Here is a 56,140-nt window from a genome sequence, read left to right on the forward strand (position 1 = left end):
CGAGCGTGGCGGCGACGATTCGCTGGGCTACTTCGCGACCCGCCGCGACAAGGCGGTCGTCTTCGCGCCCAGCGGTAAGGCCGCGGTGACCTACCGCGTGGAGGTCGGGGTGTGCCTCGCCAGCGGTGACCCCGTCGGCAATCCGGAGGCGTGGCCGCACGCGATCGACGAGTGGCTCGCGCTCGCTCGGGGTTACGGCTGGGCGCCGGCCGTGATGGGTGCGAGCGAGGCCGGCGCCACCGCCTACCGCCGGGCCGGTTTGTCGGTACTGCAACTCGGCGACGAGGCCATCCTCCACACCGCCGGATTCTCGCTCTCCGGCCGGGAGATGCGGCCCGTGCGCCAGGCCGTCTCGCGTGCCCACAAGCAGGGGGTGACGGTGCGCATCCGCCGGCATCGGGACGTCCCCGAGGCGGAGATGACACTGGCGATGCGACGCGCGGACGAATGGCGGGACACCGAGACCGAGCGCGGATTCTCGATGGCCCTCGGGCGCCTCGGCGACCCGCTCGACGGGAACTGCCTGCTCGTGGAGGCGATGTCCCACGACGAGGTGGTGGCGATCCTGTCGCTGGTGCCGTGGGGGGCCGACGGCGTGTCGCTCGATCTGATGCGCCGGAACCCGCAGGCGCCCAACGGTGTCGTGGAGATGATGGTGTCGGAGCTCGCCGCCCGCGGCGGCGAGTTCGGGATCACGCGGATCTCGTTGAACTTCGCAGTGTTCCGCTCGGTGTTCGAGGAGGGCGCACGGATCGGCGCCGGCCCGGTGCTGCGGCTGTGGCGTTCGGTGCTCGTGTTCTTCTCCCGCTGGTGGCAGCTCGAGGCGCTGTACCGGTCGAACGTGAAGTATCAGCCCGAGTGGGCGCCGCGGTTCCTGTGCTTCGCGGACAACAGGGTGCTGCCCCGGGTCGGGATCGCGTCGGCGATCGCCGAAGGCTTCCTCACGCTGCCCAGCTTCGGCCGGGAACGAAGCGCCCGCCGCCACACCGGGACGCAGACCTCCGCTCCCCCGGCGCTCGTCGAGTCCGGCACCCTGCACGACGACGGTGCCGCCCCCGACGTCGAGCCGGCACCGGAGTCGCGCACCGGTCCCCGGCGGCCGGAGCAGGTGCGGGTGCGGATGACGAAGCTCGAGCGGCTCGTGGAGTCGGGCGTCGACCCGTACCCGGTGGCGAACCCCCCGTCGTACACCGCCGCGACGGCCGTCGCCGCACCCGAGGGCACCGCGGTGCGGATCGCCGGCCGCATCCTGCGGCTCCGGGACTTCGGCGGCGTGCTGTTCGCGGTGCTGCGGGACTGGTCGGGCGATGTGCAGATCCTCGTCGACCGCGGCCGCGTCGGCGGCCGCCGCTTCGTGTTCGACCTCGGCGACCTCGTCGAGGTGAGCGGGGTGACGGGCCGCAGCCGCAGCGGCGAGCTCTCGGTGCTCGCGGAGGACTGGCGGCTGGACGGCAAGTGCCTGCACCCGCTGCCCGACAAGTGGCGGGGCCTGACCGATCCCGAGGCGCGGGTACGCCAACGGTACGTGGACCTCGCGATCAACCGCACCGCGCGCCGGTTGCTCACGGCCCGCAGCGCGGTGGTGCGGTCGCTGCGCGAGCAGCTGCAGGCCCGCGGCTACCTCGAGGTGGAGACACCGATCCTGCAGCCCGTGCACGGCGGCGCCAACGCCGCACCGTTCACCACCCACATCAACGCCTACGACCTGGACCTGTACCTGCGGATCGCACCCGAGCTGTACCTCAAGCGCCTGTGCGTGGCGGGTATGGAACGGGTCTTCGAGATCGGCCGGGTGTTCCGCAACGAGGGCGCGGATTTCAAGCACAACCCGGAGTTCACGATCCTCGAGGCCTACGAGGCACACGCGAACTACGAGGTCATGCGGGTGCTGGCGCGCGAGTTGATCCAGGCTGCGGCCGTCGCGGCCCACGGACGCGAGGTGATCGTCCGGCCCGGCCCCGACGGGCGGCCCGTCGAGATCGACATCTCCGGCGAGTGGCCGGTGAAGACGTTCCACGGGGCGGTCTCGGAGGCACTCGGCACCGAGATCGACGCGCAGACCCCCGTCGAGGAGTTGCGCCGGCTGTGCGACGAGCACGAGATCCCGTACAACCCCGAGTGGGACGCCGGCGCGACGGCGCAGGAGATGTACGAGCATCTCGTCGAATCCCGCACCGAGTTCCCCACCTTCTACACCGACTTCCCCACATCGGTCTCCCCGCTCACGCGCCCGCACCCGACGAAATCGCTCGTCGCCGCCAAGTGGGACCTCGTCGCGTGGGGTATCGAGCTGGGGACGGCCTACAGCGAGCTGACCGACCCGATCGATCAGCGTGCCCGGCTCACCGAGCAGTCGCTGCTCGCCGCGGGCGGCGACGAGGAGGCCATGGAGCTCGACGAGGACTTCCTGCAGGCACTCGAGCACGCCATGCCGCCCACGGGCGGCCTCGGCATGGGCGTGGACCGGATCGTCATGCTGGTCACCGGCGGCAGCATCCGCGAGTCCCTCGCGTTCCCCCTCGCCAAGCCGCGCGCTCGACGCTGAGGCCCCGGTTTCACGTGAAACACCGGGTCGACCGAGCGCGCGTTCGGTCGCCGTGGGATCGTGGTGACGTGCAGCTTCTCCTTATTCGCCACGCCCTACCCGAGCTCGCGCGGGTCAGCGAGGGACGCGCCGACCCGTCGCTGACCGACGAGGGCCACGCCCAGGCCGCGCGGCTGCCCACCGCGCTCGAGCCCTACCGCATTGCGCGGCTGTTCAGCAGTCCGCAGCGCCGCGCCCTCGAGACCGCGGCGCCGCTCGCCGAGATCCGGGGACTACCGATCACGCAGCTCGAGGGCCTGGCGGAGTACGACTACCACCTCGACCACTACATCCCGTTCCACGTCGCGCAGGAACTCGCGCCGGATGCCGTGGCGCGCATCCGCGCCGGTCAGCTGCCCGATTTCGTGGATGCGGAGGAATTCCGCATCCGCGTTCTCGCCGCCACGCAGCACATCGTCGACACCTGCGACCCCGGGGACACCGTCGCCGTGTTCGCCCACGGGGGCGTCATCAACGTTCTGCTCCAGGATCTGCTCGGGCTCGACCGGCCGCTGATGTTCCCCATCGAGTACACGTCGGTGACCCGCATCCTCGTCTCCCGTAACGGCGCCCGGCGGGCCGCATCGGTCAACGAGACCGGGCATGTGCGCGACATGCTCCGCGTCTGAATCCGGACGGATGCCGGTAGTTCGTCGCAACCGGTGTGAAGCGGACGGGATCCGGGTATCGGTACGAGGTGGGCGGAGCCGCGACGACGCAGGCTCCGCGAGGGCGCAGCCGACCGGGCGGTGAGTATCCGTCGGGGGCGACCGCTGGCCGGCGTCGACGATGCCGGCCTCACGACCGAGATTCGACGAGCAGGAGATTGCCATGATGAGAGTTCTGACCTTCGCCGCCGGCGCCGCCGTGGGCTTCGTGCTGGGTACCAGAGCCGGGCGCGACACCTACGAGAAGATGCGGGATCAGTCCGCGCAACTGTGGAACAAGCCTGCCGTGCAGCAGAAGGTCACCGAAGCGAGGGCGACCGTGCAGGAGAAGGCACCGCAGGTGCAGGAGAAGGCCGGCGACCTGGCGAAGAAGGCCGCCGAGAAGGCCCACCTCCCGGGTGGCGGCAACACGGCGCCCGGCGCCGCCGGGGGTGGGCCCGCCGTCACTTCCCCCGCCGCGGGCGCGCCGATCGTCCCGCCTGCTCCGGAGGGCAAGCACTCGCTGTAGGACCCCGGCCGCGAACCGGCCCGGTGCCGCATCGGCCGCGTTCCGATGCGGCACCGGCAGGCGTACTCGCGTGCCGAACGGGTACACCGAACGCATACGGGCCGGGCCCCGAACGGCCCGGCCCGACACGATTGCCACAGGAGGCGACATGACCAGACCCGACGGCGACGGTGACCCGGCAACCGCCGACACCGACAGCGGAGCCCCGGGCGCCGACGACGACGTCCTGTCCGACCCCGCCGAGTGGTCCGGGGAAGGCGGCGCCACCGAGGAGGGCCCGTCCACCGACGTCGAGAACGGGTGAGATCGGACCGGTCGAGCCGCTAGGCCACGACCGTGAGCGGATGGATCACCGGGGCGGCCGCGAGCTGCTCCCCCACGGTCGCCAAGGCGGACGTGATGTGCCGGGAGGTCATATGCGCATCGAACGCCTCCTGACCCGTCCAGACCTCGACCGTGACGAACGTGCCGGGCGCCGAGGCGGATTCGAACAACTCGTACGAGACGCAGCCGTCCTCGTCGCGGCTCGCGGCGGCCAGCGCCACCAGCGCGCCGCGCACCGCATCCTCCGACCCGGGCTTCGCCGGAATGGTCGCCACCACGCGCAGTTCCGTCATCTCTCGACGGTACCGCGCGCGCTTGCCGTGCACGAGCGGCCCGGGCGAGGAAGATGTAACCCATGGGATCGCGGATCGCGGAGATGCGCCGATGGCGCGCAGGGACAGTGGTACATCAGCGCCTGCACGACCTGACCGGGACGCTCGCCGTGGTCACCGGGGCGGGCAGCGGCATCGGCCGTGCGACGGCCCGGGCCTTCTCCGACGTGGGGGCGATCGTCGTGGTCGCCGACCGCAACCTCGACACCGCCCGCGAGACCGCCGAGATGCTCAACACGCCCGACCCCCAGGCCGGTGGCTCCCGAGCGGTGTACGGCGGTGGCGCGCACGCGTACGAACTCGACGTCGCCGACGAGGAGCAGGTGCGGCGGTTCGCCGCGACGGTCCGCTCCCAGCACGGCGTGCCGGACGTGCTCGTCAACAACGCCGGCATCGCCGTGATCGGCACCTTCACCGGCACACCGCAGGAGACGTTCGAGCACGTCATGGACGTCAACTTCTGGGGTGTGGTGTACGGGTGCCGGGCGTTCGGGGACCAGATGCTCGAGCGCGGCACCGGCGGGCACATCGTGAACGTCGCGTCGGCGGCCGCGTTCACCCCACAGAAGAGCCTCGTCGCCTACTCGACGAGCAAGGCCGCGGTACTGATGTTCACGGACTGCCTGCGGGCGGAACTGATGGGCCACGGGATCGGCGTGAGCGCGATCTGTCCGGGGCTGGTGGGCACCAACCTGGTTCCCAACGCCGAGATGGTGGGACTCGGCGTCCGGGAGCAGCGCAAGCTCCGCGAGCGGGTCACGGCGCTGTATCGCACCCGAAGCTACCCACCGCAGAAGGTCGGTGAGGCGATCGTCACCGCGGTGCGGCACAACCGAGCCCTGGTCACCGTGATGCCGGAAGCGAAGGCCCGGCAGTGGATCAGCCGGCTCGCCCCGCCGGCGATGCGATTCGGCGCACGCTTCGAGCCGGACCGATGAGCGCCGTGCGGGGCTGCACCGGCCGGCGCAGCCCCGCACGGCGTTCTACTTGGCGAGGAACTCGAGCAGGGCCGCGTTGACCTCTTCGCCGTGCGTCCACAGCAGCCCGTGCGGGGCGCCTTCGATCTCGACATAGTCGGCGGCGGGCAGGCGCTTGGCGAACTCCCGAGCGGTGGCGTCGATGGGCAGGATGTTGTCGGCGGTGCCGTGGACGATCAGTGCCGGCACGTCGATCTTCGGGATGTCCTCGCGGAAGTCGGTGAGCCAGGTGGGCTGGGCGGCGACCGACGCGTACGGTGAGGCCCCCGCGGCCACCTGCCAGCTGGCTCGCAGAGCCTCCTCGCTCAGCCGGGTGCCGAGGTAGTCGTCGGTGTTGAAGAAGTTCCGGAAGAAGTCCGTGAAGAAGGCGTACCGATCCGCCTCGACCGCGGCCCGCAGTCCGTCGAAGACCTCCCGGGGTACACCGGTCGGATTGTCGTCGGTGCGCAGCAGGAACGGTTCGAGGGAGCCGAGGAAGGCCGCCTTCGCCACCCGCTCCGAGCCGTGAGTCCCCAGATAGCGGCCGACCTCACCGGTGCCCATGGAGAAGCCGATGAGAACCACGTCCCGCAGATCGAGGGTGGACAGGACGGTGTGGAGGTCCGCGGCGAAGGTGTCGTAGTCGTAGCCGATCGTCGGTTTGCTCGAGCGTCCGAAGCCCCGACGGTCGTAGGTGATGACGCGGTAGCCGGCCTCGAGCAATGCGGCGGTCTGCTTCTCCCACGACGTGCCGCTCAGCGGATAGCCGTGGATGAGTACCACCGGTTGCCCGGAACCGTGGTCCTCGTAGTAGAGCTCGATCGGGGTGGAGTTCTCGGTGCCGACGGCGATGTAGCCCATCATGGTCCTCTCGTAGCTGGAGACGTACCACTGGTTTTCGGAAAGCCCGGTGCGAGCCTATAGCGATCTGTCGGACATCTCCGCCCGTCACCACGAATTCACCGCCGACACCGGCATAACCGTCTGCTCCTGCGAGCCACACCCACCCTGGCACAGGGGAACCAGCGAGAACGCAGATCAGCTTGTGCAGCAGCACTTTCCACGAGCACCGCATCCCGCGACGTTTGCCCTGTCGTTGCGCGGCGACCGCCGACGGATTCACCGTTGTCCGCAACGTCGACTCACGGGTCCAGTTCTGTGCGGATGAGCGTGTCGAGTCGCTGCCATGCCGGGGACGAGGCGTTGACCGCGCCCTGGATGAGTGCGGTGATATCGGAGGCTTCATCCAGCTCCGGTAGTTCGTCCCTGCCGTAGCGTTCCCGGGTCGCCCCGGTGATCCGGCGGGCGAGGTCGTCGATGCGGGGATCGTGGGCATCGAGGTCGTGCGCGTGGTCGTAGTCGAGGAAGAGTTGCCGCAGCGCCGGGTCGGCCAGGATCTCGGCTTGGTCGTGAAACAGTGCGATCGCGCGGTCCGGGTGGGTGGCGAACACGAGGATCCACAGGTCGCGTTGCAGCTCCACCCATCGAGGCGTGAAGCCCCAACGATCCAGGCGCTCCAGATGGGTACCGACCTCGGGGGGCAGCGGTGTCAGATGCCCGGCGGCGAGCTGGCGCAGGCGCCCTTGCGTTGCCCGCAGGCCACGGATGCGGGCGGTGAGCTCGTCGTCGATCTCGCGCAGCGCCTGCTGGAACTCCTCGCCGGTCGCTGATCTCAGATCACGGATACGGGCCAGAGGGACGCCGGCTTCGGCGAGCGTCCGGATCTTGATCAGGTCGATGGCGTCGTTCGCGCCGTACCGCCGGTAGCCGGACGCATCGCGGTTCGGCTCGGGGAGCAACCCCTTGTCGTGATAGACGCGGACGGTCTTGATCGACACACCCACGTACCCGGCCAGCTGCCCGATGGTGATCACCCGGCCATCGTCCCACTTGACCTTTCCCCAGGGGCAGGGTTGCACGATGGAGTCATGGCGAACACGAACTTCGATCGGGAGACCCTGCGCGAACTGGCCGATGCGGGCAACGAGACCGCTCTGGACCGGCTGGCCGACCTCGCCGACGCAGCCGGTGACCTCGGGGAGCTGAACGAGCTGTTGGACGAGGGATCCGTGCGCGCCGGGTTCCTGCTCACTCGGCGCGCGGCCGCGGCCGGCGACCTGCGCGAGCTGCAACGGATCTCCGACGCCGGGTACGACGAGGCCGGGAACGAACTGGACCGGCTGCTGAAGGCGCCGGCCGACGAACACCGGGATCGAGGATCCGATCGCCCGCTGTAGCGGCGCTCCAGGCGCCGCCCTGCGCGCGCGGCATCACCGTGCGCGCACGACGCGGCTCGCGGACCGGCCGGCGTCAGACCTTGGAAGCCAGCCAGTTCCGCAGCCACGTCGTCGCCGAGGTGCCGCTCACGTCGACCGCGTAGTTGGAGTAGTCCTGGTGGATCTGCGACTCGTAGAACTGCCGGAGCTTGATCTCGCGTTCGTCGTTGGCCTGCTCGGTGAGCTGGGACTGCAGGATGGGCAGACCGCCCGCGTTCATCAGGTCCAGGTAGATGGCGTCGGCCTCGGCGCGGTACCGGTCGACGGCGGACGGGTCGCCGCCGGAGGCCATCGCGAGGAATCCGGCGGCGCGGGTGACGAAATCGTCCTTGGGCGTCGAGCAGTACAGGTCACCCACGGCGCAGAAGGTGCGGACATCGCCGCTGACGAACCCGAACCCGCCGATGCGGGGCCCGCCGGCGCCGTTGCCCGCGACGGGCGGGCCGACCAGGATGTCCGCCTCGGAACGGCGCGGGTCGGAGAGCAGGCCGACCGCGGCGAGCCGATGCGGCGGGACCACGCCGAAGCCCGTGCCGATCTCGGCGGCGAGATCGCCGGCCGCGTCGGCGCCCTGGCTGTAGCCGACGAGGGCGAACCGGGCGCCGGGGCACGCGGCCGCGGTGGCGGCGACGATGCCACGGGCGTTGTCGACGGCCTCCTGCCGCGAGGCACCGTAGACCTCACCCTCCCACGGGAACGCCGTCGCGGCGTACCGGACGTAGTCCACCCGGGTGCCGGCGGGAAGGCCGGAGGTGACCGCGGCGAGCATGCCGTTGCCCCGCTGAGGATCGGGAGTATTCGAGGTTTCCCACGTGCCGGGCACGGCGACGACCTGTAGCTTCGGGCATCCGGCCGGGTCGGCCTGGACCGCGGGGGCCGTCGCGACCGACCCCACCACGGTCGCCGCGGCGACCGCCGCCAACGTCAACGCACTTCTCAACCCCACCACGGCCCCCTGAGGTCTCCTGCCGATCTCGACTCCGTCACGAAATGATGCCTAAGAAATATGACACAAAGATGAACGGGATGGGAGAGCATCTTTACTCGCGCAGGACGGTCACCACTCCTCCGCCGATGTTGGTGACGAACACGTTCCCCGCCCCGTAGTCGACCGCCGTCCCCACCGTGCCGCGGTCCACCACGCGCTGCAGCTGCCCAGGACGGTCCACGACGGTCACCGCCGAGCCGCCGATGTTGGTGACGAAGACGTTGCCGGTCAACGGATCCGTGACCACGACACCGGGAGGCAGCAGCTCCGCCGGCAGCGGTCCGACGGTCGGATCGTGGTCCGCGATCGTCACGTTGCCGGCGCCGATGTTCGTCACGTAGACGCCGTCGGTGCCGGCGTCGAGCGTGAGTTCGGGGGTGAGGCCCGCGAGCGGGGACGCCGCCGGCCGCTCCGGGGACGGCGACGGCCCGGCGAGAGTGCGGTCGCGGTCGACGGTGACCGTGCCGACGCCGAGGTTGGTGACCGCGACGTTGCCGTTACCGCCGTCCACGCGCATCTCGACGGGCGCGCCGGAGGATTCACCGGCCGCACCGGCGGCCGGGCGCGGCGGCACGGCCACCGACACGCCGCCCGGACCCACGTTCGTGATGCACGAGTTCCCCGCTCCCCCATCGACTCCGAGGAGGCGCAGGCCGTCGTACCCGACCACCGGCGGCGCCTGCGGCGTGCCGTTCACGGTGACGGCGCCGCCGACGTTGCGCACGCACTCGCCGGGGGCCTGCGCGGCGGCGGGAGTGGCCGCCAGCGCCGCCAGGGTTCCGGCCCCGAGCATTCCTGCCGCGAGTGATCGTCTCGTGATCCGGTGACCCATGCGCACGACCATAACGCGCGAACCGTCCCGAACGGACGAAACGGGACGGGCGCGCCCACCGGATTTCCGGTGGGCGCGCCCGTCGTGGGTTCTGCTACCTCAGCGCTCAGCGCTGCGGCATCGTGGTGGTGGTGATCGGCGAAGGGAGCACCGTTGCACCCTCGAGGTACCGATCGACCGCCGCCGCGCAGGAACGACCCTCCGCGATGGCCCACACGATGAGCGACTGACCACGGCCCATGTCGCCGGCGACGAACACGCCGTCGACGTTGGTGGCCCACTCCGTCGAGCGGGCGACGTTGCCGCGCTCATTCAGGTCCACGCCGAGGTCGGTGAGCAGGCCCGGCTTCTCGGGGCCGACGAAACCCGTGGCGAGCAGCACCAGGTCGGCCTCGAGTTCGAAGTCGGTACCCTCGACCTTCTCGAAGCGGCCGTTCACCATCTTCACCTCGTGCGCCTTCAGGGCGGCGACCTTGCCGTCCTTGCCGACGAACTGCTCGGTGTTGACGGAGAACACGCGCTCGCCGCCCTCCTCGTGCGCGGAGGACACGCGGTACATCAGCGGGTAGGTCGGCCACGGGGTCGACTCGGCGCGCTGCTCCGGCGGACGCGGCATGATCTCGAACTGGTGCACGCTGGCCGCGCCCTGACGGTGCGAGGTGCCGAGGCAGTCGGCGCCGGTGTCACCGCCGCCGATGATGACGACCTTCTTGCCCTTCGCCGTGATGGTCGGCTCCGGCAGGTCGCCGAGCTGCACGCGGTTGGCGATCGGCAGGAACTCCATCGCCTGGTGGATGCCGTCGAGCTCACGACCGGGGATCGGCAGGTCACGGGCCTCGGTGGCGCCACCGGCGAGCACGACCGCGTCGAACTGCTCGCGCAGCTCGTCGGCGGTGATGTCGACACCGACGTTGACGCCCGCCTTGAAGACGGTGCCCTCGGCCTCCATCTGCGTGAGGCGGCGGTCGATGACGGCCTTCTCCATCTTGAACTCGGGGATGCCGTAGCGCAGCAGACCACCGATGCGGTCCTCGCGCTCGAACACGGTCACCGCGTGGCCGGCGCGGGTGAGCTGCTGCGCTGCAGCCAGACCCGCCGGACCGGAGCCGACGACCGCGACCTTCTTGCCGGTCAGCTTCGACGGCATGACCGGCGCGACCCAGCCCTCGTCGAAGGCCTTCTCGATGAGCTCGACCTCGACCTGCTTGATGGTCACCGGGTCCTGGTTGATGCCCAGGACGCAGGAGGCCTCACACGGTGCGGGGCACAGCCGGCCGGTGAACTCCGGGAAGTTGTTGGTGGCGTGCAGGCGCTCGATGCCGTCGTTCCACTTGCCCTTGTAGGCCAGGTCGTTCCACTCGGGAATCAGGTTCCCGAGGGGACAACCGTTGTGGCAGAACGGGATACCGCAGTCCATGCAGCGGCTGGCCTGGACCTGGAGGGTGTCGAGCGGGAACGGCTCGTACACCTCCTTCCAGTCGAGCAGCCGCAGCGGAACCGGCCGGCGCACAGGGGTTTCGCGCGAGCCGTGCTTGAGGAAACCGGTCGGATCAGCCACGAGCCGCCTCCATGATCGCCTCGTCCACGTTCGCGCCTCGAATCTCGGCGTCCTTGATTGCCATGAGTACCTTCTTGTAATCGCGAGGCATGACCTTCGCGAAGTGACTGACCTGCTGCGACCAGTCGGCCAGAATGCGGGCTGCAACCTCGGAGCCCGTCTCGTCACGATGGCGCTCGATGGCGCCCTTGAGCCAGAGGAAGTCCTCGCCCTCGAGGTCCTCGAGATCGACCAGCTCGGTGTTCAGGTTGTCCTCGAAGTCGCGATCGGGGTTGTACACGAACGCGACACCCCCGGACATGCCGGCGCCGAAGTTGCGGCCGGTCTTGCCCAGGATGACCACCTTGCCACCGGTCATGTACTCGCAGCCGTGGTCGCCGACGCCTTCGACGACGGCCGTGGCACCCGAGTTACGCACGGCGAACCGCTCACCCGCCACGCCGCGGATGAGAGCCTCGCCACTGGTGGCACCGAACAGGATCACGTTGCCGGCGACGATGTTGTCCTCGGCGACGAAGCCCGGCGCCGCGTTCAGCGGCGGGCGGACGACGATCCGGCCACCGGACAGGCCCTTTCCGACGAAGTCGTTGGCGTCGCCGAACAGCCGCAGCGTGATGCCCTTGGGCACGAACGCGCCGAAGCTGTTGCCGGCCGAACCGGTGAAGGTGATGTCGATCGTGTTGTCCGGCAAGCCCTCCCCGCCGTACACCTTGGTGAGCTCGTGGCCGAGCATGGTGCCGACGGTGCGGTTGACGTTGGCGATCTTGGTCTCGATCGTCACCGGCGTACCCGACTCGAGCGCCGGCCTCGCCTGCGTGATGAGCTCGTTGTCGAGCGCCTTGTCCAGGGCGTGGTCCTGCTCCTTGGTGCAGTGCAGGTCCTGCTCGCAGAAGATCGGCGAACGGGTCTGCTCCAGCAGCGGCGACAGGTCCAGCTTCGAGGCACGGTAGTGGTCGACGGCCTTGGTGGTGTCGAGCATGTCGACCCGGCCGATCGCCTCGTCGAGGGAGCGGAAGCCCAGCTCGGCCAGGTACTCGCGCACCTCCTCGGCGATGTAGAGCATGAAGTTCTCGACGAACTCCGGCTTGCCGGTGAACCGCTTGCGCAGCACCGGGTTCTGCGTCGCCACGCCCACCGGGCAGGTGTCGAGATGGCACACGCGCATCATGATGCAGCCGGACACCACCAGCGGAGCGGTGGCGAAGCCGAACTCCTCACCGCCGAGCAGGGCGGCGATGACCACGTCGCGGCCGGTCTTCATCTGCCCGTCCACCTGCACGACGATGCGGTCGCGCAGACCGTTGAGCAGCAGCGTCTGCTGCGTCTCGGCGAGGCCGAGCTCCCACGGCGCACCCGCGTGCTTGAGCGAGGTCAGCGGGGAGGCGCCGGTGCCACCGTCGTGACCGGAGATCAGCACCACATCGGCGTGGGCCTTCGACACACCCGCGGCGACGGTGCCGACACCGATCTCGGAGACCAGCTTCACGTGGATGCGGGCCTGCGGGTTGGCGTTCTTCAGGTCGTGGATCAGCTGCGCGAGATCCTCGATCGAGTAGATGTCGTGGTGCGGCGGCGGCGAGATCAGGCCCACGCCCGGCGTCGAACCACGCACCTCGGCGACCCACGGGTACACCTTGTGCGGCGGCAGCTGACCACCCTCACCCGGCTTGGCGCCCTGCGCCATCTTGATCTGGATGTCGGTGCAGTTCGTCAGGTAGTGCGCGGTGACACCGAACCGGCCGGAGGCGACCTGCTTGATCGCCGAGCGACGCCAGTCGCCGTTCGCGTCCGGGGTGAAGCGGTCCGGATGCTCGCCGCCCTCACCGGAGTTCGAGCGGGCGCCGAGGCGGTTCATCGCGATCGCGAGGGTCTCGTGCGCCTCCGCGGAGATCGAGCCGTAGCTCATCGCACCCGTGGAGAACCGCTTGACGATCTCGCTCGCCGGCTCGACCTCCTCGAGCGGCACCGCCGGGCGGGCACCCTTGCGGAACTCGAACAGGCCACGCAGCGACGCGAGCCGCTCCGACTGGTCGTCGACCAGCCTGGTGTACTCCTTGAAGATCGAGTACTGCCCGGTGCGGGTGGCGTGCTGGAGCTTGAACACCGTGTCCGGGTTGAACAGGTGGAACTCACCCTCGCGGCGCCACTGGTACTCGCCGCCGACCTCGAGCTCGCGGTGGGCGTGCTCCGACGGACGGTCCATGAAGGCGAGGGAGTGCCGGGCGGCGACGTCCTGGGCGATCTCGTCGAGGCCGATTCCGCCGAGCTGCGACTGCATCCCGGTGAAGTACTCGTCGACGACCTCCTGCGAGAGGCCGATCACCTGGAACAGCTGCGCACCGGTGTAGGAGGCGAGCGTGGAGATGCCCATCTTGGACATCACCTTGAGCACGCCCTTCGAGGCGGCCTTGATGTAGTTCGCGAGGGCCTTGTCGAGGGTGATGCCGTCCGGCAGGTCGCCGTTCTGCAGCAGCTCGTCGATGGTCTCGAAGGCCATGTACGGATTGACCACGGCCGCACCGAAACCGCACAGCGCGGCGATGTGGTGCACCTCGCGGGCGTCGCCGGCCTCGACGAGCAGGCCCACCTTGGTGCGGGTCTTCTCGCGGACGAGGTGGTGGTGCACCGCGGAGGTGAGCAGCAGCGACGGGATCGGCGCGAGGTTCTCGTCGGACTCGCGGTCCGACAGCAGGATCAGGCGCGCGCCCTTCTCGATGGCCTCGGAGACCTCGCCGCGGATGTTCTCGAGCGCGCGGCGCAGACCCTCGCCGCCCTCGGCGACGGGGTACAGGCCGCGGATGATGACGCTGTTGAAGCCGGGGAACTTGCCGTCGTCGTTGACGTGGATCAGCTTCTGCAGGTCGTCGTTGTCGATGACCGGCGCGGAGACGAGGATCTGCCGGCACGAGTCGGCGGTCGGGTTCAGCAGGTCGCCCTCGGGCCCGAGCATGCCGCCCAGGCTCGTGACGACCTCCTCCCGGATGGCGTCGAGCGGCGGGTTGGTGACCTGCGCGAACAGCTGCGAGAAGTAGTCGAACAGCATTCGCGGACGCGCGGAGAGCACGGCGATGGGGGTGTCGGTGCCCATCGAGCCGAGCGCCTCGCCGCCGGTCGCGGCCATCGGCTTGACCAGGAGGTTGACCTCCTCGCTGGTGTACCCGAACACCTGCTGCCGCAACACGACCCGCTCGTGCGACATGTAGGTGTACTTGCTCTCGGGCAGATCCTCGAGCCGGGCGATGCCCTGGTCGATCCACTCCTGGTAGGGGTGCTCGGCGGCGAGGGCGCTCTTGATCTCCTCGTCGTCGATGATGCGGCCCTGCGAGGTGTCGACGAGGAACATGCGACCGGGCTGCATGCGCAGCTTGCGCACGACCTTCTGCGGTTCGATGTCGAGCACGCCCACCTCGGAGGCCATGATCACGAGGCCGTCGTCGGTGACCCACACGCGCGACGGGCGCAGGCCGTTGCGGTCGAGGACCGCGCCGACGACGGTGCCGTCGGTGAAACACACCGACGCCGGGCCGTCCCACGGCTCCATGAGCGCCGCGTGGTACTCGTAGAACGCGCGACGGGCCGGGTCCATGGACTCGTGCCGCTCCCACGCCTCGGGGATCATCATGAGCACGGCGTGCGGCAGGCTGCGGCCGCCGAGGTGCAGGAGTTCGAGCACCTCGTCGAAGCGGGCCGTGTCGGACGCGCCCTCGGTGCAGACCGGGAAGATCTTCTCGAGCTTCTCGCGGCCGCCGAACACGTCGGAGTCGATGAGCGCCTCGCGGGCACGCATCCAGTTGGCGTTGCCGGTGACGGTGTTGATCTCGCCGTTGTGGGCGACACGGCGGAACGGGTGCGCCAGCGGCCACGACGGGAAGGTGTTGGTGGAGAAGCGCGAGTGCACCAGGCCCAGCGCCGATTCGACGCGCTCGTCCTGCAGATCGCGGTAGAAGCCCTCGAGCTGCGGCGTGGTGAGCATGCCCTTGTAGACGAAGGTCGACGCCGACAGGCTCGGGAAGTACACCGTCTCGCTGCCGGGGCCGTCCTGGCCGGCGCCCTCGCGGCCGAGCTCGTGCTCGGTGCGCTTGCGGACCACGTAGGCCCGCCGCTCGAGCTCCAGGCCACCGAGGGTCCGGTCGGGCGAGGTGATGAAGATCTGGCGGAAGCTCGGCATCGCCTGCCGGGCCAGCGTTCCCAGGTCGGAGGGGTCGACGGGAACCTCGCGCCAGCCGAGGACCTGCAGGCCCTCCTCGGCGACGATCGCGTCGACCGCGGCGACGGCCTCGTCGGCGGCCTTCTCGTCCTGCGGCAGGAAGGCGATGCCGGTGGCGTAGAAGCCGATCGGCGGCAGGTCGAAGTCGACGACCTCACGGAGGTAGCGGTCCGGGACCTGGATGAGAATGCCGGCACCGTCGCCGGTGTTCGACTCGGAGCCCGCCGCGCCGCGGTGCTCGAGGTTCACCAGAGCGGTGATCGCCTTCTCCACGATGTCCCGGCTGCGGCGACCATGCATGTCGACGACGAATGCGACACCACAGGCGTCGTGCTCGTTCGCCGGGTGGTAGAGCCCTTGCGGCCCGGGAAGATGCTTCATACCTAGCCTTCGTTGCGTTAGATTGCAGCGACGACCAGCAGCGCTGATGGCCATCTACTTGCGTGAGCAAGTACCGACACGTGGTGGATCGGCACCGATCACCGTTCAGTATCCGCCCTTCCGCGACGATGCGGGTGCCAATTTTCGGCAGCTCGGGCCGGACCTCCCGGTCGGCTTGGACGTCGTGTGTCCACCGTGTTGCGTACAACGATATGTCAGCCGCCGGGGGACGACGCAACCAAGGCTATCCTATCCATCCCTAACGAGCCGGTGACCGCCCGTTAACACGCGGTTGACGCACGACCGGGCGGCGCGCCTCGTCACCGCAGCGCGCGCACCATCCGGCGGAGGTCGTCGCGCGGGTCGAGATCCACATCGTCCGAGGTCAGACGGTGCAGGATCATCCCGTCGAGGTGGTCGGTGAGCACGCGCGCCCCGGCGACGGGATCCGAGGATCCGAGGGCGGCGAGCACCGCCAGACCCATGCTCCGCAGTTCGTCGCGGCGGCGCTGCACGGACCGTCGCAGCGACGGCGAGGCGGTGGCCTCGACGAACAGCGCGAACCGGGCGCGGGTACGTACGGCATCGGGGCCTGTCGCGAACATCACGTACCCGGCGAGCATGTCGACGAGCTCCTCCTCGGTGCGCGGGAGGTTTCCGCCGCCGAGGACGGCGACGTCGGCCCGGTCGCGCTCGACGAGGCGGTCGAGGACGCCCCCGAGCAGGGCCCGGCGGGTGCGGAAGTAGTTCGACGTGGAACCGGCCGGCACGCCGGCGGCCGCGTCCACCCCGCGATGAGTGAGCCCGCGCAACCCTTCCCGGCCGAGCAGGTCGATCGCGGCGTCGAGCACCGCTGCGCGCTTGTCGGTCACATCTTGACACTACAACAGTAGTGACATGACACTACATCCGTAGTACTTTGACTTCATGACCAGGAACAACGGCGGCAGGGCCGCGATCCTCGGCGGGGGCATCGGCGGGCTCACCGCAGCGAATGCACTGATCCGGCAGGGCTGGCACGTCGACGTGTTCGAGCGCTCCCCCGCGCTGCCGCCCACCGGGACGGCCCTGGGAATGTGGCCGGCCGCGCTCGACGCACTCGCCTCGGCAGGGCTCGGCGGCGGCGTCGAGCGGCTCGGCGTCGCACTGGACCGCGGCGCGATCATGCGGCCCGACGGCCGCGAGCTCGCACGGTTTCGCACCCGGCGTCCCGCCGTACTGCTCTCCCGGCCGGCCCTGCTGGGCCTGCTCGCCGCGGGCCTGCCCGACGAGGCGGTACGGCTCGGCCGGCCCGCTCCGCCGCTGACCGAGCTCGCCGGCTACGACGTCGTGATCGGCGCGGACGGCCTGGGCAGTCCGACCCGTGACGCCCTCTTCGGCCCGGACCACCGGCCCGTCCACGCCGGCATCGCGGCGTGGCGCGGCTGGGTGGACGGCACCGTGGACACCGCGACCGAGACGTGGGGGGCGGGTGCGCTGTTCGGCATCACGCCCCGCGAGGGCGGCCTGATCAACTGGTTCGCCGCCGTCCGCGCGCCGGCCGGCACCACCGGCGGCGTCGACGACCTCGTCGCCCGGTTCGGCGACTGGCATCCGGCCGTGCGCGACGTGCTGAACCGCCTGGATCCGGCGACGGTGCTCCACCACGAGATCTACCAGTCCCCGCCGCTGCCGTCGTACGTGCGCGGCAACGTCGCACTGCTCGGCGACGCCGCCCATGCCATGACCCCCAACCTCGGCCGCGGTGCCTGCGAGGCGATCGTCGACGCGGCCACCCTCGCGGATCTGCTCGCCCGGTTCGACGTGCGCGACGCGCTCGGCCGGTACGACCGGGCCCGGCGACGCGCCACCCGGCTTCTCGTGCGGGCGTCGTACGCGGCGAGCCGGGTGACCACCGCCGAGCACTGGACGGGCCTGCGCGACGCCGTGGTCGGCCTCGCGACCCGGCGAGGGGCGTGACGCATCCACCTGTGCGTCTGTCCTGCTGTACTGCAACAACTTTCGATCGGAAGCCGGCCTCCGCCCCGGACCCCCGGCCCGGCGACCACGCTCGTGTTCCCCCGAACCCGCCCCACGGCAGTGCCCTCGGCCGTACCCTTCGCGCCATGAGCCCGGACCTCGAGGGGCACGGCGGCGATCACGCCGCGGCGGTGGCCCGCTCCCACGGCGTCGAGACGATGTTCACCCTCTCCGGCGCGCACGTGTTCCCGCTGTACGACGCCGCGGTCAAGGGTGAAGCACGCATGCGGCTGATCGACGTGCGCCACGAGCAGACCGCGGTGTTCGCCGCCGAGGCCACCGGCAAGCTCCTGCGGCATCCCGGGCTGGCCGTGCTCACCGCCGGGCCGGGCGTGACGAACGGCGTCAGTGCCGTCACCCAGGCATACTTCGCGGGGTCGCCGCTGGTGGTGCTCGGCGGCCGCGCACCCAACGCCCGCTGGGGCACGGGCAGCCTGCAGGAACTCGACCAGCCGCCGCTGCTGTCCACCGTCACGAAGCTGTCCGAGACGGCGGCGACCGTGGATCGCGTCGGCCCGCTGGTCGACGAGGCGTTCACGGCGGCCCGCACGTCGCACCGGGGGCCGGCGTTCGTGGACGTGCCGATGGACGAACTGTTCGGCCGTGCCACCCTGCCGCGTCCGTCGCCGCCGGCCGCGGTCCGGCTCGAGCCCGACTCCGAGTCGCTGGCGGAGATCGCCGCCCTGCTCGCCGGGGCACGGCGGCCGCTGCTGGTGCTGGGTACCGACGTGTGGGCCGATCACGCCGAGGAGGCGGCACTGCGGTTCGTCGACGAGGCCGGCATCCCGGTGATCACCAACGGCATGGGCCGCGGGGTGGTCCCGGGTGGCCATCCCCTCCTCGTCACCAAGGCCCGCGGCACCGCGGTGGGGACGTGCGACCTGGCGATCGTCGTGGGCACCCCACTGGACTTCCGCCTCGGCTACGGCCGGTTCGGTGGGCGCGACGGCGCGCCCGCGGCCCTGGTGGTGCACGTGGCCGACTCCCCCGGTCAGGTGTCGGCACACGCCGAACTCGCCGGCTCGGTGTCCGGCGACCTCACGGCGTGCCTCGACGGCATCCTGTCGGCGCTGTCGTCGCGCCCGGACACGGACGTCTGGGCGACCGGACTGCGCGACGAGGTAACTGCCGCCGCGGCGCGCGACGCCGCCCTGCTGGCCGCCGAGGCCGATCCGATCCACCCGGCCCGGATCTACGGCGAACTGCTGCCGCGGCTGGCCGAAGACGCCGTGGTCATCGGCGACGGCGGTGACTTCGTGTCGTTCGCGGGCAAGTTCGTCGAGCCGAAGCGGCCCGGGCAGTGGCTCGATCCGGGGCCGTACGGCTGTCTCGGCGCCGGGCTCGGCGCGGCCGTCGCGGCGCGGGTGGCGCGGCCGTCGAGTCAGGTGGTGCTGCTGCTCGGCGACGGTGCTGCCGGTCTGTCGCTGATGGATATCGACACCCTCGTGCGGCACGAGCTGCCCGTGGTGATCGTGGTGGGCAACAACTCGGCGTGGGGACTCGAGAAGGGACCGATGCAGCTGCTGTACGGGTACGACGTGGCAGCCGACCTGGCGCCGGGCACGCGGTACGACCTGGTCGCGACCGCTCTCGGGGCGGGCGGTGAGCTGGTGACGGATCCGCGGGAGCTCGGTCCGGCGCTGGACCGGGCCTTCGCGTCCGGGGTGCCGTATCTGGTGAACGTGCTGACGGACGTCACGGCGGCGTATCCGCGGGGCACCACAGGAATCTGAGAGCGGCCGGATCACCTAGCACGCGAACGTAAAAACCCCTTAAATAACAACTGACCGCAGCGATTAAATCAGCTGCGGTCAGCGGTATCGAAAGGGTAACAGGGGGTGGTTAGGGTACGGAAACAAAAGTTCCGTGAAGTGAGTCACATCAGGTTTGGCCCTGTTCAGCCCCGGGAACCGTCCCCGGACGCGGTTGCGTGGAGATGTCCGTCACGCGACAACTGATTGAACACTCAACTATCTGGGAAAACGTCCCGAGTCGGGCAAAACAGTCCGTGCATCCTGCATGTAGGACGCGGGTACGTGCCAGACTGCTCGCCATGAGCACGACCCGCACGGCAACCCGCACGACCGCCCGGCCCGCGCGAGGGGGCGCGACGAACCTCGTCGACCTCGCGGCGGCCGCCGACGAGCACACCGTCGCCGACGCCCATCAGGGCCAGGTGTTCCTCGGCATCCTCCACCGCGAGAACGACAGCGTCACCGCGGCACTCACGACCGCCGAGACCTGCGCGCGGATCGAACGCGGCAGCGGCTCCGTCGCCGCCGCACAGCGATACGAGGCGGAGGCCCGGCGGCTGCGCGAGACCCAGCGGGAACTGCACTGCATGATCGCGAACCTGCGGACGCGCTTCGCCGGCTCCGGCTCCTGAGCGGGCGCGCCGAGCGACCGGACAACGACTCGGGCCCCCGATCCGTATGGATCGGGGGCCCGAGGTGATGGTGTGCGGTTCGCAATACCTGGTCGGCAGCACTTTCTGCAGAGGCGTTCCAGAGCTTTTCCCTGAGTTCTCCGGAGCATTACCCGTCCTGCTCGGCGAGGGCCACCCTTGCGGACTTCCTGACCCGAGACGCGAGTCCGTATCAGGCCGAACCTGCAGCTTCCGGATCATGCGAGGTGATGTGGCGGCACACCAGCATGTGGTGAGCGCCCCTTTGGAACCGGTAGTCGACCTCGACGACTTCACCGGCGATGTCGTGGTTCCGAAGGTCGGTGAGCAGCTCGTCCACGCGGGGATAGCGAACCGAGGAACCCGAGACCACGAGCGGAAAGACCCGCAGTTCACCGCGGGCGACACGCATCAGTTCCCGGATCGCGTCGAGGTGGAAGGTGTGATCGAGGCGGTCGGAATAGCTGAACAGCAGGTGCGAGCTGAGCACGAGATCGAAAGCGGCATCGGGGAACGGCAAGGACGGCAACCGCCCGGCAACGTAGCGGCGCGGATGCCGGCGGATATCTGCGGCGAATTCCTCGACTGCCTGCCGACGCACGCGTGCATGCTCGTCGGGATCGGCGAAGAACGTCCAGTCGTAATGTTCGGCGTGGGCTCGGATGTACCGGTTCCCACGATCGGTTTCAGCTACCGCAACGACGGCGAGTTGTTCGGTCTCGCGGTCGAAAGCCATATCGCATGCGGTCACGTCACCGCCGAGGCGGTTCACTGCGCTGGTGAACCCCGCGGCGCCGCCCGGACAGTCCAGGATTGTGCGGGACAGGTCCTCGTCGGTGAGATTGAACATCGACCGGTACTCGTCCAGTGAACGGGAGCTGATCAGCATCTCGCCGATACCTGTCGTGGGTGCGGTATCGATGTCGTGGGTCACGGGGTGGTTCCTCTCGGATCGAGGCCACCTCACCCGCCGACCGGTATCACCGTCGTACAGGAAAGTGAGCGTCACCGACCGCGGAGAAGGCGGCCGGACAACACAGTCGACAAGGCCGCTAGAAGTACGGCCACCAGGGCTGTGTCAGGGTCATCACCGCTCTATGACAACACGGCCGAAGACCGAATCCGAATCGGACCGCCCGTCCGATCGATCAACGAAACGAGGCCACGACCTCTTTCGAGTTCGTGACCTCGTCCGTCGCAGTTCGTGGAACTGCTCATGGTGGGCGAAGGGGGACTTGAACCCCCACGTCCCGAAGGACACTGGCACCTGAAGCCAGCGCGTCTGCCATTCCGCCACTCGCCCGAGCGACTGGAGAACAGTAACACACCCTCCCGCCGAACAACGATTCGCCTGCACAGAGGCCCTTTGCCGACGCTGCACCGGCCCGCCGGGGCAGCGCCGCCCCCTCCACCGGGCCGGATCGGACGAAAAGTCGATACCATGCAGAAGCGAGCTCTGCATTGCGACACGCAGACCGGAAAGGGGGTCGCCGTGGGTATCGCGCAGCGATTCGAGCGCAAGCTGCAGGCTGCCGTCAGCGACGTGTTCGCGCGCGTCTTCGGTGGCGGTGTAGTTCCGCAGGAAGTGGAGGCCGCGCTCCAGCGCGAGGCCACCGACGGCGTCCAGCAGCTCGACCGGGGCCACATGCTGGCTCCCAACCGGTACGTGATCACGATCAGCGAATCCGATCACGAAGCCCTCGCCGCGGATCGGGACTTGACGGTGAAGGCGTTCGCGCGTCACCTTGAGGACTTCATCCGCGAGCAGGGGTGGCAGACCTACGGTCAGATCCAGGTCGCATTCGAGTCGTCGGCGGCACTGCACACCGGGCAGTTCCGCACGCACGGGTCGGTCGACCCCGACGTCGGGCGCTCACCGGTGCGCGCCTCGGCCTCGCGGACACCGCACAACCGTTCAACCGTGACCCCCGACCCAGGAGTTGGCTCGATGACGCAGAATCCAGGCTACGACCCAAGCCGTGACCCCGCCGAGAGCGCCGAACCGCAGTACGCGCGGAACGGTCACGCGCACGTAGGCCAGGATCAGCGCTACCAGCAGGGCCAGCGGAACGGCGGGGCGTATCCCGCCGCGCAGGCGCCCTACGGCGGCGAGCAGCAGGGCGGTTACGACGCCGGCGGCTACGACCAGCAGGACTACGGCCGGGCCGGCGGCCACGAGGACCGGGGCTACGGCGAGGAGCGGGGCTACGGCGGCCACTCCGGACAGGCGTACAGCCAGGACTACGGGCGCGACTACTCCCCGCAGTACCCGTCGCAGCAGGCCTACGGCGACGACCGCTACCAGGGCGGGTACGCCCAGCCCGGCGGCTACGACCAGGGCTACGCCGACCAGGCTTACGGCCAGCAGGGCTACGCCGGACAGGGGTACCCCGACCAGGGCTACGCGGAGCAGGGTTACGGCCAGCAGGGCTACCCCGACCAGGGGTACGCGGATCAGGGCTATGCGGATCAGGGCTACGGCGCCGGCGCGTACCAGCCCCCGCAGGCCGGCCGGGTGCTGACCGCGACGCTCCAGCTCGAGGACGGCAGCGGGCGCTACTACCAGCTCCGGGAGGGCAGCAACATCGTCGGACGCGGGCAGGACGCCCAGTTCCGGCTGCCGGACACCGGTGTCTCCCGGCGCCACATCGACATTCGCTGGGACGGGCAGGTGGCCATGCTTTCGGATCTCGGTTCCACCAACGGCACCACCGTCAACGGCGCGCCCGTGCAGGACTGGCAGCTCGCCGACGGCGACGTGATCCGGGCGGGACACTCGGAGATCCTGGTGCGCATTCTCTGAACGCCGGGGACCGAGACCCGATCGGAACCGGCACGAGACCCATCCGACGCGTCGGCAACGCGCCGGACGATGCGTCTCGTCGCCCGGGGTCCGTATTGTGGGTGACCGCAGCGCACCGGACGACACCGCACCGGGCCGATACGCAGAAGGAGGGCGAGCCGTGCAGGGGCTGATTCTGCAGCTGACCCGGGCGGGGTTCCTGCTCCTGCTGTGGTTGTTCATCTGGGCGATCCTGCGCACGCTGCGGTCGGACATCTACGCCGGTGCCGCACGTCCGGTCCCGCGTTACTCGCCGCGCAACCAGTCGGTGCTGCCCTCGCTGGGCCGCGGCAAGTCCGCGAAGTTCCTGGTGGTGACCCAGGGCGCGCTTGCGGGCACCCGCATCACGCTCGGCACCCAACCCGTCCTGATCGGCCGGGCCGACGACTCGACCCTCGTCCTCACCGACGACTACGCCTCCACCCGGCACGCCCGCCTGTCGCCGCGCGGGTCGGACTGGTACGTCGAGGACCTGGGCTCGACCAACGGCACGTACCTGGACCGTGCCAAAGTCACCACCGCCGTCCGCGTACCCCTGGGCACACCTGTCCGGGTCGGGAAGACCGTGATCGAGCTCCGCCCGTGACCCTCGTACTGCGTTACGCCGCCCGCAGCGACCGCGGCTTGGTTCGTTCCAACAACGAAGATTCCGTGTACGCGGGGGCCCGCCTGCTCGCCCTCGCCGACGGAATGGGGGGCCACGCCGCCGGCGAGGTCGCCTCGCAGCTGATGATCGCGGCGCTCGCCCACCTCGACGACGACGAACCCGGCGGGGACCTGCTCGGCAAGCTCGCCGCCGCCGTGCGCGAGGGCAACGCCGCCATCGCCGATCAGGTCGAGGAGGAACCCGAACTCGACGGCATGGGCACCACGCTCACCGCCATCCTCTTCGCCGGCAGCAAGCTCGGCCTCGCCCACATCGGCGATTCGCGCGCCTACCTGCTGCGCGACGGCCAGCTCACCCAGATCACCCGCGACGACACCTTCGTGCAGTCCCTCGTCGACGAGGGCCGCATCACGCCCGAGCAGGCGCACAGCCACCCGCAGCGATCGCTGATCATGCGCGCCCTCACCGGCAGCGAGGTCGAACCGACCCTCACCGTGCGCGAGGCGCGCGCCGGCGACCGCTACCTCATCTGCTCCGACGGCCTGTCCGACGTCGTCAGCGACGAGACCATCGCCAACACCCTGAGCGAGGGCACGCAGGACGAGTGCGCCGACCGGCTCATCGAACTCGCGCTGCGCAGCGGCGGCCCCGACAACGTCACCGTCGTCGTCGCCGACGTCATCGACCTCGACTACGGCCAGAGCCACCCGATCGTCGCCGGCGCCGCGTCCGGGGACGACGAGGACACCCCGCCGCCCAACACCGCCGCGGGCCGCGCCGCCGCGATGCGTCCGCCGCGGGCCACGCCCAAGCGCGTCGTCGTGCAGAACGAACCCGAGCCCAAGCGCAAGCGCAGCCGGATGTGGTGGCCGCTCGTCGCGGTCGTGGTGCTCGGACTGCTCGTCGCCGGGGCAGCCGTGGGCCGCACGATGATCCGCAGCTACTACTACGTCGGCGACGACGACGGCCGCGTCACGGTGCTGCGCGGCGTACCCGGCAACATCCTCGGCTACTCGCTGCAGGAACAGTCCCTCGTCGGCTGCCTCGCCGACGACGGAACCTTGACCCTGACCTCCCCGCAGGAGGCCGACTGCCGCGTCATGCTGGTCGACGACCTGCAGCCGACCGCCCGCGAGCAGGTGCGGGCGGGCCTGCCCTCCGGATCCCTCGACGACGCGCGCACCCAGATGAACCGTCTCGCCGAGAACGACCTGCTCCCGGTGTGCGTCGAGGAACAGCCGGCCCCCGCACCGGCGCCGGCTCCGGCGCCCGAGCCGGCGCCCGCACCGGCCCCGACGACCCCGCCGGCAGCTCCCGCGTCGGAGCCCGCACCCGCCGCGGCACCGGCCCCCGCACCGACCCCGACACCCGAGCCGACGCCGGCGGTTCCGCAGGTGCCGGGCCAGAACTGCCGGGTGGGCGCCTGATGTCGGTGTCCCACGCACCCGGAGCTTCCTTCCCCAGTCCTCCCGGAGGTTTCGCCCCGGCTCCCGCCGTGTCCACCCGGCGCGGCACGGAGCTGCTGCTCATCGTCGCCGCCATCGCGATCACCACGGTGTCGCTGATGCTGGTCGAGGCGAGCCAGGAACAGACCGTGACCCTGGATCTGGCCAAGTACGGGCTGACGTATGCGGTGCTGTTCCTCGCCGCGCACCTGGCGGTGCGCCGGTTCGCGCCGTACGCCGACCCGCTGCTGCTGCCGATCGTCGCGCTGCTCAACGGCCTCGGACTGGTCCTGATCCACCGGCTCGACCTCGCCGACGAGGAGAACGCGCTCTACCTCGGGCAGCCGATCCCCTCCCCCGACGCCAACCAGCAGGTGCTGTGGACGGCGCTCGCCATCGCCGGCTTCGTCGCGGTGCTCGCGCTGCTGCACGACTACCGGCTCCTCGCCCGGTTCAGCTACACGCTGGGCCTGATCGGCCTCGTCGCCCTCGCGGTCCCGGCCCTGCTGCCGTCCCGCTTCTCCGAGGTCAACGGCGCCAAGATCTGGATCCGGCTGCCCGGGTTCAGCATCCAGCCCGGCGAGTTCGCCAAGATCCTGCTCATCATCTTCTTCGCCTCCGTGCTGGTGGCCAAGCGCGACCTGTTCACCACCGCCGGCAAACACGTGCTCGGCATGGACTTCCCCCGCGCCCGCGACCTGGGCCCGATCCTGGCCGCGTGGATCCTCTCGATCGGCGTCATGGTGTTCGAGAAGGACCTCGGCACGTCGCTGCTGCTGTTCAGCACGGTGCTGGTGATGCTGTACATCGCGACCGAGCGGGTGGGCTGGCTGCTCATCGGCGGTGCCCTGCTCGTCGTCGGCTTCTACTTCGCCTACCAGATGTTCGGGCACGTGCGGGTGCGGGTGGAGACCTGGCTCGACCCGCTGGCCGACTACAACAACACCGGCTACCAGATCTCGCAGTCGCTGTTCGGTCTCGCCACCGGCGGCGTCGCCGGCACCGGGCTCGGCAGCGGACGTCCCGCGCAGGTGCCGTTCGCCAAGACCGACTTCATCGTCGCCGCGATCGGTGAGGAACTCGGGCTCATCGGCCTCAGCGCCATCCTCCTCCTGTTCCTGATCCTGATCATGCGCGGAATGCGCACCGCGATCGCCGTCCGCGACAGCTTCGGCAAGCTGCTGGCCGCCGGCCTGTCGTTCACCATCGCGATCCAGTTGTTCGTCGTCGTCGGCGGCGTCACCAAGCTGATCCCCCTCACCGGGCTCACCACGCCGTTCATGTCCTACGGCGGCTCGTCGCTGCTGGCGAACTACCTCCTGCTGGCACTGCTGGTGAAGATCTCCAACGCGGCCCGCGAACCCGCCGCCCCACGCAAGAAGGCACCGCCACCGATCGCGGACGCGCCGACGGAAATGCTGGGGCGCGGATGAACGCACCGCTCCGCAAGGTCGCGATGGCGGTGATGTTCATGGTCGTCGCGCTGCTCGCAAACGCCACCTACGTGCAGGTCATCAAGGCCGACGACCTGCGCACCGACCCGCGCAACTCCCGGGTGCTCATCGACGAGTACTCACGCCAGCGCGGCCAGATCTCCGCGAGCGGACAGGTCCTGGCGGTGTCGGTCCCCACCGACAGCCGCTACAAGTACCTGCGCACCTACCCGGCCGCGCCCGAGCAGCCGATGAGCCCGCTCGCGTATGCACCCGTGACCGGGTTCTACTCGATGCAATACGGCAGCACCGGGCTCGAGCGCACCGAGGACGAGGTCCTCAACGGCTCCGACAACCGACTGTTCGGCCGGCGCTTCTTCGATCTGGTCTCCGGGCGGGACCCGCGCGGCGGGAACGTGGTCACCACCGTCGACCCGGTCATGCAGCAGGTGGCCTACGACGAGCTCACGTCCAAGGGCTACACCGGCTCGGTCGTGGCCATCGAGCCGAGCACCGGCCGCATCCTGGCAATGGTGAGCACCCCGAGCTACGACCCCAACCGGCTCTCGGGTCACGACGGCGCCGCCACCTCGCAGGCGTGGGAGGAACTCAACGCCGACCCCGACAAGCCCATGCTCAACCGCGCCATCTCGCAGACCTACCCGCCCGGCTCGACGTTCAAGGTCGTGGTGACCGCCGCGGCCCTCGCCGCGGGCACCACTCCCGACGACCAGTTCACCGCCGCGCCGAACATCACCCTCCCCGACACCGCGACCACGCTGGAGAACTACGGCGGCGCGACGTGCGGCGGCGGCCCCACCGCCACCCTGCGCGAGGCCTTCGCCCGCTCCTGCAACACCGCCTTCGTCGAGATGGGCCTGAAGACCGGCAAGGACGCCCTCGCCGAGCAGGCCGAGGCGCTGGGCGTCGGCGAGTCCGTGGACATCCCCGTCCCCGTCGCGGCGAGCACGATCGGGCCGATCCCCGACGGCGCCGCGCTCGGCCAGTCCAGCATCGGTCAGCGTGACGTCGCACTCACCCCGCTGCAGAACGCCGTGATTGCCGCCACAGTCGCCAACGGCGGCGTCCGGATGCAGCCGCATCTGGTGTCGCAGTTGCAGTCGCCGGACCTGTCGGTGCTGGCGGAGACCACGCCGGTGTCGGCAGGACAGGCGATGTCGCCGCAGGTCGCGGCCACCCTGACCGACCTGATGATCGGATCCGAGAACTTCTCCGGCGGCGAGGGGAAGATCCCGGGGGTCCAGATCGCGTCGAAGACCGGTACCGCCGAGCACGGCGACGACCCCCGTAACACTCCCCCGCACACGTGGTATATCGCCTTTGCGCCCGCCCAGCAGCCAACAGTTGCCGTGGCGGTCATCGTGGAGGACGGCGGCGACCGCGCACTCGCCGCCACGGGAGGCTCGGTTGCCGCGCCGATCGGACGTGCCGTGATCGCGGCGGGAATGCAGAGAGGCTGATTATGGCTTTGCACAGCGGCGCCATGATCGCCGACCGATACCGGCTGCAACGGCTCATCGCCACCGGCGGCATGGGACAGGTGTGGGAGGGGCTCGACACCCGTCTCGACCGCCGGGTGGCGGTGAAGGTCCTCAAGGCCGAGCTCTCCGGCGACGCGGACTTCCTGACCCGTTTCCGGTTCGAGGCGCGCACCACCGCGCAGCTCAACCACCCCGGCATCGCCGGCGTGTTCGACTACGGCGAGACCACCGACGCCGAGGGCCAGTCCATCGCGTACCTCGTGATGGAACTCGTGCACGGCGAGCCCCTCAACGCCGTCCTCGCCCGGGTGGGCCGGCTGTCGCTGCCGCACACCCTGGACATGCTCGAGCAGACCGGGCGGGCGCTGCAGGCTGCCCACGACGCCGGGGTCGTGCACCGCGACGTCAAACCCGGCAACATCCTCATCACCCCCACCGGCCAGGTGAAGATCACCGACTTCGGCATCGCCAAGGCCGTCGACGCGTCGCCGGTGACGCGCACCGGCATGGTCATGGGCACCGCTCAGTACATCGCGCCCGAGCAGGCTCTCGGCCAGGAGGCGACGTCGGCGAGCGACGTGTACTCGCTCGGCGTCGTCGGGTACGAGGCCCTTGCCGGCCGGCGACCGTTCCTCGGCGACAGCGTCGTCACCGTCGCGATGAAGCACGTGCAGGAGACGCCCGCGCCGCTGCCCACCGACCTGCCGGCGGGGGTGCGTGAACTCATCGAGATCGCCATGACGAAGGATCCGGCGTACCGGTACACCAGCGGCGGCGAGTTCGCCGACGCCGTCTCCGCGGTGCGCGCCGGGCGGCCGGTGCCACCGCCGGGCAACGTGCCGCCGGTCACCGGTGCCACGCGGATCCTGCCGCCCGGGGTGCCGGGCACCACCGCGCCCACCGCCGCGACCCGCGCGCTCGGTCCGACCCCGCCTCCGCCGTCGCGGCCGTACTACGCCCCGACGTACGCGAACGGCGGCGACCAGCCGCCCACCGGACCCACCCCGTCCGGCGACAAGCGCTCCCCCAGCCCGAAGACCCTCGCCTGGGCGGCCGGGGCGGCGGTGGCCCTGGCGCTCGTCGCGTTGGCGCTGGTGCTGCTGGGCGGCGACAATTCGGGTGACGCGGGCCCCGCGCGGTCCACGACGACCACGCAGGCCCCGACGACCACCACCCGCGCGACGACGACCACGCGGCCGCCGCGGACCACCACCACGACGGAGGAACCGACCACCACGGCTCCTCCCACCACGACGCAGGCGCCCACCACGACCCCCGAGCCGACGACGACCACCCCGCCGCCGCCGACGACGACGGAGGCGCCGACGACCACCGCGCCGCCGACCACGACGACGGCCACGACGACCACAGCCGCCACCACGACGACGGCCGAGACGACCACCACCACGGTCTCGTTGCCGGATGGCGGCGACGGCGGTCTCGAACCCGGAGCCATAGACAACCCGTTCACCCCGATCGAGCCAGTCACCCGAGGACAGTCATGACCACACCCCGCAAGCTCTCTTCCCGCTACGAGTTGGGTGAGATCCTCGGCTTCGGTGGCATGTCGGAGGTGCACCTGGCCCGGGATCTGCGGCTCGACCGCGACGTGGCGATCAAGGTGCTGCGCGCCGACCTCGCCCGCGACCCCACGTTCTATCTCCGGTTCCGCCGCGAAGCCCAGAACGCGGCCGCGCTGAACCATCCGGCGATCGTCGCCGTGTACGACACCGGCGAGGCGGAGACCGAGGCCGGCCCGCTGCCGTACATCGTCATGGAGTACGTCGAGGGCGATACGCTGCGCGACATCGTGCGCTCCCAGGGGCCGATGACCCCGAAGCGGGCCATGGAGGTCGTGGCCGACGTGTGCGCCGCCCTGGACTTCAGCCACCGCAACATGATCGTCCACCGCGACGTCAAGCCCGCGAACGTCATGATCACCCGTTCCGGCGCGGTCAAGGTGATGGACTTCGGCATCGCCCGGGCCATCTCCGACGCCGCGAGCCCGATGACGCAGACGGCCGCGGTGATCGGCACCGCCCAGTACCTGTCGCCGGAGCAGGCCCGCGGCGAGCAGGTCGACGCCCGCTCCGACGTGTACTCGGTCGGCTGTGTGCTGTTCGAGATCCTCACCGGCAAGCCGCCGTTCCAGGGCGACTCCCCGGTGGCCGTCGCGTACCAGCATGTCCGGGAGGATCCGCCGCTGCCCTCGTCGGTGAACTCCGCCGTCCCGCCGGAGCTGGACTCGGTGATCCTCAAGGCGATGGCGAAGAACCCCGCGAACCGCTACCAGAGCGCCGCCGAGATGCGCAGCGACCTGATCCGCGTGCTCAGCGGCCAGAAGCCCAGCGCGCCGATGGTGATGACCGACGAGGACCGCACCACCATCCTCGGGGCCGTCGACGGCGCCGGGACACCGCGCAACGGCGCGGACCGCGGGGCCGCCGGAGTCGTCGCGGGTGGGACCGCGGCCGCGCCGCAACGTTCCCGGGCACTGCGCAACACGCTGCTGGGCCTGGCCGCGGTCGTGATCGTCGGCATCGTCGGCGTGTTCCTGTGGACCTCGGGCCCCGGCTCGAGCGCCGCGCAGATCCCCGTCCCCGACGTACGCAACCTCGCCGCGGAGATCGCGGAGAGCAGGCTCCAGGATGCCGGGTTCGAGGTGTCGGTGCAGATGAAGCCCGACGCGGTGGTCGCCAGCGGCAACGTCGTCAACACCCGGCCGGTCGCCGGGGTCCAGGCCGAGGAGGGCAGCACCGTCACCCTCGAGGTCTCGAGCGGGCCCGAACAGGTGCAGATCCCGCGGCTCGCGGGCATGAACCAGCAGGAGGCGCTGCAGACCCTGGCCGAGGCCGGGCTGCGGCTCGATCCGAATGTGGCGCGGGCGCCGTCGTCGGCGGCCGAACGCGACACCGTCGTCGACCAGAGTCCCGCCGCGGGAGCGGACGCCGACCGCGACAGCGCGGTGAGCGTGACGCTCGGCAGCGGCCCCGAGCAGATCCGCGTGCCCAACGTCGTGGGTCAGGCCACCGAGGTGGCGCGCGACAACATCGAGGCCGCGGGCTTCACCGTCGTGGTCGACGAGATCGACTCCAGCCAGCCGGCCGGGACGGTCGTGTCGAGCAGCCCGGCGGGCGGAACCAGCGCCACGAAGGGCGACACGGTCACCATCCAGGTGTCCAACGGGAACCGCATCGAGATGCCGGCGTTGACGAACAGGACGGTGTCCGAGGCGCTGACGGCGCTGCGGGCGGCCGGCTGGACGGGTTCGCCGGCGCAGCTCGTGCAGAACCGTGAGGCCACCCTCGACCCGGAGCTCGTGGGCAAGGTCATCGCCCAGCAGCAGCCCCCGGGGTCGGAGATCTCCAACTCGGAGACCATCACCGTGGGCGTGGGCGTGCTGGGTATCCGCTGAGCTGCGCTCGGATATGGTCCGCGGAGCGGACGGCTCAGGCGGCGCCGCCCGCGAGCGCCTTCGCCATCTCCGCCTCCAGCCGGGCCACCAGCTGCTCGTCCGGCGCCTCGCCGCACACGGCCAGCCAGTTCGCCAGCATCCGGTGACCGCCCTGGGTGAGGACCGACTCGGGGTGGAACTGGACGCCGTGGATCGGCAGCTCGCGATGCCGCAGGGCCATGACGATGCCGCTCTCGGTGTATCCGGTCGGCACGAGCTCGTCGGGCATCGTCTGCGGCAGCACCGTGAGCGAGTGGTAGCGCGTCGCGGTGAACGGATCCGGCAGGCCGGCCAGCACACCGGTGCCGTCGTGCCACACCGAGCTGGTCTTGCCGTGCAGCAGCTCCGGGGCACGGTCGACCGTCGCGCCGAAGGCGGCACCGATCGCCTGATGGCCCAGGCAGACGCCGAGCAGCGGTGTGCTCGCGGCGGCGCAGGCACGCACGAGGTCCATGCTGGCGCCGGCCCGCTGCGGGGTGCCCGGACCGGGGCTGAGGAGGATCCCGTCGAACTCGGCCGCGATCCGGTCCGCGGCGCCGGGGCCGGTGAGCCGCTCGTCGTCGTTGCGCCACACCTCGGCGCGGGTACCGAGCTGCCCCAGGTACTGCACGAGATTGAAGACGAAGCTGTCGTAGTTGTCGACGACGAGGATGCGCATGCGGAAAGGGTACCGACCCGTCAGCGCAGCGTCGTTCCGCCCGTGTAGGCGGGTACCGACAGGGCATCCGACGCCTGCTGCGTGTAGCCCAGCCCGTAGCGGGCCGCGTACTGCCTGTACACGCGGATGCCCGGCTCGGCGGCCAGCGCCGCCTCGAGCCGGGCGGGGTCGCCCAGCGCGGTGATCACGTACGGCGGGGAGTAGGTGCGGCCGTGCAGCAGCAGGGTGTTGCCGATGCAGCGCGGCGCCGACGTCGCGACGATCCGCTGATCCTGCATGGCGATCGCCTCCGCCCCGCCGGCCCACATCGCGTTGAGCACGCTCTGCACGTCCTGCTGGTGCACCACGAGATCGTCGGGCGACGCGTCCGCCGGATACCGGCCGTCGGCGCCGCGCGGGGCATCGGTGAGGCTGACGGTGACGCCCGGGCCACGCCGTGCGGTCAGCCCGGCGGGGTCCTCGAGGGCGGCGGTGTCGGCGAGCACCGCGGCGACGTCGTCGTCGGTGGCCGCGGCCTGCGCCTGCAGCTCGGCGACGCGTCCCGCGAGGTCGTCGCGGGTGGCGGCGAGCTCGTCGGCCTTGGCCTGCGCCGCCCGCACGAGATCGGACAGCCGCGCGGAGTCGCTCACGCGCAGTTCCGCGCCGTCGGAGACCCCGCGGGTGGTGCCGAGCAGCAACCCGGCGAGCAGGCACACGGCCAGCGCGGCGGCAGTCCACCCGAGCGCGCGGGCCCGGCCGTCCGACACGTGGACCCTCCGTTCCGGATTCTGCGTTAGCGTGTACTCACACTGGCAGTACACATCAGGTAGCTGCCCAACCTACCTGTCCGCCCCGCGCGGTACCGCACGAACGAGGACGTCATGCCCAAGTCGAAGGTCCGGAAGAAGACCGACTACACGATCAACCCGGTGAGCCGAACCCCCGTGAAGGTGAAGGCGGGCCCGTCGAGCACCTGGTACGTCGCGCTGATGCTCGGCTTCATGCTCGTCGGCCTGGCCTGGCTGGTGGTGTACTACCTCGCGGCCGAGCAGATCTCGTGGATGAACGACCTCGGTGCGTACAACTTCCTCATCGGCTTCGGGTTCATGATCGTCGGCCTGATCATGACCATGAGATGGCGGTGAGGTTACAGGGATGTAGTTCATCCCCACCTGTGGACAAACCTGTGGATGAACTGGGGAAAGCTCCCCGTGGCGACTGAATCGCTCCGCTGGTCCACACCCCCGCTCGCGATCGCCGCGCTCACGGCGGGCGGCATCGTGCTCGTCGTCGCCGCGGCGACGACGGCCGATGCCGCCGGTCGCACGCTCGTCGGGCTCGCGGCCGTGGTGGCGTTCGCGGTCGCGGCCCTCGCGGTCCGTCAGCGTCCGCGGCTCGAGGTGCTTCCGGACGGCGCCGGGCTGGCCGTCACCCGTCTGTCGGGACGACGCGAGCTGCCCCGCGCGGCCCTGATGCGGGTGCGGATCGTCGCGTATCCGCGGCTCGGCCGTCGCGTGCCGATGCTGGAGATCGACGTGCGCGATCCCCGCGGCGACGAGCAGCTGCTGATCTTCGGGCGCTGGGACCTGGGCACCGACCCCCGCACGGTGTACGACGCGCTCGCGGTGCGGGGGCTGGCGCCGGATCAGACGCCGAGCTGAGCCCGCAGGCGCAGGACCGCCAGCACGAGGACCAGCACGGTGACCACCGTGACGGCTGCCAGCGCGAGCCAGCCCGTCCGGACGAAGCGGGCACGGTCGTCGCCCGCGCCCAGCGCCCGCGGCGCGAACAACAGCGCCGCCGTCGCCGCCGCACCCGCGGCCAGGCCGCCGAGGTGTCCCCACAGGGAGATGCCCGGGATGGTGATGCTGATGACGACGTTGAGGACGACGATCATCAGCACCGGCGCGGGGCTGCGCCGCAGCCGCATCAGGATCACCGCCTGCGCGCCCAGCAGGCCGAACACGGCGCCGGAGGCACCGGCGGTCACGGCGTCGGTCTGGAGCAGCATCACCGCGGCGGATCCGCCGAGGATGGACACCAGGTATACGGCCAGGTACCGGAGCCGGCCGAGGACGAGTTCGGTGTCACGCCCGATCACGTACAGCGCGAACATGTTGACCGCGAGGTGCAGCACACCGAAGTGCAGGAACCCGCTGCCGAGCACGCGGATGTACTCGTCGCGCACCGCGATCATCGGCGGCCACAGCGCCCACTCGAAGAACAGGCTCGACGAGCGCTCGTTGTTCATCACGCTGCCGGACTGGGCGGCGGTGATCGCGAAGATTGCGGTGTTCAGCGCGATCAGGATGTAGGTCACGAGGGGGGTGTTCGTCTGCGCCCGCATGGGCGCCCCCGCGACGGTGCGGGCCTGCGGGACATCGCGCTGGGCGGCCGCGACGCAGTCGACGCACTGCTGACCCACTGCGGCGGGCCGCAGGCAGTCGGGGCAGGCCGGTCGCCCGCATCGGCTGCACGAGAGCAGGGTCGGGCGATCGGGATGCCGGACGCACCGCGGCTGGGGCGGGTGGCCGCCCCCGCCGGCCGCGTGGCCCCAGCCGGGGTTCGTCATATCGGTCTCTTCCGGAGATTCAGGAGATGGTGATGCTCTCGATGACGACGGGCTCGACCGGGCGGTCCGCGCGGTCCGTCGCCGTCGTGGCGATCGCGTCGACGACCTTCTTCGACGCCTCGTCGGCGACCTCACCGAAGATGGTGTGGCGTCGGTTCAGGTGGGGGGTCGGCCCGACGGTGATGAAGAACTGCGAACCGTTGGTGCCCGGGCCGGCGTTGGCCATGGCCAGCAGGTAGCTGCGGTCGAACTGCAGCTCGGGGTGGAACTCGTCGGCGAACTGGTAGCCCGGGCCGCCACGACCGGTGCCGGTCGGGTCGCCGCCCTGGATCATGAAGCCGTCGATGACGCGGTGGAAAACCGCACCGTCGTAAAACGGGCCACTGGTCTCCCCCTTGGCGTTCTGGGTCTTGTACTCCTTGGTGCCGTTCGCGAGGCCGACGAAGTTCTCGACCGTCTTCGGAGCGTGGTTGCCGAAGAGCGAGATCACGATGTCGCCGCGGTTGGTGTGCAGAGTCGCGGTTGCGGTCTTTTGAGGTGAAGTCACCCCTCCATCGTGCCATCCGGGTCTGCGACACCGGGGCGGTCCGTCTCGCGAACCCCGGCCGCGGGGGTCCGCTGTGCAAAAGTGGGTACATGACGAGTGTGAGCGAGTCCAGAACCAAGATCGGGTCCGGCGCCGGCAGCGAACTCGTGCGCCCCCCGAAGAAGTCCGAGGGCGCCGGTGGCTACCTGAAGCTCGCAGGGCAGGGCGCTACGGCCCTCGCGCGGGGGCCGCTCTTCACCGGCCTGCTGGTCGCCCGCAAGGGTCTCGACATCGCCCGGAACATGGCCGGAAGCCGGGAGTGCCGCCGCGCGCGAGCCGCGGCGACGATCGAGGCAGCACCCCGCGGGCGGGGCCGCAGGATCCTGGTGACGGTCGGCGCGCTCGGCGTCGTCGCCGCCGGCGGAGTGGTGTTCTACCGCAGCCGTCTCGGGGATCATCCGCCGGTCGCGCCGGAGCCGCCGCGGATCGAGCCGGTCACCCCCGAGCCCGGGCCGGTCGCGACACCGGAGGCTGCCGCCCCGAAGCCGGAGGCTGCCGCCCCGAAGCCGGAGGCTGCCGCACCGAAGCCGGAGGCTGCCGCACCGAAGCCGGAGGCTGCCGCACCCGAGGCGAAGCCCGGGCCGGCCGCGACGCCCGAGGCCGTGGCCCCGAAGCCCGAATCGGCCGCGACGAGGAAGGCCGCACCTCGGCCCGAGGGCGGGACGGCTGCCCCCGCGGTGCCCGCGCCGACGCCGAAGGCGACCCCGACGGCAGCCGCGACGCCGAAGGCCGAGCCCACCACCGCCACGAAGGGGACGGCCGAGCCCACCACCGTCCCGAAGGGGACGGCCGAGGCGCCCCCGACCGGAAAGCACGCGGCCAAGGAGGAAACGGCTCCGAAGCCGGCCGCCGAGCCGAAGAGCGAGGCCGCCGGCAGCAAGGGAACCGCGGCGAAGCCGAAGCCGTCGGCCGGTCCCGCGGGGGGCCCGAAGAAGCAGGACTGAGTTCCGCCCGGGGTCACGGGACGGAATCGGATCCGGGGCAGGTCGCGTCGATCGCGGCCTGCCCTTCCTTCTGCAGTTGTCGTTCGGTGACGCGCACTTCCAGGTCGACGATCCGGCCGGCCACGACATAGATCAGGACGGTCAACAGCAGCACAACGGGTACGGACGCGAGGAATTCCATGTCGGCCTCCAGCGGTGGTCCGCGCGAGCGGGAAGGTGGAGGTGCTCGGGTACGTCGTCGATGACATGTCCAGCCTACGGACACGGGCGGGGGCTCTGTCGCGCCGGCAGCCCCGTCGGACCGTGATCCGCCCCACCCCCGCGCCGTCGGTTACTCATGGGTACCGATCCGCCGAATCGCGTGATGTGCATCACAGAACAGGTGGATACTCGCCGGTAGCAGTCCTATCGGGGAGGCATCACATGGCACAACAGGTACACGCCAGCGAGGAACAGTCGCGCGCGCTCGCAGAGGAGTCCCGCGAGACCACCTGGCACAAGCCGTCGTTCGCAAAGGAGTTGTTTCTCGGACGTCTGACCCTCGACCTCATCCATCCGTTCCCGCGGCCCACCCCCGACGAGGAGGCCCGTACCGAAGGGTTCCTGGCAGAGCTTCGCCGCTTCTGCGAGGGTGTGGACGGCAGCCGCATCGAGCGCGAGGCCCGGATCCCCGACGAATACGTCGCCGGATTGGCCGAGCTCGGCTGCTTCGGCATGAAGATCTCCCAGGAGTACGGCGGCCTGGGACTGTCGCAGGTGGCCTACAACCGCGCGCTGATGCTCGTGGCCAGCGCCCACCCGAGCCTGGGCGTCCTGTTGTCGGCGCATCAGTCCATCGGAGTGCCCGAACCCTTGAAGCTGGCCGGGACACCCGAACAGAAACGCGCCTTCCTCCCGCGGTGTGCGCGAGGGGCGATCTCGGCCTTCCTGCTGACCGAACCCGACGTGGGTTCCGATCCCGCCCGTCTCGCCTCGACGGCGGTGCCGGTGGAGAACGGCGACGCGTACGAACTCGACGGCCTGAAGCTGTGGACCACCAACGGAGTGGTCGCCGAACTGCTGGTGGTGATGGCGCGGGTGCCGCGCAGCGAGGGCCACCGCGGTGGCATCTCGGCGTTCGTCGTCGAGGCGAACACCCCGGGCATCACCGTCGAACGCCGCAACTCGTTCCTGGGTCTGAAGGGGATCGAGAACGGCCTCACCCGGCTGTACAAGGTGCGGGTGCCGAAGGAGAACCTCATCGGCCGCGAGGGCGACGGCCTGAAGATCGCCCTGACCACCCTCAACGCCGGCCGGCTCGCGATCCCGTCGATGTGCGCCGGTGCCGGCAAGTGGGCGCTCAAGATCGCCCGGGAATGGTCCGGCACCCGCGTCCAGTGGGGTCGGCCGGTGGGCCGGCACGATGCGATCGCCGGCAAGATCGGATACATCGCCGCCACCACGTTCGCCCTCGAGGCCGTGGTGGAACTGACCGGCCAGATGTGCGACGAGGACCGCAACGACATCCGGATCGAGGCGGCCCTGGCCAAGCTGTGGTCCAGTGAGGTGGCCTGCGAGATCGCCGACGAGTTGATGCAGATCCGAGGGGGACGCGGCTACGAGACGGCGGCGTCGCTTGCGGCCCGGGGTGAGCGGATGGTGCCCGCCGAGCAGCTCCTGCGGGACCTGCGGATCAACCGGATCTTCGAGGGCTCGAGCGAGATCATGCGGCTCTTCGTCGCCCGCGAAGCCGTCGACGCCCACCTGCGGGTGGCGGGTGAGCTGGCGGATCCGAAAGCCACTCTGGACACGAAGGCCCGGGCCGCCGCCAAGGCGAGCGGCTTCTACGCCAAGTGGCTGCCCCAGTTGGTGGCAGGCAGGGGCCAGCTACCCACCTCGTACGGCGAATTCGGTCCCCTGGCACACCATCTGCGCTACGTGGAGCGGAGTTCACGCAAGCTCGCTCGGTCCACGTTCTACGGCATGGCCCGGTGGCAGGGCGGTCTGGAGAAGCGGCAGAATTTCCTGGGGCGGCTCGTCGATATCGGCGCGGAGCTGTTCGCCATGTCGGCGAGTTGCGTGCGGGCGCAGATGTACCACACCGACGGCCACCCCGATACGGACGCGGCCTACGAACTCGCCGACGTCTTCTGCCTCCAGGCGAAGCTCCGCGTGGACTCGCTGTTCGCCGCGTTGTGGACGCACACCGACGATGCCGACCGGCAGCTCACGGCCGACGTCCTCGACGGGCGCTACACCTGGCTGGAGAAGGGCGTGATCGATCCCAGCGAGGGTACGGGCCCGTGGATCGCCGAATGGTCGCCCGGGCCGTCGGTGGAGCAGAACCTCGCCCGCAGATTCCTCGGCGCCGACCATCCGGTGGTGTGAACGGGCCGCCGGCCGCGCGGGCTCCGGTCAGCCGCGACAGCAATCGCTGTCGCGACTGACCGCCCCTTGCGGCGGATCCGACGCCGTCGTGGGTCAGAAGGCGCCGCAGTTGGACGGGGCGGGCCGATTCGCGAACCGGTCGTTCAGGTAGGCGACCGCCTCGGGCATCCCCGCGACCAGAGGAAGCGCGTGATTGACGGCCAGGCCCGGCAGGACGGGCGGGGTGGTGTTCGGGGAGAACTGGACGGTGGCGCCGAGGGCGCACCAGTCCGCCGCGAGCTGGCGCCCCTGTCCGTAGGGCACGATGTCGTCCATCGTCCCGTGCTGCACGAGTACCGGCACCGACGGCTGCAGACGTCCGATCCGCTGCGCGGCGATGGCTTCCTTCGCCTCCGGCAACCGATCGACGACCACGCTCAGCGGTTCACCCGTGCGGGTGTAGTCGCTCGTGCGCTGGAAGCCGTAACGGAAGATCGTCTCCGGCGCGCACTGGTTCGCCACCGAATGCAGCATCTCGCGTCCACGGTCGTTGACCTCGGCGTCGACGAGATCCCGGAGCTCGGGGTAGGCCTCGCCGAGGCCGTTGATCGTGTAGCCGATCACGCCGGTGAGCGCCGTTCCGTCGACCTGGCTGAGCGTGGCCTCGAGGTCCGCGGGCGGCGCGCCGGCATAGGCCCCCACGACGTTCAGCTCGGGCGCGTAGGTCGGCTGCAGTTCTGCGGCCGCAGCCACGGCACCGCCGCCCTGGGAGTACCCCCACAGGCCGACAGGACCGTCGGGGGTGATGGACGTGGCGGGCAGGCTCTGCGCCGCCCGGACCGCATCCAGCACCGCGTGCGCCTCGGCGAGCCGGTTGACGTACGTGTGGTGCCCCGGTGTGCCGAGCCCGTCGTAGTCGGTGACGACGACGGCGATGCCCTGCAGCAGCATGGTGTTGATCGAGAGCAGTTCGTACTCGGTGAACAGGTCGAGCGGCGGGGTGTAGGACACGAGCGAGTTCAGCTGCTTGGACGGGGCACACTGGTCGCCCTGGCCCTGGGTGCCCGGCGCGATGGCGACGAGCGGTCGCGGCCCCGGCCCGTTCCACGGCAGCGACGGCTCGAGGTAGGTGCCGCCGACGGCGCTGGGTTCGCCGTTGGCGTCGAGGCTCCGGTACAGCAGCCGGGTGCCCTGCGCGGGGAACACGCCCTGCGGCGACGGGACGCGAATGGAGAGGTCGGACGGCCCGCTGCGGAGGACGTCGCCGGAGGCTCCGACCAGGTCGAGCGGAGGATCGTAGAAGTTCGCATCCGCGCTCGCCGTCGCCGGCGTGGCAAGCATCGCTCCTGTCAGTGCCGCGGCCGTCGCCGCAGCGCCGATCCACCGTCTGGTGATCCCCATCCCCATCCCCATGGTCCCTTCACAGGTAGCTGTCCGTGTGTCGGACGACACAAGCGGTACGCACTGTAACACCTAACTTACCGGCGCGTAAGTACGTGATCCGGGGGCTCGCGAACCCCGATTCGCACCGCGGTCCGTCGTTCGCCCCCGGGCATCGCCGCTGGTCGGGGACAATCCGGTCATGACCGGGGAGCGCAGCGAACCGCAACTGCACCGACTGACCACACCGCACACCGCCGCCGTCGTCGGGATCGTGTTCGCCGTCCTGTTCGCGACGAGCATCGTCCTGATCCGTCAGGCGATCCCCGCCGATCCCTTCGGCAGCACCGAGTGGCTGGACGCCGGCCGCTCACGGCTCACCGTGGCGCTGACGCTGGCCCAGTTCGCCTGCATCGCGTTCCTGTGGTTCATCGGTGCGCTCCGGCACCGACTGGGAGACCTCGAGGACCAGTTCTTCTCGACGGTCTTCGTCGGTAGCGGCCTGTTGTTCCTGGCGCTGATCCTCGTCACGATGGCCAGCGCCGGCGGGCTGCTCCTGGCGGACCGGGCGGAGGCGGTGCCCGCCCAGGAATCCGCCGCCTTCGCGCACGCGCTGATCCTGCAGATCAGCAACGTCTATTCGATCCGCATGGCCGCGGTCTTCATGATCTCGCTGGCCACCATCTGGCTGCGCACCGGACTCATGCCCCGATGGCTGGTCCTACCCACGTACCTGCTCGCCCTGGTTCTGCTGTTCGCGGTGGCCGAGGCGCTGTGGCTCACGCTCGTCTTCCCGGCGTGGGTGATCGTGATCAGCGTGTTCCTGCTGACCCACGCCCGGCAGGCGTTCCCGCCCCGGCGGGCGTTCCGGCCGAGAACCTGACGGTGCCACGGCGACGGAGCGGCGTCACTCGTCGCCGGGCTGGGCGGACAGGGCGTTCTGCACCCGGTGGGTGACCGCGTCGTCCCAGCCGTCGGGGCGAGGATGTCCGCCCACAACTGCGCGGCCTCCGGCCCGTGGGCGTGGCCGAACCCGGACGGGACGTCGGCGGAGAACACCATGTCGAGCGTGACCTGCCAGAACGTGCCGAAGGGCAGCCACCGCATGCCCGGATCCACATCCGGGCCGAGCGGCTCGCGCAACCAGTGCGGCTCCCGCAGCAGCAGCCCGAACGACCACCGGGTGATCGGCCTGGTAACCGCAGGGGCATACGGGCTGTGCTTACGTCACGCGCGGATCCTAGTGGGCACGGCAATCTCCCGCGCGGTCCTACGGCGCGGCTTCCCCGGACGTGGCCGAGTCGGTAGCAAGATGTACGCCGATCGTTGTCTACGGGAGGTGTGACATGGCTGTGGGAGTCGGTCTCCGGATCGGGAGCGTGGTGTCCACCGCGGTGCTCGCCTCCAACGACCCCGGCAGCCCCGATCCCGTCGTCATAGCCCGTGACACGGTCCTGCACATCGACTCCGACGGCACCACCGTCCTCGGCGGCGCCCCGCATCCCGCCGGCGAGGCCCGCTACCTGTCGGGCTTCCTCGGCCGCGTCGGTGATCCCGCCGGCGTCACCGCCAGTGACGGGCGCATCTACCGGGCCGAGGACTCGATGGCCACGGCGATCGCCTGCCTGTTGCACGAGTGCCAGCCGCTGCCGCCGGACGGCGGGCCCGACGGGGGTCTGCCCGCTGTCACCGCCACCTACCCGTCGCGGTGGGACCAGTCCACGGTGGCCGCGCTGCGGGCCGCGCTCGACTACGCGGATCTGCGGCACATCGCCCTCGTCTCGGACGCCGAGGCCGCGGCCACCTGGTACGCGTCGGAGATCTCGGAGACCCCCGGACAACTCGTCGGCATCTTCCACGTCGACGACGGCGGCTCGACCGTCAATCTCGTGCGCTCCGGTGTGTCGGCCGGCAAGGCGTTCCGCTTCGCCGCCAAGAGCGCCCCGTCTCCCGCGGCCCAGCTGGCTACCGCGCTCGGCGCGTTCGGCTGGCTTTCGCACAACCTCGACGCCGTGGTGGTGATGGGCGACGGGTTCGTCGCGCGCGACCGCTCGCATGTGCAGTCCATCGCGGACAGCCTCGCCGCGAAACTCGGCGTGCGCACTCTCGTCGGCCCCGGCCCCGAGCAGACCGCCGCCCTCGGTGCCGCCATCCTGGCGGCGGGTTTCACGCCCGCGCGCGTGGTCAAGGCGCGGATCGGACTGCCACCGTCGTACGACGTCACCGACGTCCTCACCGGTGGCATCCCACGTATCCGGGAACTCGAAGCGGCCGAACGAGCGAGGGCCGAGGCGGCCGCGGAACGAGACAGGGCAGCCGGCGCACCGGGGAGCCCCGCACCCGTCCCGGCGACGACCGCCTCCGACCCCCGGTCCGGCGACGCCCGGTCCGATGACACCCGGTCCGATGACAGCAGCGCCGACGAGGCCTTCGGGACGACGGTCACCACCGTCACCACGCGGCCGAGCAGGAACTACTCGGCGATCGGGGCCGTGGTGGCAGTGATCCTGCTGCTGGCTTTCGCGGCCGTCGCGCTGCTCTGACCGTTCGGGTTGTTACTACCGCGGAGTTCAGCCCTCCGTGAGCGAGTTCAGCTCCGCGGCGTCCTCCGCGCCGAACTTGTCCTCGAGCACCTCGGGGCTGTAGTCGAGGTCGATCTCCTCGACCGGCCGGCCGCGCGCGGATTCGATGGCCCCGAGGCGCCGCTGGGCCCGGTCGGCCGCGTAGGCGACGAACTCGTCGGGGTCGAGGCCGAAGGGCTGCTCCTCGAACTGGTCGTTGACCCACTGGATCATGCCGAGCGCCAGCGGCAGCAACTCCCCCATGCGCTGCTGTACGACATCCCAGTTCGAGTCGTCGGCTGCGACGTGGCGGCGGCAGGTGAACGTGCCCCACGCCATGTGCCGGCGTTCGTCGTCGCCGATCCGGCGCACGAGTTCCTGCATGCCGGGCAGGATTCCGCGTTTCGTGCACACCTTCTGCCAGGCGTAGTACCCGGTGAGGGCGAGACTGCCCTCGATGACGTGGTTGTAGGTGACGCTGGCGCGGACCTGATTGGCAGGACTCGGATCGGTCTCGAGGACGCGCAACGAATGGGGCAGTTCCTCGTAGAACAGCTGCCGGTAGTACGGATTGTCCGCAACGTAGGAGTGCAGGTCCGCGGTCAGGCCCACCGCGTCCATCCACAGGCGGAAGACCTGGGTGTGCTTGGCCTCCTCGAAGCAGAACTGGGTCAGGTACATCTCGTCGCCGAGCCGGCCCTCGGCGGCCATCGCCCGTAGGAAGGGCTGGATGTCCTGTGTGACGGCCTCCTCGCCGGCCACGAACTGCGCGACGAGATAGGTGGCGCTGCGGTGCTGTTCGCTGTTGAGCTCGTTCCAGTCGGCCGCGTCCCGGCTGAAGTCCAGCTCGAGCGGATCCCAGAACTTCGCGTTACCCTTCGCGAACAGCCGCAGCGGGAAGGCGTCCCAGTGCAGACCTCCCGCGCGCAGCGTTCCGAAGCCCTGACGTTCCGGCAGTGCTGTGGTCATGAGTGTGCCCGCCTTCCCTCGCCCGGATGGACGCGTGTCCATCTCGACGGTAGCGCCATTTCGGCGGGGCGTGACGGGAACCATACAAACTGTAGGTATGACGGACCCCCGGCCGGGATCGTCGAGCAGATCCCGGCCGGGAGCGCTGCCCGTCAGCCCTCGAGCAGGGTGTCCCCCGGATATCCGCCGGGGCCGAATCCGGGTGGGACGGCGAACACCGCCGACCCGATCGGCGTGATCCACGGGTTCAGCGCGTCGTGCTCGGCGAGCCGCTGCTGCACCGGAACGAACTGGGCGTCCACGTCGGCCTGGTACGACGCGAACAGCAGCCCGGCGCCGTCCGGGTCGTCGTAGTTGTAGCCGCGCCGCAGGAACCGCTCGTTCGCGTTCCGGGGCCGCGCCCGCGCGACGTGCGATTCCGGGGGGATCACCGGAATGCCGTGCACGTCGGTGGCGGCGAAGTCCGGATCGTCGTGCTCCCGGTTGCCGGTCAACGGCGCCCCCGAGGCCAGGTCCCGGCCCACGGCGAGTTCACGGGCCGGCCGGTCCAGCTCGTCCCACGTGTCGAGTTCCATGCGGATACGCCGCACCACCACGGACGTGCCCCCGGCCAGCCAGGCCGGGGTGCCGGGATTCCACACCTGCCGGTCGAAGTCCGTGCTTCCCGCGGCCGGGTTGACCGTGCCGTCGACCTGGCCCATGAGGTTGCGCATCGTGGTGCCGGCGGGCTTGGTGCCCGCCGCGTTGCGGAACCCGCGCTGGACCCAGCGCACGGTGGCCAGCGACCGCACGCTCTTGGCGAGCGTGCGGGTCGCGTGCGAGACGGTGACCGGGTCGTCGGCGCAGACCTGCACCAGCAGATCACCGCCCGACCAGCGCTCCTCGAGGCGATCGATCGAGAACGCGGGCAGCGGCCGCAGCCACTCGGGCCGCTGCGCCGCCAGGCCGGCCGCGTCGAACACGGCGGGACCGAATCCGACGGTCACGGTCAGCCGCGCGGGATCGTGGGCGAGTTCGGGCTCGGTGTCGCCGAGGGCAGGGCTGCCCTCGGTGAGCCGGCGGCCGTCCTCGGCCCACACCTTCATGATCCCGACGAGCGCCCGCCGGTCGAGGCCCAGGCGCAGATCCAGGGCGACGAATGCGGCGAAGGCCTGCGGTTCGGTGTCGATGCCGGCCTGGTGCACGCCGTGGAAGGCGACGGTGCGCCCGCCGGTGGGCTCGGGCTCCCGCGTGGCGGCATAGCCGAGGCCCGTCCCGATCCCGGCCGCGCCGATGCCCGCGACGCCGAGGACGGCGGCGCCGCCCCCGAGGAGGCGCCGCCGGCTCAGCTCAGCCACCGTGGTTCGCCCCCATGCCGGCGCTCGGCTGGTAGTTCTCCCGTGCGCCGGAGAAGTCGCGGACCTGCGCGGTGAACTCGGTGGTCGAGCCGTCCTCGAAGGTCAGCTCGAAGGTCACCTCGGTGCCGGGCAGGACGGGCTCGACGAGGTCCATCAGCATCAGGTGGTCGTTGCCGGGCGCGAGGGAGTGGGTGCTGTGCGCGGGAATGACCAGGCCGTCCTCCTTTTCGCGCATCACCATGGCGCCGCCGTCGCCGGCCGCCATCTCGTGGATCTCGGTGCGGGCCGAGCTGGGGCTGGCGGCGGAGACGATGTGGATGTCGGAGTCGCCGGTGTTCTCGAGCTCGGCGAAAGCACCGGTCATGCCGGATTCGGCGGCCTTCGCCCACGCCGAGGAGACGGTGAGCGAGTCCGCGGAGGCGGCGGCCGGCTCGTCGGACGAGCATCCGGCGGCGAACAGGGTCGCGGCCGCGGCGGCAGCGAGGAACAGGGTCTTCTTCATGAGGTTCTCCGAAATCGGTCCGGGTGCGCACGCGTGCGCGCGGTCCCGCGTAGCGGTGACCGTGAGGTGGGCTGGGATCAGACCGTGTGGGGAGGACCTCGGGTGCCGAGACCTGCGGCGACGAGCAGGCCGCGCCGCACCCGGGGATGGTGTGCGACGGGCGTCCAGCCGGGAACGGCGACGGGCGCCGGCGCGAACGGCGGCACACTCGCGCGCCGCACCGCGGTGAGCCCGACGCGGCAGCCGTGTTCGGCGCCGCGGACGAGCAGCGCCGCGACGACGATCGCGGCCGTGTGGGCGGCCAGCATGCCCGCGCCGGGGACGTGGACGTGTCCCGTGTCGAGGGAGAGGACGCCGTGGCCCACCACCTGCCCGGCGGCCAGCACGCCGACGATCGGCAGGCGCGTGCCCGCGGCGAGCAGACCCACCGCGGCCGCGGCGGCGAGCAGCAACACCGCGGATGCCTGTCCCGGCGCGGCCCCGCCGGCGAGCGCATGGGCGGCGATGCTCACCGCCCCCGACATGCCGCCGACGAAGGCGCCGCGCACGCGTGCGGCGAAGTCCTTCTCGGCAGACATGCAGCCAGGATACGCGCCTCCTACTACCGGAAGTAGTAACCGGCCTCACAGAACTTGCCGACACATTGTCGATAAGATGTCGACTGTCCGTCGATAAAATCTTCCTCAGGAGCCCACATGTTCCTCGCGCTGCGCGAACTATGGTTCGCGCGCACCCGCTTCCTCCTCATGGGAACCGTCGTAGCCCTGGTGGCGGTGCTGATGGTCATCCTGTCCGGCCTGTCCTCCGGCCTCGTGGCAGACGGCGTCTCGGCCCTCCAGCGCACCCCGGTCCAGGCCTTCGCCTTCGCCGAGGGCACCCGCACCGACTCGGCGTTCTCGCGATCCGTCGTCACCGAGGACCAGGCCGCCGCGTGGCGTGCCCGGCCGGACGTCGCCGACGCCGCGCTGCTCGGCAACGCCATCGTCAACGCCCGGACCGCGTCCAGCACACCGGTCGACCTCACCCTCTTCGGCATCGAACCCGGCTCGTTCCTCGAACCGGCGCCCGCCGAGGGGCGTCCCCTCACCGGCGCCACCGACATCCTGGTCAGCGACACCGTGCGCGAGTCGGGCATCGCCGTCGGCGACACCATCGTCCTCGAGCGCCTCGGCACCGAACTCACGGTCGCCGGCTTCACCGCCGACAAGCGCACCTTCGGCCACGTCGACGTCGCCTACCTGCCGCTGCGAACCTGGCAGGCGATCCACGCCGGCACGCGGGCCGGCGAGCTACCCGATCCGCGCGTCTACACCGAGGCGAGCGTCGTCGCCGTCCGGGGTGTCGACGACCGGCTGCCCGACCTCGCCGCGGGCGATGCCGCCGCCGGCACCGCCGCCAAGACCCTCGAGGAATCCTTCGACGCCTCCCCCGGCTACTCCGCCGAGATGATGACGATGTCCCTCATCAAGGGCTTCCTGTACGCGATCTCCGCCCTCGTCGTCGGCGCCTTCTTCAGCATCTGGACCGTCCAGCGCTCCCGGGAACTGGCCGTGCTGCGGGCCATGGGCGCCTCCACGGGTTTCCTCCTGCGCGACGGCCTGGCACAGGCGACGGTCGTGCTCCTCGCGTCGGTGACCGTCGGAGTCCTCCTCGGCCTCGGCCTCGGGTCGGGCCTCGAGGGCAGCGGCATGCCGTTCGCGCTCGAGACCGGCCCCGTCGCGTCCGGCGCCGCGATCCTGGTCCTGCTGGGACTGCTGGGCGCGGCCGTTGCCGTCGTCCGCGTCACCCGCGTCGATCCCCTCACCGCCCTCGGAGAGAACCGATGACCACCTCGACCATCCCCACCACCGGCCTGGCCCTGTCCGGCGTCACCCTCCGCTTCGGCGACGGCGACAACACCGTCGTGGCACTGGACGACGTGAACCTGCACGTCGCCGCCGGTGAGCTCGTCGCGATCGTCGGGCCCTCCGGCGCCGGCAAGTCGAGTCTGCTGGCCGTCGCCGGCGGTCTCACCCGCCCCACCACGGGTGTCGTCACGCTGGCGGGGATCGACGTCTCCGCCCTGCCGAATCGGGCGCTGACCCGGCTGCGGCGAGAGCGGGTGGGCTTCGTCTTCCAGGCCGGGAACCTCGTTCCCGCCCTGACCGCCCGCGACCAGCTCCGGCTGGTCCCGAAGATCACCGGTCGCCCCGGACGTGATCCGGACGAGCTGCTCGGGGCGGTCGGGATGAGCCATCGCGCCGACCGGCGACCCGGACAGCTCTCCGGCGGCGAACGCCAGCGGGTCGGCATCGCCCGGGCCCTCGTCTCGCGGCCGGCGCTGCTGCTCGTCGACGAACCGACCGCCGCCCTCGACCGCACCCGCAGCCACGAGGTGGTCGAGTTGCTTGCCCGGGAAACCCACGATGCGGGGGTGGCTGGCATCATGGTCACCCACGACCACGACGTGCTGGAGCATTGCGACCGCATCCTGGAGATGGTGGACGGCAGGCTGCACGCCCGCGGCTGACCGCACGAGGAGGGCCCGTGCCGAAGATCTCTGCGGCTACCGTCGCCGAGCATCGCGCAACCCAACTACGGGCACTCCTCGATGCGGCTCACGCACTGTTGACCGAGTCGCCGGAGCGCCCGCCGAGCCTGGGCGAGGTCGCGGCCCGGGCCGGGCTCGCCCGCTCCAGCGTCTACCACTACTTCCGGTCGCGGGAGGATCTGCTGCGCGCGGTCGTCGAGGACATGTTCCCGCGCTGGAACGCGAAGGTGATCGCCGCCATGGACGAGGCCGGCGATCCGGCCGGCCGGGTACTCGCGTACGTCGACGCCAACCTCCGGCTCGTCGCCGAGGGCGAGCACGCGCTCGTCGGAGCGCTCGCCACGGTCACGCCGCAGGCCTTCACCGACGAACGCATGCAGACGCTGCACCGCGAGCTCGTGCTCCCCCTCGTCGAGGCCCTGCGTGAGCACGGGACCACGCATCCGGAACTGGCCGCCGAACTGGTCGGCGCCGTGGTCCACAAGGGCACCGAACTCATCGAATCCGGCCGGAACCTGGAGGAGGTCCGCCGGGCGGTCCGCGATCTGCTCGAGCTCATCGACGTTTCACGTGAAACGGGCTGAGATCTTCCGGGTGCCCCCTATTGACAACAGGCTGTCAAATAGACAGCATATTGTCATGACTGAGACAGTGCATGTCGCCGTGTACGACACCTTCGCCGACTGGGAGGTCGGTCATGCGATCGCCCACATCAACAAGCCCCTCTGGCACAAGCATCCCGGCCGCTACGCCGTCGCCACCGTCGGCGCCACGCGCGAACCCGTCACCACCATGGGCGGAATCCGCATCCTCCCCGACACCACCCTGGACGAGGTGCGGCCGGAGAACAGCGCGATGCTCGTCCTGGCGGGCAACGACATCTGGAACACCGAGCAGTTCACCCCCTTCGCCGAACGGGCGCGCGACTTCCTCGAGGCCGGGGTCCCGGTGGCCGCGATCTGCGGGGCCACGGGCGGGCTCGCCCTCGCCGGCCTACTCGACGATCGCGCGCACACGAGCAACGCCGCCGAGTTCCTGGCGAGTGTGGGCTACGCGGGCGGGGATCTCTACCGCGACGAACCGGCCGTCACCGACCGGAATCTGATCACCGCGAGTGCCACCGCCCCGGTCGAGTTCGCCCGCGCGATCCTCGAACGCCTCGAGGTGTTCGAGCCGCACGTCCTCGAATCCTGGTTCAAGCTCTACGGCCGACGCGACCCCGCCGGCTTCTACGAACTCATGGCCGGATGAGCGAGCGCCCGGAACAGGAACTGCTCAGCGGCCTCGCTCTGACGTCGTTCCGGCTCAACGGACAGTTCCTCGAGGTCGCCGAATCCCTCGCGCGCCCGGCCGGGCTCACCGCGGCGTGGTGGCAGGTCCTCGGTGCCGTGCTGCGCGAACCCCTGCCGGTCGCCGGCATCGCCCGCGCGATGGGGATCACCCGCCAGAGCGTGCAGCGGATCGCCGACCTGCTGGTCGAGCGAGGCCTCGCCGAGTACCTGCCCAACCCGGCCCACCGGCGCGCCAAGCTCGTCGCGCCGACCCCGGCGGGACGCGAGGCGGTGTCCGGGATCGATCCGGCGCATGCCGCCTTCGCCCGTCGCCTGGCCGACGCCGTGGGCGAGGAAGACCTGGCCGGCGCACTGGCCGCGATGCGCCGGCTCTCGGCGGTCCTCGACGAGCTCGCCGAGGAGAAGTGACCGGGCACGACGACAGGCCCGGACATCCGTGATGTCCGGGCCTGTCGTCGATATTCGAGTGTGTGTTGTGGAGCCTAGGAGATTCGAACTCCTGACATCTGCCTTGCAAAGGCAGCGCTCTACCAACTGAGCTAAGGCCCCGTCTGCCGCCTCAGCGGCCGGTGACCTCGTGCCATTCGTCCTCGCTCCGCAACATCCGAGCGAGTCCGACGGCCACCAGCACCACGGTTCCCACAGTGAGAAGAACCTTCATGCTCGCTGCCCTTTCGGCACGGGGAGTGGGCCTAGGAGGACTTGAACCTCCGACCTCTTCGTTATCAGCGAAGCGCTCTAACCGCCTGAGCTATAGGCCCTCGAACCGAGTTGGAACACTACCCCACCGAGCCACGAAGTCCAAAATCGGCTCGGCGGGGTCACGTTTTCCCAGCTCAGTCCGGGTCTGCGAGGGTGACCTGCACGCCCCCGACGAGGTCGGTGCACAGGTTGTAGATGAACGCCCCCAGGGTGGCCAGAGCGGTCAGCAGGATCGTGTTGACCAGCCCGATCACCGTCGCGTACCCGAAGACCTGGCCGGCGGTGATGAGGCCACCCCCACCGGTGTCGGACACCATGTCGGTGAAGGCGCTGTTGAGCCGTTCCCACACGCCCATGCCCGCGAGCACGCCGTACAGCAGACCCACGGCGACCATCCACACGAAGAACAACGAGACGGAGATCACCGAGGAGATCTTCAGCATCGACCACGGATCGATGCGGCGCAGCTGCACGGTCGCCCGCAGCGGCTCACCCGGGACCCGGGCCGCGGCCGCCACCACGGCAGCCGGTTGCGCAGCCGCGGATTCCTCGGCCGGCGCGGACGGCAGCGGATGCTTCACCGTCGACAGGTCCGGCAGGTCCTTCGCCAGGTCCTTGCGTTCGATGTGCCGCGTCGGACCGTCGATGACGGCCGCCTTCGTCTTGGCCGCCGACCGGTCCGCACCCGGCATCCCCGTCGTGGGCGCGTTCATCGAGGCGGCCGCCGTGCCGGTGACCACCGGGCGGGTCGGCGGCGTCGCGGCACCGGACCGGCCGCCGGCCGGATTCACGCCGGGGCGAGCCGCCGCCGGCTTCGCCGGGCCCGGCTGCTGTCCTGCGGGCTGCGCCGATCCGGTCGGGGCCGCGCCGGGCCGCGTGGCGGGCTTGTCACCCCCGGGCCGCGTGGCGGTCTTGTCACCCACAGCGCCGCCCGAGGTGGGCACCGCGGGACGCCCGGTCGAGGACGACGTCTGACCCGGGCGGGCCAGATTCGTCTGCGGCACGTTCTGCGGCGCCTCCTGCTGACTCCCGCGCTGCCACGGCGGCGTGGGGGGCCCACCCGGCCGTTGCTGCCCGGGACGCCCCGCCGGCGACGTCCCGCTCTCCGGCGTGGCGGGACCCTGCTTCGCCGCGCCGTCGGCCGGCGCGCCCGGGTTCGCTCCCGCGGCGGGGTTCCGGGCGGCACCCGGCGCGTCCGACGGCGCCGCAGCGCCCTCCGGCTTCACCTCGGGAGCCTGCTTCCCGGGCACCTCTCGTCCGTTCTGTCCCTTCGGCGGCTGAGCGGGCGGCCCCTGCTCGGCCCCGTTCGGTCCCTGGGGAGTGCTCACTTACGACTCCTTCGCTTCGAGTACGGCGCTCTCCTCGGGCTCGTCGGCGTTGCGTGCGATCGCCAGCAACGTGTCCCCCTCCCCCAGGTTCATCAACCGCACACCCTTCGTCTGTCGGCCGGCCTTGCGCACCTGCTTCGCGGGGGTCCGGATGACGCCACCGCCCGAGGTGATCGCGTACAGCTCGTCGTCGTCGTCCACGATGAGCGCTCCGACCAGAGTGCCACGCTTGCGGTCGTACTGGATGGTCAGCACGCCCTTGCCGCCGCGGCCCTGCGCCATGTAGTCCTCGATCGGGGTGCGCTTGGCGTACCCGCCGGACGTCGCGACCAGCAGGTACGTGCCCTCGCGGACCACGTTGAGGGAGAGCAGGGCGTCGTCCTCGTTGAACCGCATGCCCTGCACCCCTGAGGTCGCCCGGCCCATCGGCCGCAACGCCTCGTCGCTCGCCGCGAAACGGATCGACTGTCCCTTCGCGGACACCAGCAGCAGGTCGTCGTCCGACGAGCACAGCACCGCGCCGACCAGTTCGTCGTCACCGCGCAGGTTGATCGCGACGATGCCGCCGGACCGGTTGGAGTCGAAGTCCGACAGGCGCGACTTCTTGACCAGGCCGTTGCGGGTCGCGAGCACCAGATACGGGGCGTCCTCGTAGGACTTGAGCCGGATGACGCCCTGGATCCGCTCGTCCGGCTGGAAGGCCAGCAGGTTGGCCACGTGCTGGCCGCGCGCGGTGCGGTTGGCCTCCGGCAGCTCGTAGGCCTTCGCCCGGTACACCCGGCCCTTGGTGGTGAAGAACAGCAGCCAGTCGTGCGTGGACGTCACGAAGAAGTGCTTGACGATGTCGTCCTGCTTGAGGTCGGCACCCTTGACGCCCTTGCCGCCACGCTTCTGGGACCGGTACAGGTCGGTCTTGGTGCGCTTGGCGTAGCCGGTCTCGGTGATGGTGACGACCACGTCCTCGCGGGCGATGAGGTCCTCGTCGGAGACGTCGCCGTCGGCCGCGACGATGCGTGTGCGACGGTCGTCGCCGTACTTGTCGACGATCTCCTTCAGCTCGTCCCGCACGATCGCGCGCTGGCGCTCGGGCTTGGCGAGGATGTCCTTGAGGTCGTCGATCTCGCGCTCGATCTCGGCGAGTTCGTCGACGATCTTCTGTCGTTCCAGAGCGGCGAGGCGGCGCAGCTGCATTGCCAGGATCGCGTCGGCCTGGATCTCGTCGACGTCGAGCAGCCCGATCAGGCCGGTGCGCGCGTCCTCCACCGTCGCCGAGGCGCGGATCAGCGCGATGACCTCGTCGAGCGCGTCGAGCGCCTTGACGAGTCCGCGCAGGATGTGGGCCCGCTCCTCCGCCTTGCGCAGCAGGTACCGCGTCCGGCGGACGATGACCTCGACCTGATGGTTGACGTACAACCGGATCATCTGGTCGAGCCGCAGGGTGCGCGGCACGCCGTCGACGATCGAGAGCATGTTGCAGCCGAAGCCGGTCTGCAGCTGCGTGTGCTTGTAGAGGTTGTTGAGGACGACCTTCGCCACGGCATCACGGCGGACGGTGACGACGATGCGCATGCCCACACGGTCCGACGACTCGTCGTGGATGTCGGAGATGCCGGCGATCTTGCCGTCCCGGACCTGCTCGGCGATCGAGGTGATCAGGTTGTCCGGGTTGACCTGATACGGCAGTTCGGTGATGACGATGGAGGTCTTCCCCCGGGCGTCCTCCTCGATCTCCACGACACCGCGCATCCGCACCGAGCCGCGGCCCGTGGTGTACGCGTCCTTGATGCCCTGGCTGCCGACGATCAGGCCCGCCGTCGGGAAGTCCGGCCCCTTGATGCGCTCCATGACGGCCGCCAGGGTGGCTTCCTCGTCGGCCTCGTAGTTCTCGAGCGCCCAGTAGATCGCCTCGGCCACCTCACGGAGGTTGTGCGGCGGGATGTTGGTGGCCATGCCCACCGCGATGCCGCCGGAACCGTTGATCAACAGGTTGGGGATACGGCTGGGGAGAACCACCGGCTCGAGCGTGCGGCCGTCGTAGTTCGGCTGGAAATCGACCGTCTCGTGGTCGATCTCCCGCAGCATCTCCATCGCGAGCGGCGTGAGCCGGCACTCGGTGTACCGCATCGCGGCCGCACCGTCGTTGCCGCGGGAACCGAAGTTGCCCTGGCCGTCCACGAGCGGGTAGCGCATCGACCACGGCTGCGCGAGTCGCACGAGCGTGTCGTAGATCGAGGCGTCGCCGTGCGGATGGTAGTTGCCCATCGTCTCGGCGACGGCACGTGCCGACTTCACGTAGCCGCGGTCCGGGCGGAACCCGTTGTCGTACATTGCGTACAGGACGCGGCGGTGCACCGGCTTGAGACCGTCCCGCACATCGGGCAGGGCGCGGCCCACGATCACGCTCATCGCGTAATCGATGTAGCTGCTCTGCATCTCCTGCTGGATGTCGACGGGCTCGATGCGGTCGTGCCCCGGCCCCTCCGGCGGCAACGTGGTGTCGGTCATGAGCTCCTTCTTCTACTCGGCTCGAACGCCGCGGGCTTCCGCCCGGCGCGCGTCTCGCAACCACACGAGTCTATAGGTGCAGGTCAGCTCGCACACCGACCGATGCGGCGATTCCGCTCGACCGACCCTGCACGTCGCCCGGAATTCACGTCACGATCGCGCCGGAACGGTCCGCGACGAGTCGGTGCCGTCGTCGTCGGTGGTCCAGCGGGCGAACTCCTGTTCCAGTGCCAGATCCCTCCGGCTGGGCGCGAGCAGCAGCGCCGCGATGGGCACGGTGAGAACGACGATGCCGAGCACGAAGGAGGGGAACAGCAGGGCGGTGACGGTCTGGCCCGCCGGCAGCGGGACGGTCGGGTCGACCTGGACGCGCACACCGGCCATGCCGGTGTAGTGCAGCGCGACGACCGCGCAGCCCATGAGCAGGGCGGCCGGTACCCGGAGCGTCCACCGGTCCGCGGCCTGCGCGAGCCACAGGGCGACCGTGGCCGCGACGACACCGATGGCCACCGAGGCCACGACGAACGCCGTGTCATGCTCGAGCGAGCCCTGGATCCGGATGGCCCACATGCCGCTGTAGTGCATGAGGCTGACCGCCAGGCCCATCCCGACACCGCCGACGAACAGACGGACGAGAGACGGGACGCGGTTCACCCACGCGGTGCGGGAGCTCACGAGCCAGAGCCCGAACCAGGTGGCGGCCACCGACAGCGCGACGGAGAAGACGGTCGGTCCCAGCGCGTAACGGACCGCGGTACCCGGGACGTCGAAGCCCATCATCCCGATGAAGTGCATGAGCCAGACGGCCACACCGCCGACGGACAGGGCGGCCATGGCCATCCAGCGGCGGTGGCCGCGGCCGGTCGGGGCGATCAGCGCCTGGCGGGCGCAGGAGAGCCCGACGAACGATCCGACGACGGAGGTGGCATAGGCGAGGAAGAACACCCACATCCCCATGGAGAAGTGGTGCATTTCGTGCGACATCGTGACCTTCTGAGCGTGGCACGCGGAAGTCGGTCCGCACTCGTGCGGTGGCGCGCCACACCGAATCGATACGGGCTGCGACTTCGCCCCCTCGACAGCGATCGGAGCGTATCGCATCGATGTAATTCGAACGGGGGCAGGTCCCGCCCCCGTGCGCTCAGGTGGCCGGACGCCGGGGATCGGCCGGGCTGTGCTGCTGCGCCCACGCCTCGGCCTCGGCCTCCAGTGCGGCCGCCACCCGGTCGGGAGCCATGAGCAACGCCATGATCGGGACCGTCAGGATCAGCATGCCGAGCACGAACACCGGGAAGAGGACGGCGAACACCTCGACCCCCGACGGGGCCGCGGTCGCCGGATCCACCGTCACCTGCACCGCCGCCATCGCGAGGAAGTGCACGCCGATCACCGCCGCGCCGGCGAAGATGCTGCCGCCGATCCGCATCCACCTGCTGTCGGCGACCGTGACCAGCCACAGGACCACCACCGCGGTGAGGCAGGCCGCCACCACGGACGCCGCCACGTAGGTCAGGTCGTATGCGACGGTGCCCTGCAGTTCCATCGCCCACATGATCGAGTAGTGCACGCCGGCGATCCCGGCGCCGAGGACCAGCGACCCGCCCAGCAGCCGTGCCGCCACGGCACCGCGCGACGGCCGGGCCCGGCGCGACACCCGCTTCGGCTGCACGACCACCATGGCGACGAAGGCGGACACCAGCGCCACCGCCATCGAGAAGACGATGCCGAGCAGGTCGTATCGGATGATGCTGCCGTCCACCGTGAAACCCGCCATCGGCAGGAAGTGCGCCAGCCACACCCCGACGCCCCCGGTCGAGAGCGCGGCTCGCATCAGCCAGTACAGCCGCGCCCGTTCCGAACCGGCGGACAACGACTTGCGGGCACTGGCCAGTCCCACGAGCAACCCGATCGCCGACGTCGCGTACGCCAGGACGATCACCCACGTGCCCATGCCGAACAGGTGCACGTGCGTGTCCATCAGGGCGCTACCGGCTGATGCAGCTTGCGCAGCGCGTACTCGGTGACCGTCACGAGCGCCGACTTGGCGGACTCGCGCTGCCGAGCGTCGATCGAGACGATCGGCACGTCCGCCGAGACCGCGAGGGCCTGACGGATGTCCTCGGTCGGGTACCGCGGGGCGTCGTCGAATTCGTTGATCGCGACGATGAACGGCAGGTTCCGGGCCTCGAAGAAGTCGACCGCCGCGAAACTCTCGTCCAGACGCCGGGTGTCGATGAGCACGATGGCACCGATCGCACCTCGGATCAGGTCGTCCCACATGAACCAGAACCGGTGCTGCCCCGGCGTACCGAACAGGTACAGCACGAGATCCTCGGCGAGGCTGATCCGGCCGAAGTCCATCGCGACGGTCGTGGTGGCCTTCTGCGGCGTCGCGCTCAGGTTGTCGACGCCGTCGCTGGCGTTGGTGACCAGCGCTTCGGTGCGCAGCGGAACGATCTCCGAGACCGCCCCCACCAACGTGGTCTTGCCGACACCGAAGCCCCCGGCGATCACGATCTTCGTCGAGGTCACCCGCTTCGGGGAGTTAGAGTTCGCGAAGTCCACTGAGGACCCTTTCAATCAGCTCACGACGCTCCGCGTCGCTCGAATCGTCTTTCAGGGTGGCCAG

General features: G+C 70.4%; 52 protein-coding genes, 3 tRNA genes and 1 pseudogene (1 of these 56 cut by a window edge). 27 read left to right on the forward strand and 29 right to left on the reverse strand.

Annotated elements, in window-relative coordinates; translation table 11 throughout:
- The 4 genes from lysX to AIIKEEIJ_RS32715 form a co-directional block, all read left to right on the forward strand.
- On the forward strand, positions 1–2,545 hold a 2,545-nt coding region (gene lysX / locus AIIKEEIJ_RS22935; RefSeq protein WP_161996638.1), incomplete at its 5' end, for a bifunctional lysylphosphatidylglycerol synthetase/lysine--tRNA ligase LysX.
- A 68-nt stretch (positions 2,546–2,613) separates the two neighbouring features.
- Positions 2,614–3,213, forward strand: a complete 600-nt coding sequence (locus AIIKEEIJ_RS22940; protein WP_161996639.1) for a histidine phosphatase family protein — start codon at positions 2,614–2,616, stop codon at positions 3,211–3,213.
- Between the two features lie 202 nt (positions 3,214–3,415).
- Positions 3,416–3,760 (forward strand): YtxH domain-containing protein, encoded by a 345-nt coding sequence (locus AIIKEEIJ_RS22945; protein WP_029546834.1) that lies wholly within the window; start codon positions 3,416–3,418, stop codon positions 3,758–3,760.
- A 148-nt stretch (positions 3,761–3,908) separates the two neighbouring features.
- Complete coding sequence (locus AIIKEEIJ_RS32715) at positions 3,909–4,064, forward strand: hypothetical protein (protein ID WP_006942148.1); 156 nt, start codon at positions 3,909–3,911, stop codon at positions 4,062–4,064.
- 19 nt (positions 4,065–4,083) lie between these two features.
- Here the strand turns inward: AIIKEEIJ_RS32715 and AIIKEEIJ_RS22950 are convergent, their stop codons facing one another.
- The gene (locus tag AIIKEEIJ_RS22950; RefSeq protein ID WP_050034276.1) at positions 4,084–4,377 is read right to left on the reverse strand and encodes a putative quinol monooxygenase; all 294 of its coding nucleotides are present in this window, start codon (positions 4,375–4,377) and stop codon (positions 4,084–4,086) included.
- A gap of 62 nt (positions 4,378–4,439) precedes the next feature.
- Here AIIKEEIJ_RS22950 and AIIKEEIJ_RS22955 point away from each other — a divergent pair, with 62 nt between their 5' ends.
- Positions 4,440–5,354 carry an SDR family NAD(P)-dependent oxidoreductase gene (locus AIIKEEIJ_RS22955; protein WP_202917481.1) on the forward strand — a complete coding sequence of 305 codons (915 nt, stop codon included), beginning with the start codon at positions 4,440–4,442 and terminating at the stop codon, positions 5,352–5,354.
- 45 nt (positions 5,355–5,399) lie between these two features.
- Here the strand turns inward: AIIKEEIJ_RS22955 and AIIKEEIJ_RS22960 are convergent, their stop codons facing one another.
- The gene (locus AIIKEEIJ_RS22960; protein ID WP_161996665.1) at positions 5,400–6,233 is read right to left on the reverse strand and encodes an alpha/beta fold hydrolase; all 834 of its coding nucleotides are present in this window, start codon (positions 6,231–6,233) and stop codon (positions 5,400–5,402) included.
- 281 nt (positions 6,234–6,514) lie between these two features.
- Positions 6,515–7,246: a MerR family DNA-binding transcriptional regulator gene (locus AIIKEEIJ_RS22965; protein WP_161996640.1), complete on the reverse strand. Its 732-nt coding sequence runs from the start codon at positions 7,244–7,246 to the stop codon at positions 6,515–6,517.
- Between the two features lie 54 nt (positions 7,247–7,300).
- On the opposite strand from AIIKEEIJ_RS22965, the gene AIIKEEIJ_RS22970 reads away from it, so the two are divergent.
- Positions 7,301–7,609, forward strand: a complete 309-nt coding sequence (locus AIIKEEIJ_RS22970) for a hypothetical protein (RefSeq protein WP_006942158.1) — start codon at positions 7,301–7,303, stop codon at positions 7,607–7,609.
- 73 nt (positions 7,610–7,682) lie between these two features.
- Here the strand turns inward: AIIKEEIJ_RS22970 and AIIKEEIJ_RS22975 are convergent, their stop codons facing one another.
- From AIIKEEIJ_RS22975 to AIIKEEIJ_RS22995, 5 genes are all read right to left on the reverse strand, one after another.
- Entirely contained in the window at positions 7,683–8,597 is a 915-nt protein-coding gene (locus tag AIIKEEIJ_RS22975) for a cutinase family protein (protein ID WP_082120159.1), read from the reverse strand.
- Positions 8,598–8,688: 91 nt separating this feature from the next.
- On the reverse strand, positions 8,689–9,468 hold the full coding sequence (locus AIIKEEIJ_RS22980; protein ID WP_238406539.1) for a YncE family protein: 780 nt from the start codon (positions 9,466–9,468) through the stop codon (positions 8,689–8,691).
- Between the two features lie 106 nt (positions 9,469–9,574).
- Positions 9,575–11,026 carry a glutamate synthase small subunit gene (locus AIIKEEIJ_RS22985; protein WP_161996642.1) on the reverse strand — a complete coding sequence of 484 codons (1,452 nt, stop codon included), beginning with the start codon at positions 11,024–11,026 and terminating at the stop codon, positions 9,575–9,577.
- Positions 11,019–15,614, reverse strand: coding sequence for a glutamate synthase large subunit (gene gltB, locus AIIKEEIJ_RS22990; RefSeq protein ID WP_006942166.1), 4,596 nt, complete (start codon positions 15,612–15,614; stop codon positions 11,019–11,021). Before gltB ends, AIIKEEIJ_RS22985 begins: the two co-directional genes overlap by 8 nt.
- Positions 15,615–15,934: 320 nt before the next feature.
- A complete protein-coding gene (locus tag AIIKEEIJ_RS22995; protein ID WP_161996643.1) occupies positions 15,935–16,486 on the reverse strand; it encodes a TetR family transcriptional regulator in 552 nt (183 codons plus the stop codon).
- 55 nt (positions 16,487–16,541) lie between these two features.
- Between AIIKEEIJ_RS22995 and AIIKEEIJ_RS23000 the strand changes: the two genes are divergently transcribed.
- From AIIKEEIJ_RS23000 to AIIKEEIJ_RS23010, 3 genes are all read left to right on the forward strand, one after another.
- On the forward strand, positions 16,542–17,573 hold the full coding sequence (locus tag AIIKEEIJ_RS23000; protein WP_161996644.1) for an FAD-dependent monooxygenase: 1,032 nt from the start codon (positions 16,542–16,544) through the stop codon (positions 17,571–17,573).
- A 146-nt stretch (positions 17,574–17,719) separates the two neighbouring features.
- A complete protein-coding gene (locus AIIKEEIJ_RS23005) occupies positions 17,720–19,366 on the forward strand; it encodes an acetolactate synthase (RefSeq protein ID WP_161996645.1) in 1,647 nt (548 codons plus the stop codon).
- A gap of 320 nt (positions 19,367–19,686) precedes the next feature.
- Entirely contained in the window at positions 19,687–20,019 is a 333-nt protein-coding gene (locus tag AIIKEEIJ_RS23010) for a hypothetical protein (protein ID WP_161996646.1), read from the forward strand.
- Positions 20,020–20,230: 211 nt separating this feature from the next.
- Here AIIKEEIJ_RS23010 and AIIKEEIJ_RS23015 read toward each other — a convergent pair whose 3' ends face one another.
- On the reverse strand, positions 20,231–20,971 hold the full coding sequence (locus tag AIIKEEIJ_RS23015; protein ID WP_161996647.1) for a methyltransferase domain-containing protein: 741 nt from the start codon (positions 20,969–20,971) through the stop codon (positions 20,231–20,233).
- A 283-nt stretch (positions 20,972–21,254) separates the two neighbouring features.
- A tRNA-Leu gene (locus AIIKEEIJ_RS23020) sits at positions 21,255–21,340 on the reverse strand.
- Between the two features lie 138 nt (positions 21,341–21,478).
- Between AIIKEEIJ_RS23020 and AIIKEEIJ_RS23025 the strand changes: the two genes are divergently transcribed.
- From AIIKEEIJ_RS23025 to pknB, 7 genes are all read left to right on the forward strand, one after another.
- Entirely contained in the window at positions 21,479–22,840 is a 1,362-nt protein-coding gene (locus tag AIIKEEIJ_RS23025) for an FhaA domain-containing protein (protein ID WP_161996648.1), read from the forward strand.
- Positions 22,841–23,000: 160 nt separating this feature from the next.
- Entirely contained in the window at positions 23,001–23,465 is a 465-nt protein-coding gene (locus tag AIIKEEIJ_RS23030; protein ID WP_006942182.1) for an FHA domain-containing protein FhaB/FipA, read from the forward strand.
- Complete coding sequence (locus tag AIIKEEIJ_RS23035) at positions 23,462–24,913, forward strand: PP2C family protein-serine/threonine phosphatase (RefSeq protein WP_029546826.1); 1,452 nt, start codon at positions 23,462–23,464, stop codon at positions 24,911–24,913. The genes AIIKEEIJ_RS23030 and AIIKEEIJ_RS23035 overlap by 4 nt, the downstream gene beginning before the upstream one ends.
- Positions 24,913–26,364, forward strand: coding sequence for an FtsW/RodA/SpoVE family cell cycle protein (locus tag AIIKEEIJ_RS23040; protein ID WP_029546825.1), 1,452 nt, complete (start codon positions 24,913–24,915; stop codon positions 26,362–26,364). The genes AIIKEEIJ_RS23035 and AIIKEEIJ_RS23040 overlap by 1 nt, the downstream gene beginning before the upstream one ends.
- Positions 26,361–27,845, forward strand: coding sequence for a peptidoglycan D,D-transpeptidase FtsI family protein (locus AIIKEEIJ_RS23045; RefSeq protein ID WP_050034268.1), 1,485 nt, complete (start codon positions 26,361–26,363; stop codon positions 27,843–27,845). The genes AIIKEEIJ_RS23040 and AIIKEEIJ_RS23045 overlap by 4 nt, the downstream gene beginning before the upstream one ends.
- A gap of 2 nt (positions 27,846–27,847) precedes the next feature.
- On the forward strand, positions 27,848–29,371 hold the full coding sequence (locus AIIKEEIJ_RS23050; RefSeq protein WP_044476249.1) for a serine/threonine-protein kinase: 1,524 nt from the start codon (positions 27,848–27,850) through the stop codon (positions 29,369–29,371).
- Positions 29,368–31,281: a Stk1 family PASTA domain-containing Ser/Thr kinase gene (pknB, locus tag AIIKEEIJ_RS23055; protein WP_006942193.1), complete on the forward strand. Its 1,914-nt coding sequence runs from the start codon at positions 29,368–29,370 to the stop codon at positions 31,279–31,281. The genes AIIKEEIJ_RS23050 and pknB overlap by 4 nt, the downstream gene beginning before the upstream one ends.
- A gap of 34 nt (positions 31,282–31,315) precedes the next feature.
- On the opposite strand, the gene AIIKEEIJ_RS23060 is transcribed toward pknB, so the two are convergent.
- On the reverse strand, positions 31,316–31,978 hold the full coding sequence (locus AIIKEEIJ_RS23060) for an aminodeoxychorismate/anthranilate synthase component II (protein WP_006942196.1): 663 nt from the start codon (positions 31,976–31,978) through the stop codon (positions 31,316–31,318).
- A 20-nt stretch (positions 31,979–31,998) separates the two neighbouring features.
- Positions 31,999–32,724 carry a DUF881 domain-containing protein gene (locus AIIKEEIJ_RS23065; RefSeq protein ID WP_043799077.1) on the reverse strand — a complete coding sequence of 242 codons (726 nt, stop codon included), beginning with the start codon at positions 32,722–32,724 and terminating at the stop codon, positions 31,999–32,001.
- A gap of 114 nt (positions 32,725–32,838) precedes the next feature.
- Here AIIKEEIJ_RS23065 and crgA point away from each other — a divergent pair, with 114 nt between their 5' ends.
- Both crgA and AIIKEEIJ_RS23075 read left to right on the forward strand, forming a co-directional pair.
- Entirely contained in the window at positions 32,839–33,102 is a 264-nt protein-coding gene (crgA, locus tag AIIKEEIJ_RS23070) for a cell division protein CrgA (protein WP_006942200.1), read from the forward strand.
- A gap of 45 nt (positions 33,103–33,147) precedes the next feature.
- Positions 33,148–33,618 carry a PH domain-containing protein gene (locus AIIKEEIJ_RS23075; RefSeq protein ID WP_161996649.1) on the forward strand — a complete coding sequence of 157 codons (471 nt, stop codon included), beginning with the start codon at positions 33,148–33,150 and terminating at the stop codon, positions 33,616–33,618.
- On the opposite strand, the gene AIIKEEIJ_RS23080 is transcribed toward AIIKEEIJ_RS23075, so the two are convergent.
- Together AIIKEEIJ_RS23080 and AIIKEEIJ_RS23085 are read right to left on the reverse strand one after the other, a co-directional pair.
- On the reverse strand, positions 33,603–34,529 hold the full coding sequence (locus AIIKEEIJ_RS23080; RefSeq protein ID WP_006942204.1) for a rhomboid family intramembrane serine protease: 927 nt from the start codon (positions 34,527–34,529) through the stop codon (positions 33,603–33,605). The two genes, AIIKEEIJ_RS23075 and AIIKEEIJ_RS23080, sit on opposite strands and share 16 nt — an antisense overlap.
- Before the next feature lie 19 nt (positions 34,530–34,548).
- Positions 34,549–35,076 carry a peptidylprolyl isomerase gene (locus AIIKEEIJ_RS23085; protein ID WP_006942206.1) on the reverse strand — a complete coding sequence of 176 codons (528 nt, stop codon included), beginning with the start codon at positions 35,074–35,076 and terminating at the stop codon, positions 34,549–34,551.
- A gap of 89 nt (positions 35,077–35,165) precedes the next feature.
- Here AIIKEEIJ_RS23085 and AIIKEEIJ_RS23090 point away from each other — a divergent pair, with 89 nt between their 5' ends.
- Positions 35,166–36,059, forward strand: a complete 894-nt coding sequence (locus AIIKEEIJ_RS23090; protein WP_202917482.1) for an alginate biosynthesis protein AlgP — start codon at positions 35,166–35,168, stop codon at positions 36,057–36,059.
- 13 nt (positions 36,060–36,072) lie between these two features.
- Here AIIKEEIJ_RS23090 and AIIKEEIJ_RS32720 read toward each other — a convergent pair whose 3' ends face one another.
- Positions 36,073–36,240 (reverse strand): hypothetical protein, encoded by a 168-nt coding sequence (locus AIIKEEIJ_RS32720; protein WP_164528058.1) that lies wholly within the window; start codon positions 36,238–36,240, stop codon positions 36,073–36,075.
- A gap of 242 nt (positions 36,241–36,482) precedes the next feature.
- Here AIIKEEIJ_RS32720 and AIIKEEIJ_RS23095 point away from each other — a divergent pair, with 242 nt between their 5' ends.
- Positions 36,483–38,426 (forward strand): acyl-CoA dehydrogenase family protein, encoded by a 1,944-nt coding sequence (locus AIIKEEIJ_RS23095; protein ID WP_161996650.1) that lies wholly within the window; start codon positions 36,483–36,485, stop codon positions 38,424–38,426.
- A gap of 93 nt (positions 38,427–38,519) precedes the next feature.
- Here AIIKEEIJ_RS23095 and AIIKEEIJ_RS23100 read toward each other — a convergent pair whose 3' ends face one another.
- Positions 38,520–39,812, reverse strand: coding sequence for a lipase family protein (locus AIIKEEIJ_RS23100; RefSeq protein ID WP_202917483.1), 1,293 nt, complete (start codon positions 39,810–39,812; stop codon positions 38,520–38,522).
- A 175-nt stretch (positions 39,813–39,987) separates the two neighbouring features.
- Between AIIKEEIJ_RS23100 and AIIKEEIJ_RS23105 the strand changes: the two genes are divergently transcribed.
- Entirely contained in the window at positions 39,988–40,668 is a 681-nt protein-coding gene (locus AIIKEEIJ_RS23105; RefSeq protein ID WP_161996652.1) for a hypothetical protein, read from the forward strand.
- Between the two features lie 24 nt (positions 40,669–40,692).
- On the opposite strand, the pseudogene AIIKEEIJ_RS23110 reads toward AIIKEEIJ_RS23105, so the two are convergent.
- Positions 40,693–40,976: pseudogene (locus AIIKEEIJ_RS23110) on the reverse strand (alpha/beta-hydrolase family protein); the annotation flags it as partial.
- A 155-nt stretch (positions 40,977–41,131) separates the two neighbouring features.
- On the opposite strand from AIIKEEIJ_RS23110, the gene AIIKEEIJ_RS23115 reads away from it, so the two are divergent.
- Positions 41,132–42,328 carry a hypothetical protein gene (locus AIIKEEIJ_RS23115; protein WP_102799445.1) on the forward strand — a complete coding sequence of 399 codons (1,197 nt, stop codon included), beginning with the start codon at positions 41,132–41,134 and terminating at the stop codon, positions 42,326–42,328.
- A gap of 27 nt (positions 42,329–42,355) precedes the next feature.
- Here the strand turns inward: AIIKEEIJ_RS23115 and AIIKEEIJ_RS23120 are convergent, their stop codons facing one another.
- The 4 genes from AIIKEEIJ_RS23120 to AIIKEEIJ_RS23135 form a co-directional block, all read right to left on the reverse strand.
- Positions 42,356–43,315 carry a R2-like ligand-binding oxidase gene (locus AIIKEEIJ_RS23120; RefSeq protein WP_006934498.1) on the reverse strand — a complete coding sequence of 320 codons (960 nt, stop codon included), beginning with the start codon at positions 43,313–43,315 and terminating at the stop codon, positions 42,356–42,358.
- A gap of 152 nt (positions 43,316–43,467) precedes the next feature.
- Positions 43,468–44,652 carry a Dyp-type peroxidase gene (locus AIIKEEIJ_RS23125; protein WP_161996653.1) on the reverse strand — a complete coding sequence of 395 codons (1,185 nt, stop codon included), beginning with the start codon at positions 44,650–44,652 and terminating at the stop codon, positions 43,468–43,470.
- A complete protein-coding gene (locus AIIKEEIJ_RS23130; protein WP_006934494.1) occupies positions 44,645–45,154 on the reverse strand; it encodes a copper chaperone PCu(A)C in 510 nt (169 codons plus the stop codon). Before AIIKEEIJ_RS23130 ends, AIIKEEIJ_RS23125 begins: the two co-directional genes overlap by 8 nt.
- A gap of 77 nt (positions 45,155–45,231) precedes the next feature.
- The gene (locus AIIKEEIJ_RS23135) at positions 45,232–45,732 is read right to left on the reverse strand and encodes a hypothetical protein (RefSeq protein WP_029546814.1); all 501 of its coding nucleotides are present in this window, start codon (positions 45,730–45,732) and stop codon (positions 45,232–45,234) included.
- Between the two features lie 117 nt (positions 45,733–45,849).
- Here AIIKEEIJ_RS23135 and AIIKEEIJ_RS23140 point away from each other — a divergent pair, with 117 nt between their 5' ends.
- Genes AIIKEEIJ_RS23140 through AIIKEEIJ_RS23160 form a run of 5 tightly spaced genes read left to right on the forward strand, consistent with a single transcriptional unit; the run spans position 45,850 to position 49,384 of the window.
- A complete protein-coding gene (locus AIIKEEIJ_RS23140; protein ID WP_202917484.1) occupies positions 45,850–46,980 on the forward strand; it encodes an FtsX-like permease family protein in 1,131 nt (376 codons plus the stop codon).
- Complete coding sequence (locus AIIKEEIJ_RS23145) at positions 46,977–47,663, forward strand: ATP-binding cassette domain-containing protein (protein WP_161996654.1); 687 nt, start codon at positions 46,977–46,979, stop codon at positions 47,661–47,663. Before AIIKEEIJ_RS23140 ends, AIIKEEIJ_RS23145 begins: the two co-directional genes overlap by 4 nt.
- Before the next feature lie 17 nt (positions 47,664–47,680).
- On the forward strand, positions 47,681–48,268 hold the full coding sequence (locus AIIKEEIJ_RS23150; RefSeq protein ID WP_006934487.1) for a TetR/AcrR family transcriptional regulator: 588 nt from the start codon (positions 47,681–47,683) through the stop codon (positions 48,266–48,268).
- Positions 48,269–48,323: 55 nt separating this feature from the next.
- Positions 48,324–48,935 carry a type 1 glutamine amidotransferase family protein gene (locus tag AIIKEEIJ_RS23155; RefSeq protein ID WP_050034261.1) on the forward strand — a complete coding sequence of 204 codons (612 nt, stop codon included), beginning with the start codon at positions 48,324–48,326 and terminating at the stop codon, positions 48,933–48,935.
- Entirely contained in the window at positions 48,932–49,384 is a 453-nt protein-coding gene (locus AIIKEEIJ_RS23160) for a MarR family winged helix-turn-helix transcriptional regulator (RefSeq protein ID WP_043799097.1), read from the forward strand. The genes AIIKEEIJ_RS23155 and AIIKEEIJ_RS23160 overlap by 4 nt, the downstream gene beginning before the upstream one ends.
- A gap of 68 nt (positions 49,385–49,452) precedes the next feature.
- On the opposite strand, the gene AIIKEEIJ_RS23165 is transcribed toward AIIKEEIJ_RS23160, so the two are convergent.
- The 8 genes from AIIKEEIJ_RS23165 to AIIKEEIJ_RS23200 all read right to left on the reverse strand — a co-directional run.
- A tRNA-Ala gene (locus AIIKEEIJ_RS23165) sits at positions 49,453–49,525 on the reverse strand.
- 138 nt (positions 49,526–49,663) lie between these two features.
- Positions 49,664–49,737, reverse strand: a tRNA-Ile gene (locus AIIKEEIJ_RS23170).
- 75 nt (positions 49,738–49,812) lie between these two features.
- Positions 49,813–51,006: a DUF3566 domain-containing protein gene (locus tag AIIKEEIJ_RS34110; protein WP_161996655.1), complete on the reverse strand. Its 1,194-nt coding sequence runs from the start codon at positions 51,004–51,006 to the stop codon at positions 49,813–49,815.
- Positions 51,007–53,511, reverse strand: coding sequence for a DNA gyrase subunit A (gyrA, locus tag AIIKEEIJ_RS23180; protein WP_161996656.1), 2,505 nt, complete (start codon positions 53,509–53,511; stop codon positions 51,007–51,009). It abuts the gene before it with no gap.
- A gap of 150 nt (positions 53,512–53,661) precedes the next feature.
- A complete protein-coding gene (locus AIIKEEIJ_RS23185; protein ID WP_161996657.1) occupies positions 53,662–54,495 on the reverse strand; it encodes an MHYT domain-containing protein in 834 nt (277 codons plus the stop codon).
- 157 nt (positions 54,496–54,652) lie between these two features.
- Positions 54,653–55,489, reverse strand: a complete 837-nt coding sequence (locus AIIKEEIJ_RS23190; protein WP_006934481.1) for an MHYT domain-containing protein — start codon at positions 55,487–55,489, stop codon at positions 54,653–54,655.
- On the reverse strand, positions 55,489–56,043 hold the full coding sequence (locus AIIKEEIJ_RS23195) for a GTP-binding protein (protein ID WP_006934480.1): 555 nt from the start codon (positions 56,041–56,043) through the stop codon (positions 55,489–55,491). The genes AIIKEEIJ_RS23190 and AIIKEEIJ_RS23195 overlap by 1 nt, the downstream gene beginning before the upstream one ends.
- A 13-nt stretch (positions 56,044–56,056) precedes the next feature.
- Positions 56,057–56,140: the 3' end of a DUF742 domain-containing protein gene (locus AIIKEEIJ_RS23200; protein WP_006934479.1), read on the reverse strand. 291 nt of this gene lie beyond the right edge of the window; only the last 84 of its 375 coding nucleotides appear in the window; its start codon lies beyond the right edge, outside the window; its stop codon occupies positions 56,057–56,059.

The sequence above is a fragment of the Rhodococcus sp. YH1 genome, from assembly GCF_009939605.1.
GTDB classification, from domain to species: domain Bacteria; phylum Actinomycetota; class Actinomycetes; order Mycobacteriales; family Mycobacteriaceae; genus Rhodococcus; species Rhodococcus aetherivorans.

Coding starts and splice junctions, on each gene's coding strand:
- AIIKEEIJ_RS23045 (WP_050034268.1), top strand. CDS start 26,361: ATGAACGCACCGCTCCGCAAGGTCGCGATGGCGGTGATGTTCATGGTC.
- AIIKEEIJ_RS23185 (WP_161996657.1), bottom strand. CDS start 54,495: ATGTCGCACGAAATGCACCACTTCTCCATGGGGATGTGGGTGTTCTTC.
- AIIKEEIJ_RS23115 (WP_102799445.1), top strand. CDS start 41,132: ATGGCTGTGGGAGTCGGTCTCCGGATCGGGAGCGTGGTGTCCACCGCG.
- AIIKEEIJ_RS23040 (WP_029546825.1), top strand. CDS start 24,913: ATGTCGGTGTCCCACGCACCCGGAGCTTCCTTCCCCAGTCCTCCCGGA.
- AIIKEEIJ_RS32720 (WP_164528058.1), bottom strand. CDS start 36,240: ATGGAATTCCTCGCGTCCGTACCCGTTGTGCTGCTGTTGACCGTCCTG.
- AIIKEEIJ_RS23000 (WP_161996644.1), top strand. CDS start 16,542: ATGACCAGGAACAACGGCGGCAGGGCCGCGATCCTCGGCGGGGGCATC.
- AIIKEEIJ_RS22955 (WP_202917481.1), top strand. CDS start 4,440: ATGGGATCGCGGATCGCGGAGATGCGCCGATGGCGCGCAGGGACAGTG.
- AIIKEEIJ_RS23090 (WP_202917482.1), top strand. CDS start 35,166: ATGACGAGTGTGAGCGAGTCCAGAACCAAGATCGGGTCCGGCGCCGGC.
- AIIKEEIJ_RS23075 (WP_161996649.1), top strand. CDS start 33,148: ATGAACTGGGGAAAGCTCCCCGTGGCGACTGAATCGCTCCGCTGGTCC.
- gltB (WP_006942166.1), bottom strand. CDS start 15,614: ATGAAGCATCTTCCCGGGCCGCAAGGGCTCTACCACCCGGCGAACGAG.
- AIIKEEIJ_RS23135 (WP_029546814.1), bottom strand. CDS start 45,732: ATGTCTGCCGAGAAGGACTTCGCCGCACGCGTGCGCGGCGCCTTCGTC.
- crgA (WP_006942200.1), top strand. CDS start 32,839: ATGCCCAAGTCGAAGGTCCGGAAGAAGACCGACTACACGATCAACCCG.
- AIIKEEIJ_RS23005 (WP_161996645.1), top strand. CDS start 17,720: ATGAGCCCGGACCTCGAGGGGCACGGCGGCGATCACGCCGCGGCGGTG.
- AIIKEEIJ_RS23080 (WP_006942204.1), bottom strand. CDS start 34,529: ATGACGAACCCCGGCTGGGGCCACGCGGCCGGCGGGGGCGGCCACCCG.
- AIIKEEIJ_RS23105 (WP_161996652.1), top strand. CDS start 39,988: ATGACCGGGGAGCGCAGCGAACCGCAACTGCACCGACTGACCACACCG.
- AIIKEEIJ_RS23190 (WP_006934481.1), bottom strand. CDS start 55,489: ATGGACACGCACGTGCACCTGTTCGGCATGGGCACGTGGGTGATCGTC.
- AIIKEEIJ_RS22945 (WP_029546834.1), top strand. CDS start 3,416: ATGATGAGAGTTCTGACCTTCGCCGCCGGCGCCGCCGTGGGCTTCGTG.
- AIIKEEIJ_RS23050 (WP_044476249.1), top strand. CDS start 27,848: ATGGCTTTGCACAGCGGCGCCATGATCGCCGACCGATACCGGCTGCAA.
- gyrA (WP_161996656.1), bottom strand. CDS start 53,511: ATGACCGACACCACGTTGCCGCCGGAGGGGCCGGGGCACGACCGCATC.
- AIIKEEIJ_RS23120 (WP_006934498.1), bottom strand. CDS start 43,315: ATGACCACAGCACTGCCGGAACGTCAGGGCTTCGGAACGCTGCGCGCG.
- AIIKEEIJ_RS23010 (WP_161996646.1), top strand. CDS start 19,687: ATGAGCACGACCCGCACGGCAACCCGCACGACCGCCCGGCCCGCGCGA.
- AIIKEEIJ_RS32715 (WP_006942148.1), top strand. CDS start 3,909: ATGACCAGACCCGACGGCGACGGTGACCCGGCAACCGCCGACACCGAC.
- AIIKEEIJ_RS23100 (WP_202917483.1), bottom strand. CDS start 39,812: ATGGGGATGGGGATCACCAGACGGTGGATCGGCGCTGCGGCGACGGCC.
- AIIKEEIJ_RS22980 (WP_238406539.1), bottom strand. CDS start 9,468: ATGGGTCACCGGATCACGAGACGATCACTCGCGGCAGGAATGCTCGGG.
- AIIKEEIJ_RS23025 (WP_161996648.1), top strand. CDS start 21,479: ATGCAGAAGCGAGCTCTGCATTGCGACACGCAGACCGGAAAGGGGGTC.
- AIIKEEIJ_RS23145 (WP_161996654.1), top strand. CDS start 46,977: ATGACCACCTCGACCATCCCCACCACCGGCCTGGCCCTGTCCGGCGTC.
- AIIKEEIJ_RS23160 (WP_043799097.1), top strand. CDS start 48,932: ATGAGCGAGCGCCCGGAACAGGAACTGCTCAGCGGCCTCGCTCTGACG.
- AIIKEEIJ_RS23130 (WP_006934494.1), bottom strand. CDS start 45,154: ATGAAGAAGACCCTGTTCCTCGCTGCCGCCGCGGCCGCGACCCTGTTC.
- AIIKEEIJ_RS23060 (WP_006942196.1), bottom strand. CDS start 31,978: ATGCGCATCCTCGTCGTCGACAACTACGACAGCTTCGTCTTCAATCTC.
- AIIKEEIJ_RS23140 (WP_202917484.1), top strand. CDS start 45,850: ATGTTCCTCGCGCTGCGCGAACTATGGTTCGCGCGCACCCGCTTCCTC.
- AIIKEEIJ_RS23155 (WP_050034261.1), top strand. CDS start 48,324: ATGACTGAGACAGTGCATGTCGCCGTGTACGACACCTTCGCCGACTGG.
- AIIKEEIJ_RS22960 (WP_161996665.1), bottom strand. CDS start 6,233: ATGGGCTACATCGCCGTCGGCACCGAGAACTCCACCCCGATCGAGCTC.
- AIIKEEIJ_RS22950 (WP_050034276.1), bottom strand. CDS start 4,377: ATGACGGAACTGCGCGTGGTGGCGACCATTCCGGCGAAGCCCGGGTCG.
- AIIKEEIJ_RS22970 (WP_006942158.1), top strand. CDS start 7,301: ATGGCGAACACGAACTTCGATCGGGAGACCCTGCGCGAACTGGCCGAT.
- AIIKEEIJ_RS23095 (WP_161996650.1), top strand. CDS start 36,483: ATGGCACAACAGGTACACGCCAGCGAGGAACAGTCGCGCGCGCTCGCA.
- pknB (WP_006942193.1), top strand. CDS start 29,368: ATGACCACACCCCGCAAGCTCTCTTCCCGCTACGAGTTGGGTGAGATC.